The following is a 53,936-nucleotide window of genomic DNA, read 5'->3' on the forward strand; positions in this document are numbered from 1 at the left end:
CCGGTCGACGAGCGGTAGAACGCGAGAGCGAACGGGGAGCTTGCGACCCGTGAGCTGGAGCGTCTTTTTGGCCCAGCTTTTTCGAGGAGTGGTTCCCGAAGCGAGCGCAGCGAGCGAGGGAACCCGACGATGAAAAAGGTGGTCGCACGACCGTCTCATCCGGCCGCGTGCGCGCTACGTCGGGCCGATGGACGAGGAGTTCGTGCCGGTGGACGAGCGGTAATCGGGCCGAGAACACGCCCTTCGTTGCTCATCCGTCTTCCACGCCGAGGAGCCGCGTCTGTGCGGTAGCGGTGCGGTCGGTCGTACGGCGGCCGGAGGCCGCCGTTTCACCGGGCGCGAGCGAAGCGAGCGCCCGGCCTTTTTGGCCCAGCTTTTTGCCGCGAGCGGTCGCGCAGCGACCCGAGCGGGAAAAAGGTGGTCAGTCGGCACCGGCATGTTCCCGCCAGCCGCAGGCGGGGCACAGCAACGAGCCGCCGGCGTCGGCGGCGGCCGTGGCACATCGTGGACACGTCATGTAGGTCACCTCTTGGACACCCGAAGGCGACCGGAGGGCTTGACCGTTGCGTGAGTCTGCGACGCAGGGCCGGGGCGGGTGCTGGCGGCGCTCACTCGGTCAGCTCGCGGGTGATCTGGACGACGCCGACGAGGGTGAGACAGAGCAGCACGAGCGAGACGGCGCTCCGGACGACCGAGCGGTACTCGGGGCCGACCCAGTCGGTGATGGCCTGCATGGCGCTGCCGTAGAACTGGAACAGCAGGACGACGCTGAACAGTCCGAGGACGCCGAGCGCGGCCCAGAGGACGTACGTCCTGATCTTGTCCTCGGGATCGGAGCCCCGACCGTCGCGGGGCGGGTCGCGGCGCCGGCCGTCGCGTGCTGGCGCCGCTCGCGGTGCGCCGGCGGCGGTCCGCGGCGGGTCGGTGCTGTCGCCGTCGAGCGTGTACTCGCCGTCGGTGGCCTCGGGAGCGCCGTCGGTGGCCTCGGGGGTGTCGTCCGTGGCCTCGGGAGCGTCGTCGGTGGCTCCGTCGGGGGAACCGGCGTCGGAGCCGTCGCCGTCGAAGTCGAAGCCGGAGTCGGCGTCCTCCTGCGGGTCGTCGTCGGGCGATGCGTCGCTGTCGTGGGTGGTGTCGTCGTCGGTCATCGGTGGAGCCTCCGTGCGAACAGGGCGGTCGCGAGCAGTGCGGCGAGGGCGACGGGGACGCCGAAGCCGGGCTGGCCACCGTCGCCTCCCTCCATCTCGGTGGGTGCCTCGGTGCGGTAGTCGCCCTCCGGCGAGCCACCGGTGTCGGCGAAGTCGCCGCTCTCGAAGCTGTCGTTCTCGTTCGTCTCGTCGACGGTGAGCCCGGTGCCGGGGCCGAGGTTGGCGACCGAGCGCTGGGTGTCGACGACGGTCTCGTCGTGCCAGAGGATGGCGTCGAGGTAGTAGTCGTAGCCGTCGGGGACGGTGAGGTCGGCGCCCGGGGTGACCGTCTCGCCGGGCTCGACGCGACCGACGTCGACGGTGGTCCGGTCGGCGACGACGTTCGAGCCGTTCTGGCGGGCCTTCAGCACGAAGTGGAGGTCATCGGCGGGTTCGTCGCCGGTGTTCGTCAGGTACGTGGTCACCGAGAGCGTCGCCTGTCCGTCGGTGACGTCCTCGATGCTGTACTCGATGACCGGCAGGCCGTCGCCCGGGAACTCGTGGAAGGCGACCGGCGTGCGCTCGTACTCGGGGACGAGGCTCCCGACACCGGAGATGGTCTTGCTCCCCGTGTCGAGGCGCTCGCCGTCGCGGTAGAGGAGGGCCTCGATGGTGTAGTCACCCTCCCGGGGGACCGCGAGCGTGCCGGTGGCGTTGACCTCCCTGCCACCGGAGAGCTCGCCCAGGGAGAGCGTCCGCATCGCGGCGACGACGCCGTTCTCCTCGTCGACGGCCCGCAGGAGGACGGTGACGTTCGGTGCGGCGTTGCCGCGGTGTTCGACGTACGGGGTCACCGCGAAGGTGGCGGTGCCGCCGGAGACGTTCTCGACGGCGATGGTCAGGTCTTCGAGGGAACCACCGCCGGGGTCGGTCGGTTCTTCGGGGACGGGTGACTGGACCGCGTCGGGGGCGGCCACGAGGACGCCGCCGGTCGCCACGATGGCGACCACGGCGACTCCCGCGAGGACTGCTTCGATTCGCATACGGTCATGTCCAATGGTTTGTATAAGTGCTTTGTGCGGACGTTCGTGTGAACACTGGCCACAACCCATTTCATGGCCAGACCCGTCTACCAACCGTATTCGGGTTACGAGTACTGATATGTCCGACACGCAACGTCCGTCCGTCCTCTGTGTCGTCGCGGCCGACGAGCGTCGGGCCACGCTCGTGGACGCCTTCGACGAAGGGAGCAGGGTCGAGACGATGTCGTCCGTCGATACCGCGGTCGAGCGGCTCGAGACCTCCGTGGGCGTCCACTGCGTACTGCTGGCCGACGACGTCCACGAGGGTGACCTCGTCGGGGCCGTCGAGCAGTTCGCGGGGCTGATCCTCGACGTGCCGGTCGTCGTCGTGGCCGAGGACCGGCACGCGGTCGCGGACGCGGCGCTCGACGCCGGTGCGGTCGACGTGGTCGACGACGGGGATGACGTGGCCCGGCGGCTGGCCGTCGAACGGGCGACCCGGGCCGCCGAGCGGTGGATACAGGAGACGGAGTCCCGCGCGATGTCGAAGGTCCGGACGCTGTTCGAGAACACGAGCGACGGCATCGTCGAGGCGAAGCTGTCGGGCGAGACGGCCATCATCCAGCAGGCGAACCTCGCGTTCGCGCAGACGTTCGGTGCGGAGCCGGGGACGCTGGTCGGCCGGGACCTCGACGAGGTCGTGCTCCCGCCGTCCCGACGCACGGAAGGGCACGACATCAACCGCCGTGTCGCTGACGGCGAACGTGTCGAGACGGAGGTTCGCCGACTCGCCGACGACGAGGTCCGGACGTTCCTGCTCCGGAGCGTCGCCGTCACCAGGGGGAGCGACCGGGCGTACTTCGTCTACACAGACGTGACCGAGCGACGCGAGCGGGAGCGCGAGCTCCAGCGGCAGAACGAGCGCCTCGACGAGTTCGCGGGCATCGTCAGCCACGACCTCCGGAACCCGCTGACGGTCGCCCGCGGCCACCACGACCTGCTCGACGACGAGTACGACCACGAGAGCCTCGACGAGCTGGGCTGGGCGCTCGACCGGATGGAGTCGCTCATCGAGGACGTGCTCCAGCTCGCCCGGACAGGCAAGACCGTCGACGACCCCCGGCAGGTGTCGCTCCGGCACGTCGCACGCGACGCGTGGTCGTACTGCGACACCGCGGCGGCGAGCCTGACGGTCGTCGAGCACGACGGGGCGCTGCTGGCCGACCCGGAGCGACTGAGCGCACTGTTCGAGAACCTCTACCGGAACTCGGTCGCGCACGTCGGCGGGAGCGTGGCGGTCGTCGTCGAACGAACGAGCCACGGGTTCGCGGTCGCCGACGACGGCCCGGGGCTGCCCGTGAGCGACGCCAGCCGGGCGTTCGAGCAGGGCTTCACGACGGCCGACGACGGCACCGGCTTCGGGCTGGCGATCGTCGAGGACATCGCGGAGGCCCACGGCTGGACGGTGCGGGTCGACCCGACCCACGACGGTGCGCGGTTCGTCTTCGAGGGAGTCGAATGGGTCGAGGAGGACCAGCGAGACCAGGGCGAGAAATCGGGTGGCGCGGCGGTAGACGGCGACGCCGACGCCTGAGATGCCCCGTCAGCTCGATCCACTCCCACGTTCTGCCATCATGCGTGCGGCCCGGCTCGCCCAGTCGCCGTACCGGAACCCGAGCGCGACGACGACGGCCGCGAGCCCGTAGTAGCCGACGATGCCGCCGTACGCGCCGAGGACGCCGTAGTCGAGCACGACGCCGACGACGTAGCTGAAGCCGAGGAAGAAGACCCCGAGGCCGAGGATGCGGGCGACGAACGGCGTGCGCGTCTCGCTGCCGCCCTGCAGGCTCCCCGAGAAGATCACGAACGTCACGAGTGCCGGTGCGGCGAGTCCGTAGGCCCGGGCGAAGTCGACGGCGTAGCCGACGGTCACGGGGTCGCGGGTGAAGATGCGCACGAACAGCGGCGCGGTAACGACGAGTACGAGGCCGATGGTCCCGACGGTCACGAGTCCGAGCAGGGCGGTCGCGTAGCCGTTCTCGCGGGCGCCCTCGGGGTCGCCCTCGCCGAGTGCCTGCCCGACGACGACGCTGGCGGCGACGCTGTAGCCCCGCGAGAGCGGCCCGGTCACCTGCTGGTAGAGCCGGCGACCGACCTGGAAGGCGGCGTTGACCTCGGTGCCGAAGCCGAGCAGCAGCGCGTTGAACGGGAACTCCGCGAACGTCTCCACGAACCCCTCGACCACACGGGGCGCGGAGACGACGACGAGCTGGCGCGCGATGACCGGGTTGGTCGGCCTGGCGAAGCTCGCGCTCGTCCGGCCCGCGAGCATCACGCCACAGAGCACGACCGCGGTGAACACGTTGCTGAACGCGGTCGCGGCGCCGACCCCGACGATCTCGTAGCGCGGGACGCCGAGCAGGCCGAGGCCGAGCACGACGCTCCCGACGATGTTCAGCCCGTTCGAGACGACGTTGACGTACATCGGCGTGCGCGTGTCGCCGGTGCCCTGCAGCGACCGGGCGGCGATGAGCGACACCTGCCGGGCCGGCGCGGTCGCGAAGATGATGGCGAGGTAGGTGCCGCCCAGGCTGGCGACGGTGTCGTTCGCGCCGAGGATGGCGAGCGCCTCGTAGCCGAACGTGAGCCCGAACAGGACGAACGGGATGCCGGTGACGAGCCCGAGGCCGATGGCCTGCGTGACCGCCTCGTCGCGGTTCGCCTGCGCGCCGGCACCGGTGTCCTGGCTCGACAGCGCGATGGCTCCGCCGCCGAGGCCGAGCCCGATCCTGAGGGGGAAGCGCGAGTAGAGGTCGGCGAGCCCGATGGCCGCGATGGCCGCCGGCGAGAACAGCCCCGTGACGATGATGTCGGTGGTGCGCATCGCGGTGCGCACCGTCTGCTCGACCATCACCGGCCACGAGAGCCCGAGGACCCGCCGCCAGACCGCGTACAGCCGACCTCGGTCCATGCCCGGTCTGTGTCGCTCGGTGACTTCGTGCTGTCGGAAGCGGAACCGTGAGGGAGTCGGCGACCGTCGTCGTGGTCGATGGACGTCTTCGTCTACGGCACGCTCACCGACGCCGAACGCGTCGACGAGCTGCTCCACGACTGGTCGTTCGGCCCCGACGCAGTCCTGCGGGGCGCCCACCGCGTCGACGGCCGGTATCCGACGCTCGCACCTGGTGGCGAGACGGCGGGCCGACTCCTCCGGACGCCGGAGACGGCCGCGCTCGACAGCTACGAGGGCGTCGACCGTGGGCTGTACCGGCGCGTGGCGGTACGACGGCGCGACGGCGAGGGAGCACCGGTTCACGTGTACGTCGGCGCCCCGGCCGAACTCGGCGTCGCGGACGCCACCGCGGACTGGCCCGACGACCCCCCGACGCTCGGCGCGCTGGCCGAGCTGGTCGCGACCGAATGTATCGTCGTGCCAACGTTCGAATGACGGTCGGCAGACGACCGTCAGACGCCCGTTCGAGGGCGGTGCAGTCTTGCGATTATACTTTCACTCCGGATGGCTGGCGTTTATATACATCCGGGCCGACGACTCAGTTGCACGTCACACGCGTGCTACCCCGTATTCCCCTTTGGACGACCTCGGCGGGCTCCCCGTACCCCCGACGGGCGTCTCTTTCGCGAGTATCGCCGTGAGCCGCCGGTCTGCCGGTCTGCCGGTCCGCCGGTCCGCCGGTCCGCCGGTCCGCCGGTCGCCGATACGGCAATATTAACCGGGCGGCGGTCCAACCCCGCGCTCATGCTCGAACTCGACGACGTTCTCGCCGCGGAGCCGCGAGTCAGGGAGACATCGCGGCACACGCCCATCGAGTACACGCACACCTTCTCGGACATGACGGGCGCTGCGGTCTACCTGAAGATGGAGAACTTCCAGCGCACCGGCTCGTTCAAGATCCGGGGCGCGACGAACCGCATCGCGACGCTCTCCGAGGAGGAGAAGTCCGCGGGCGTGGTGACGGCGAGCGCTGGAAACCACGCGCAGGGAGTCGCACTGGCGGCGACGCGCTCCGGCGTCGACGCGAAGATCGTCATGCCGGAGTACGCGCCCATCTCGAAGATCAAGGCGACCCAGAGCTACGGCGCCGAGGTCGTCCTCCACGGTGCGGACTACGACGAGGCCGCCGAGAAGGCGCACGAACTCGAACGCGAGGAGGGCCGCACCTACGTCCACGCGTTCGACGACGAGATGGTGATGGCCGGACAGGGCACCATCGGACTGGAGATTCTGGAGGACCTCCCAGAGGTCGAGACGGTCGTCGTTCCCATCGGCGGCGGCGGGCTCATCTCCGGCATCGCGACCGCCATCAAGGCCAAGAGCCCGGACACGCGGGTCATCGGCGTTCAGGCGGAGGGCGCCTCCAGCGTGGCCCAGTCGCTCACGAAGGGCCACCGCGTCGAGCTCGACCGCGTGGACACCATCGCCGACGGCATCGCGGTCCGTGGCCCCGGCACGCTCACCTACGAGGTCATCAAGGAGCGCGTCGACGAGGTCGTTACCGTCTCGGACCCGGAGATCGCGATGGCGCTGACGTACGTCCTGGAGCGCGGGAAGACACTCGTCGAGGGTGCCGGTGCGGCCCCGCTCGCGGCGCTGCTGTTCGACAAGTTCGACTACGAGGAGGGCGAGGTCATCGTGCCGGCGATGTGCGGGGGCAACATCGACCTGAACATGCTGACGACGGTCATCATGCGCGGTCTCGTCGCGACGGGGCGGTACGTGAAGATCCGGACCGTCCTGCGCGACCGTCCGGGCTCGCTGGAGGACCTGCTGCACGTCATCAGCGAGAAGAAGGCGAACATCTACGCCATCCAGCACGACCGGACCTCCCGCCAGATCGGCATGGCCGACACCGAGGTCGAGGTGGACCTCGAGACCCGGGGGAGGGACCACATCGACGAGCTGCTCGAGGCGATCCGAGACGCTGGCTACGAGGTCGAGGTGCTGGTCTGACCGGCGTACCGCACCGTCAGGAACTGCCGCCCGCAGAGCCACATCTCGTGGATCGCGACGATGGCGGTCTCCGGCAGTCGCCGAACATCGGCTGGGGCTCCCGGTGCATCGGCCGGCCACACCCGGAACCGCTGTGCCATCGGCACCTCGAACGCGCCCGCTGGCGTCACCAGATAGAGGCCGGGGTCGCCGGGTGCCGCTGTCGTCAGCTCCAGCGCACCGTCGTCCAGGTTCCGTAGCGAGAGCACCGTCGAGAGGTTCGCCCCGGGCAGCGGCACCGCGATGTTGACGAGCCGCTCGTCGTCGGCGACGTGCGAACCGTAGGCCGCGACGAACACCCCGTCGCCGGTGTCGGCGTCGGTCCGGACCCACATCCGCGCGCCGTCCCGTGGGTCGAGGTCGGGGTCGATGCGCTCGAACCGGCTCTCGAGGCGGACCGTCCGCCCGTCGCCGGGTGCGGGCAGGTTCAGCTGTTCGAGCCGACCCGTCAGGCGACTCGCCAGCCACGCGCCGGTGCGGAAGGGGCGGTGCCACTCGGCGGTGAGCGAGAGCTCGTACTCGCCGGTGCGCTCGTAGAAGGTCCGCACCGCCGGGTCGACCAGTTCGGGGTCGAACCCGTCGTGGGCGAACGCGGCCATGTCGTCCATCTCGCCGACGGGCTGCTCGCCCGTGCCGACGCCGGCGCGCGCGACCCAGTCGCCGCCGACCCGTCCCCGTGCGGTCAGCGGACTCAGCGGTACGTCCGTCACGCGCGTCTCGGCGAGGCGCCGGGCAGCGCAGCCGAGGCCGGCGAGGGCGGCGGCACCGACGACGGCCAGCCGGCCGGTTCCACGTCGCTCGTCCATCGTCCGAATACGTTCGCCGTCCCCTTCAAGGGCTCCCCGGTTCCCGGGCGACAGGAATAGGCTGCCAACCTTTCCGGGCCGTTGCCGAACCACCGTCCACGACCAGTCGTCACGGCAGCGGACCCCGTCGGTCCCCGCGTCGTCGATCCGCGACGTCCCCCACACGCCATGATAGACCCGACACTCGCAAGCAGGCTCCAGTTCGCCCTCACGACCATCGTCCACATCATCTTCCCCGTGATGAGCATGGGGCTCGCCCCGTTCCTCGTCTACCTCACCTGGAAGTCAATCCGGAGCGAGGACCCCCTCTGGTCCCGGCTCCGGCGGTTCTGGACGAAGATATTCGCCATCTCGTTCGTCGTCGGCACGGTCACCGGCATCGTGCTCGAGTTCGAGTTCGGCACGAACTTCGCCGCCTTCGCCACCGCCGCCGGCGAGCTGTTCGGCGGCCCGCTCGCCGCCGAGGGGATGATGGCGTTCTTCCTCGAGGCGACGTTCCTCGGCGTGTTCGTCTTCGGCCGCGAGAAGGTGAGCGACGCGCTCTACATGGTCTCCGCGGTCGCGGTGGCCGCGGGGACGTGGCTCTCGGCGGTGTGGATCCTCATCGCGAACTCGTGGATGCAGACCCCTCGCGGCTTCGAGATGGCACAGAAGAACGGCCAGCCCGTCGTCTCGCTGGTCGACCCGATGGCCGCGTACCTCAACCCGCGGTTCCCGTGGATGTTCGTCCACATGCAGTCGGCGGCGGTGCTCTCGGTCGCGCTGTTCATGTGCGGCGTCGCGGCGTACCACCTGCGCGGCGGGCTCAGGAAGAGCGACGGTGACGGGGACGCGGGGGGCGACGGGGGCACCCCCGACGGCGGCGAACTCGACGACGCGCGCTTCTGGCAGACGACGATGAAGCTCGGGCTCGCGGTGCTGCTCGTCACGGCGCCGTTCCAGGTCGTCCACGGGGACTCCTACGCACGTCACGTCGCCGAGACACAGCCCCAGAAGTTCGCCGCGATGGAGGCCCAGTACGAGACGGAGGCCCCCGCCGCACTCCACCTCGTGGCCATCCCGACCGACCCCGAGGCGTTCACGAACCCCCGTGCGGAGAACCTCTGGACGATCGACATTCCGGCGCTCGCGTCCGTGCTCGCCAGCGGGGGGAACCCGGACTACCAGGTGACCGGCCTGAGCGAGTTCGAGGAGTCGCCGCCCGTCGCCATCGTCTTCTGGTCGTTCAGGCTGATGGTGCTGCTCGGCTTCTGGTTCGTCGCGCTCGGGCTCTGGGGCGCGTGGCGCTGGCGCCAGGGTCGGCTGTACGACGACGGCCGGCTCCACACCGCGATGCTCGGCTCGTCGCTGCTGGGCATCGTCGCGGTCGAGACGGGCTGGGTCGTCACCGAGGTCGGCCGTCAGCCGTGGGTCATCCAGGGCGTGATGAAGACCGAGGCCGGCGTCTCGCCCGGGCTCTCCGCGACCGAGGCGCTGCTGACGCTCGCGAGCTTCGCCGTCGTCTACCTCGGCCTGCTCACGCTGTACAGCTACGTCGTCGGGCGCATCATCCGGCAGGGCCCGGACGAGCTGGCGGACGAGGCGCCCCCGGATTCTGACGCCAGCGCCGACGACACGCCCGACCTCCCGGGCGAGGAGGTGTTCGTCGATGACTGACCCGCTGCTCGGGCTGCCGCTGCCCGCGCTCTGGTTCGGCGTCGTGTTCGCCTTCCTCGGGACGTTCCTGTTCCTCGACGGCTTCGACTTCGGGGCCGGTGCGCTGTTCGCCACGCGCGAGGACGCCCAGGACCGCGAGCAGATACTCGCCGCCATCGGGCCGTTCTGGGACGGCAACGAGGTCTGGCTGGTCGTCTTCGGCGGTGCGCTGTTCGCGGCGTTCCCCGGCACCTACGCCGACCTGTTCAGCCGGAACTACCTGCTGCTGTTCGGCGTGCTGGGGACCCTGATGCTCCGCGGACTCGCCCCCGAGTTCTACGAGCAGCGCGAGGACGAGCGCTGGCGGCGCTGGTGGGGCCGGTCGTTCGTCGCCGGCAGTATCGGGTCCCCGTTCCTGCTCGGGGTCTTCGTGGGCAACTGGCTGCTCGGGACCGCGTTCGCCGTCGAGTCGATCGTGGTCGGCCTCGCAGTCGTCGCGCTGACGGTCGTCACCGGTGCCGCCTTCCTCGCGCTGAAGGTCGCGGCCCCGGCACCGGGTCTGGCCGCCGACCTGCGGACGTGGGGGCTGCGCGCCGTCGCCGCCTACCTCGGACTCGTCGTCGTCTCCCTGGTCGCGCTCGCGCTGCGGCCCGCGGTCCGAGAGGCGCTCCTCGCGCCCGTCCCGGTCGTGCTCGTCCTCGGGTCCGTCGCTCTCGCTGTGGGCTACGCCGTCGCCCTCCGCCGAGGGCGCGACCTGCTCGCGTTCGGAGCGGCGGGGGGCCTGACGTACGGGCTCGTCACGCTCGTCGGCGTGCTGCTCTGGCCGGTCGTCGACCCCGCGACGGGGACCACCGCCGGCGAGGCCGCCGTCGGCACGCTCGCACTCAACCTGCTCACCGGCGCCTCCGCCATCCTGCTCCCGCTCGTCTGCGTCTACTTCTACGTGCTCTACTCGACGTTCGCGGGGCCCGTGGAGGAGGGCGGCTACGGCGGGCACTGATGACGACGGAGTCGGGAGTTTTTATCACGGAGGGCTTCGTCGCCCCGCACATGAAGCGAACCATCAGCACCTCCGACGCCCCCGCGGCCGTCGGCGCGTACAGCCAGGCGACGACCAACGGCGACGTCATCTTCACCGCCGGCCAGATCCCGATGACGCCCGACGGCGAACTGCTCGACGACGAGTCCATCACCGTCCAGACGCGCCAGTCCCTCGAGAACATCGAGGCCATCCTCGACGAGGAGGGCTGCAACATGACGGACGTGCTCAAGGTCTCCGTCTTCATGGACGACATCGAGGACTTCGACGAGATGAACGAGGCCTACAAGGAGTACTTCGTCGACAACCCGCCGGCCCGATCGGCCGTCGAGGTCGCGAACCTCCCGAAGGGCGTCGGCGTCGAGATCGAGGCCATCGCCGACGCGGAGTGAACGAACGCACGAAGTCGGCCCTGCTCTGGGGCGCCGTCGGCGTCTTCGCCTTCCTCGTCCTGCATCAGGGCTTCGTGGCGCTGGGGGGTGAGAGCATCGGCATCCTCCCGGCCATCGGCGTGGCGGTCGTCGTCGGCGCGGTCGTGGCGGTGGCCGCGTACGCTGGCGAGGTCCGGCTACTGCGGCGCGGTCGGTGACCGAAGAAACGTAGCCGTTAAATGCAGCACCCGATTATCGACGAACGAGCCAGGATGGCCGAACGGTAAGGCGCACGCCTGGAAAGCGTGTTCCCTTTCGGGATTCAGGGTTCAAATCCCTGTCCTGGCGCTTCTGAACCGCAGTAACCGAACGAGGAGAGCGTGGTCCGAACGCAGTGAGGACCACGATTGCGAACGGGGAGCGGAGCGACCCGTGAGCGCTAGCGACGAGTGAGTCCTCCGGTCCAGAACGCCCACGGGGATCTGAACGTTCGAGCGACGCGGAGCGAGCGAGAGGAGTTCGAATCCCTGTCCTCCATCCTCTTGAACGACCAGCCACGCGTCACCAACCCCGGCAGGTCGTGCGCCTGGCGGTGGTTACAAGCGGTCGCGCGTCGAACCGCGGGGCATGGACACAGCGGCGTTCGTCGAGGCGGTCGAGGACGGGAACCGGACGGAGCTGTCGCGGCTCGGCTCCTCGAAGTCACTGTACGCGCTGACGGGCGGCGAGATGGACGCGGACCACATCTACGCCGTCGTCGCGGCGCTGGCAGGTGCGCAGGCCGACCGTTTCGAAACGTGGGCCGACGAGGCCGACGGCGAGCTGGCCGACGCGCTGTCGGCCGCGGCCGAGACGGAGCGCGACCGTGCTTCGGAGGCCGCCGGGGAGACGGACGAGTCGGTCGAGGGCGGCCTGTTCGACGGGCTGGACGACTGCGACGGCGCCGTCGAGCGAGCCGGTGGCTTCGTGGCGGCGACCATCGTGACGAAGAAGCTGCAGGAGCAGCTCGTGGGCTTCTTCGTCGGGCAGGCGGACCCGACGACGGCCCAGACGTTCCGGAGCTACGGCGACGAGCTGGGCGAGCGACGGGAGGCGGCACTGGCGGCGCTCGAAGCGGTCTGTGCGGACGAGTCGGACCGGGAGGTCGCGGTCGAAGCGGCGGGTGGTGTGATCACTGCGGCGTACGAGGTGTACGTCGACCGGCTGGAGGCGATGGGCGTGAACCCGAAGCCGGTCTGTTGACTCACACTCCGGGCAGTGTCTCGCGGTACTCGTGGATGTGGTCGAGCGCGGCGTCGACCTCGTCGGCGACCTCGCCGCCCTCCGCGTCGGCGATCTCGCCGAGGATGCTCTCGTGGCGGGCGAGGCGGCCGTGGTCCGGCCCGCGCTCGGCCTCGGCGTGGCGCTCGAACTCCTCGGCCTGTCGGTACAGTCGTTCGCGGGCGTCGGCGTCGGTCGCTGCCTGTGCGGCGGAGCGGACGTGCTCGGCGGCGGTCTCGAGCTGTTCGCGTGTCATGCGTGGACGTACGACTGCTCGGGGGTTGTCGTTTGTGGTGCTGGCGATGCCTGCGCGAACCCACGACGCGGGGTCGTCGCGACGTCGGGGGTCGCAGACGGCGTGTCGGCGGTCGGAGCGTCCGCCGTCGCCGTGGCGACCGCGGGTGGGGCGTCGCTGGTCGCGGCGGCGTTCGCCGCCGACTGGTTCGTCGCGAGGACGACGGTATCCCGGTCGAGCGAGACGGCGAGCGCGTCGAGCAGGCCGGCCTCGCCGACCGTGACGACGACGGTAGTGTCGTCGGGACGAACGGTCGTCGCCCGCACGTCGCCGTCGAGCCGCCAGCGGTCGCCGGTCCGGTCGCCGTCGGCGTCGAAGGTGGCGTTCATCGCGTCGCGGAACTCGGTCGCGTCGGCGGCGGTGTCCCACCGGGTCACCCAGACGAAGCTGGCGTTCGCGGTCGGCCGCTCGCGGTAGGTGACGAGCCGGTCGTTCCCCCAGCCGGCAGCGGCGTCGACCGCCTCGGGGACGGCGACGCCGTTCTCCAGCACGACCCGGGTGTACGCCTCGCCGAGGGTGTCGCTCGCGGACCCGCGCCAGGTGTTCCCCTCGGCGATGGTCCGGACGTACAGCTCCGCGGACGGTTCGCTTCCCGGGTCGAGACCGTGGAGCACCTGCTCGCTTGTGGTGGGTGGGCGCTCGTAGAGCCCGTCGACCCTGTCGAGTCCGGACGACTCGTTGCGGACGTACTCGTAGCCGAACAGGTACGCGGCCTGGCCGTGCCGGAACGGCGTTCCGGGGGTCGCCTCGGTGTACAGCGTCGTGGTCCGCTCGCCGCCGGTCGGGGCGTCCAGGCCGTAGGATTCGACGTAGCGGGTCTCCGTCCAGACGGCGACGCCCTCGACGATGCTCCGGGCGGTCCAGCGGGCGTCCGTGCTCGTGTCGCCGACGTTCCGACGGACGGCGGACACCTGGTTGCGCTGGAACTGGACGACGTGGACGAACTCGTGGGCGAGGACGACCTCCAGGGCGTCCGACGAGCCGTCTCCGGGGTAGATGCTGACGCCGCCGAAGGGGCTGGTCGCGCCGTTCGGCGTCCCCCGAAGGTCGTCGTGACTGGCCTCGGTCTCGACGCCGACCAGCGCGCCGAAGCGGCCCGTCCCGGTCGGGCGTCGTCGGTCGGTCGTGTTCGTGCCGAACCACGTCGATTCGTTCTCGATGGACACCTGGGTCGGCGGGTCGGCGGATACCGCGAGCAATGACTCCACCCGGTCGAACACCGGGGCGGCCGCGAAGGAGAGGTCGCCGCCACGGTAGCGGATACCGACGTCGGCGTCCTCGGTCGGCGCATCGGTTGTCTCCACGGCGGTTGGTTCGGACGTCGTGGCCGGTGCCGCCGTCGTCGCGGCCGTCTCCGGGCGGCTGACCTCCTGTGCGCCACACCCCGCGAGGACGACGAGCAGGACACAGGCGAGGGCGCCCAGGCGACGGCTGCCGCGCATTCAGACGGTCACCTGCCGTGTGGTCGTTGCGACGCTCCGGTTCCCGCCGATCGGCACCGCGCCGTCGGCCTCCGGCGGGAGCGTGACCGCGACGTCCTGGTCGTAGGCGACGAAGTCACGTCGCACGTCGACGACCTGCTGGAGCTCCTGGCCCCTGATGGTGACGGTCTCGTTCACGTGGATGTCCGAGCGCACGACGAGGTCCGTCTCGGTGGAGACGTAGAACGTGGCGTCGAAGGCGTGGACCTCGCCGCCGGCGAAGTTGACGCCGCCCAGTTCGGACAGCTCGGCGTCGCTCGGCCGGAGCGAGAGCACGTACACCTCCTCGCCACGGACCGTCTCGGTGCCGGTGACGCTCAGGTTCTCGGTGACGTTCAGCAGGTTCGAGTGCAGCGAGAGTGCGCTCCGGTTCCGCCAGAGCCGGTCGTAGCGCTCGGAGACGTTCTGGGTGACCCACTGGGAGCCGTACCGACGTTCCAGCGCCGAGCTCCGGATGTACAGCGAGTCGTTCAGGAGGTAGGTCGTCTGGTTCACGGTGCGCCCCTGCGTCTGGACGGTCTGGTCGACGACGAGTCGGCGCTGTTCGGCGTCGATGGTGACGCCGAACGTCGCGCTGGTCGACTGGCTGGCGGCCGCCGTCGAGACGCTCTGGTTCAGCACGCCCTCGAGTTGGACGGTCGAGACGTCCCGGAGCGCGGTCAGCGCCGACTGACGGATCTCGCGCTCCTCGGCGTCGGAGAACGCGGACTCGCCCTCGTCGGCCGGGGTCGTGGTGGCGTCGTCGGTCGATGCGTCGGCCGCAGTACCGTCCGTCGGTTCTGCCGTGGCCGGGCCGCCGTCGCCCTGGTCCGTACAGCCGGCGAGCACCGGCGTCGCGAGCAGGACCACGACGAGGAGGAGGGCCTTCGTTCGTTGCATCGTCTACGCACGGCTTGGGTCCGTGTGATTATAACCCGTCGGGCGGCTTTTCCCGGCCGGAAAACACGAGCGGCCGTGGACGGCGCGAACTCAGCTGTCGTCGTCGAGCAGGCTGCCGACCTCCTCGGGCGACCAGTTCGCCGGCGTCGGCGACCCCCGGAGCGCGACCCCGAGCGCGACCCAGGCGAGGGCGACGGGGACGACCGCGACCGCGCCGGAGACGGCGACGACGTCGGCGAGCGCAACGCCGACGGCGAGCGCTCCCAGTGCGGAGAGACCGGCGGCCACGTCCGCGAGCGCTCCCAGCTCGGCTCGTGCGGCGGCCGCGAGCAGCGCGGTCCCGACGGCGAGCGTCGCGACGCTCGCGGCGAACGGCGTGAGCGCGGGCTCGACGCTCGCCCCGAGGAACGGCGCCGGCGTGAGGAGGGCGGCGACGTGGACGGCGGCGACGCCGGCGGTGGCGAGGACGGTGCCGACGCGGTCGAGGGGGCTCCCGAGCCGCTTGATGCGGGTGTGGGTCGCCCAGACACCGCAGACGACGAGCAGCACCGGCACCGAGATCCACGGACGTACCGCGTCCGCGGCGGTGGCGAACCCGGCGAGCGTGCCGGCGGTCCAGAGCAGGCCGCCGGCCGCCGCGACCCCCCCACTGCGACGGACCCACTTCGGGGGCGAGGCGACGGCCCGTGCGAGGGTGCGGACAGTCAGCGCGGTCGTGACGAACAGCGCGGTCGCGACCGCGACGACGAACCCGAGGACGACGTACAGCAGTGGGGACTCCGGGCGACCCCTGACGCCGGGTGCGATGCTCGGCACCGCGACGAAGAAGCCGTAGAGCGCGACGGCGAGCACGATGCCGGCGACGACACCGAGGCGGGCGTGGCGGCGGAACCCGAGTGCCTCGAAGAACCGGAGGAGGGGGGGCCTGCCCGGTCGGTGGTCGTCGGCTGTCGCGGCGTCGTGCGCGGCCCCCACGCCGCCGTCGCCCCCGGCTGTCGGTCCGGGGTCGCCGGCTGTGTCCGCTGCCCGGTCGCGGTCGGCGGACTCGGTGGCGTCTGTCACGGTCGGGGGTTGGGACGAGAGCGACAAATCGGCGTCGGTCTCGACCGGCTGGCACGCCAGCTCAGGCGTAGGCGGCGAACTCCTCACCGCGGAGGAGGAAGTACGCGGTCCCGAGGAGACCGACCACGGTGGCGAGACCGAACGCGACGGCCGGTCCGGAGTAGCCGAGGTAGCCGGCGGAGCCGTACAGCAGCCCCCCGAACGCGGCGCTCGGGATGGTGAGCGTGTTCCGGACGAGGTAGTACGAGCCGGTGACGCGTCCGCCCGTGTTCTCCTCGGCGGGGCCGACGATGAGCGCCTTGTGCGCCGGGAGACCGGCGAACCGGAGCCCGGAGAACGCCCAGACGGCGCCGACGACGACCGCCTCGGAGAGCGCGACGGTTCCGAGGACGGGCAGCCCCGCGAGCGTGACCCCACCGTCGGGCGCGGCGACGAGCAGCACCGGGAAGACCGCGTAGACGAAGAAGCCGAGGCCGACGACGGGTTTCAGGCCGACCCGGCGTGCGAGGTTCGCCACGGGCACCATCGTCACCAGCGCGACGGTCATCTCGACGGCGAGGAACACCCCGAACAGCGCCGCCGGCGAGAGGTAGTAACCGAAGAGCACGGCGTCGGTCGCCAGGTAGCGCGTGACGACGAGGACGGCGAAGGCGTACACCATCCCGTTGGCGAACCGGACGAGCGTGTCCCCGACGAGCAGGGGGCGGAGCGGGTCGGGCAGGTTCGCGAGGTCGTCACGGATCTGCGAGATGCCCTCGAACTCCTTCCCGAGCGTGTCCGACTCGGCCTCGTACAGCACGTGCTGGGCGAGCGTCCCGACGAGCGCGAACCCGACCGCCACGGCGAGCACGTACTGGAACCCGGGGTCGAAGCCGTAGACGGCGAGCAGGCCGGCGGCGACGAGCGGCCCGAGCAGGAACGCGGTCCGGCGGAACGTCTCCGTGCTGGCGAAGCCCGTCGCCAGCCGGTCGTTCGCCACGCTCTGTTTCACGACGGCGAACGTCGCGCCCAGCCCGAACGACTTCCAGGCCTGCGCGAGCACCAGCCCGACGAACACCCACGCCCACGCCGGAACTCCGGCGACGGCCAGCGCCGGCGCGAACATCCAGACCGCGAAGCCGAGCGCGGAGGCCAGCCCGAACAGCGTGAGCGCGGTCCGGGAGCCGATGCGGTCCGAGATGGCACCGCCCGGGTAGGGGTACGCCGCGCCGATGAGGTTCCCGAAGCTGCCGTAGAGCCCGACGACGAGCTCCGTGCCGCCGAGGAAGAGGATGTACTCGCCCATGTACCGCCCCGTCATCTGGAAGCCGAGGCTGAACGCGAACATGGCGACCGAGAGCACGAACACATCCCGCTCCAGCGCGAAGAACTGCCGGAAGTACGTGAACGCGCCGGGTGTGTCGGCATCCCCCATGGATGGCTGGAGGTGCGTCCGGTTCGGGTATAGAAGGTTCGGTCGCGGCGTACTGAGGGGAACGTAGTCGTATCGAGACGGCGGTATTTCATCGAGATGTCTCTCCAAGCGGTGGAGGTGAGATTGATAAGTAGAGCTGCGTATCTACCGTCTTACTCCCTATCGAGGACACCTGGAACGTACCCCACCAGAAGAGTGCGTCAGTAGTTGAATCACCCAACAGTTCGGTAACGTCGCCGTAGTAGAAATCCAGCAACAGGGAGCGCGACGATCTCTGTCATCACTAGCACCACAAGGAGTTCGATTCCGAAGGATAGCACCAGAATTGCAGTCGGTACGGCTCCAACCACGACCGGGAGTGCGAGATGCACCCGGTCGTTGAAAGGGCCGAACATCTCGATGAGCGAGACCGAAACGAGGCTGGCAACAGCCACGAACAATAGACCACCGCCGATCAGCGCGGCGATGAGGAATCCGAGAAGTGCGAGACCAGTACCGTCCGCCGCGCCGGGTGCGTCGGCAGGGACGGCAGTTGGTGAGCCAGACTGCGCCGCAACAGTTGCGGAACACACAAAAACGACAAGAACGGCGCGGAGGGGCTTCCAACCATGCATCGTTCTACAGTCGGTGGACGAACGTGCCTCATAAATGCTTTCTCTGTACCTATCGCTCTCCACACTCCGCTCGTTCGACGCCGTTTGACAACCACAGGTCCCAAGCCCGACGAACCGGTTCCACTTCCGACGCCCGAGAACACCATCCAGCCCCCACGTCCCACCGCAGACAGAACACCTAAAGGCGGACCGACCTTTTGCTACGTCAATGACGACTCTGGGAACGGCCAGCGCGGACCCCGGCGAGGTCGACACCGGTCGCCTCACCGTCGGGGAGACCCGCGACGGCAGTCCCGTCGGCCTGCCCGTCGCCGTGGTCAACGGCGAGCGCGAGGGCAAGACGCTCTACATGCAGGCGGCGAGCGACGGGAACGAGTTGAACGGCGTCGGCGTGATACGCGAGGTGTTCCCGAAGCTGGACCCCGCCGAGCTCGCCGGTGAGATACGCATCGTCGGCATCGTGAACTACCACGGCTTCCAGATCGACTCCCACCGGAACCCCATCGACGACACGAAGCTGAACCGGACCTATCCCGGCGACCACGAGGGGACCTCCTCGGAGCGCATCGCGGCGGCGACGTTCGACGCCGCGCGCGACGCCGACCTCGTCCTCGACCTCCACCAGGGGTCGGACAGCCGGATGATACACGAGACGCGGGTGCGCTGCGGTCGCCGGCACCGGATGCACCAGCAGTGCCTCGAACTGGCGAAGGTGTTCGGCGCGGGGCACATCCTCGACCAGAAGGGCCCGGACGGGCAGCTCGCCCGCGCGGGGCCGGACGAGGGCATCCCCACCATCGACCCCGAGCTCGGTGGGACGGTGGGCTTCGACGCCGAGAGCGTCGCCGTCGGCGTCGAGGGCGTGTTCAACGTGCTCCGGCACTACGGGTTCATCGACGGCGACACCGACCTGACGCCACAGACACGCGCGTCCGGCTTCGACCAGTACGGCGCGCCGGCCGGCGGGCTCGTCGACTTCACCGTCGACCTCGGCGACCAGGTCAAGCGCGGCGACACGCTGTTCCGCGTCACCGACGCGTTCGGCCAGCTCAAGGCCGAGGTCACCGCCGACTCGAACGGCCTCTTCTGGCGGACGCGCCGGCTCCCCCAGGTCGCGACGGGCGAGTACGTCTGCTCGGTCGGCACCGATCTGGACAGCTACTAGCGCGAGGCGCCCCGGCAAACCTATCACCCAGCCCTTCGACCACCCAGTCAGACGCGACAACCGTAACACCCTCCCGACATCAGCCACATCCCTTCCATGACCCTACAGAACCTCTACTGCCAGGCCTGCGGTGCGGAGTACGACGCCGGTCCGGACGAGCCGTGGCGCTGTTCCTGCGGCCACGCGCTGGACCTGGAGACGCCACCCCTCCCCGACGGCGACCCGCTGCCGGTGAGCCAGCTCGACACCCGACGCGGGCTGTGGACGTTCCACGAGTTCCTCCCCGTCGACCGCACGGTGACGCTGGGCGAGGGCTTCACGCCCCTCGTCGATTCGGACCGCTGGACCGCCGAGTTCAAGCTGGAGTACGTCTCCCCGACCGCCTCGTTCAAGGACCGCGGCGCGACGACGACGCTCTCGCGGGCGGCCGCGCTCGGCGTCGAGAAGGTCATCGAGGACTCCTCTGGCAACGCGGGCGCGGCCATCGCCACCTACGCCGCCCGGGCGGACATCGAGGCCGACGTGTACGTGCCCGCCGACGTGAAGCAGTCGAAGCTGATGGCCATCCAGCGCTCGGGTGCCCGCCCGGTCCGAATCGAGGGGTCGCGCGAGGACGTGACCGACGCCGCAATCGAGGCCGTCGAGGCGGGCGAGGGCTGGTACGCCAGCCACTCCTGGAACCCCGCGTTCTACGCCGGCACGATGACGTTCGCCATCGAGCTCGCCGCCCAGCGCGACTGGACGGTGCCCGACGCGGTCGTCCTCCCCGTGGGCCACGGCACGCTCGCCCTCGGCGCGTACCGCGGCTTCGACCTGCTCTCCCGCGCGGGCATCGTCGACCGTGTTCCCCGGCTGCTGGTCGGACAGGCCGCCGGCTACTCGCCCCTCGCCGACGAGTTCCGCGGGCTCGTCGCCGAGAACGAGGACGACACCGAGAACGAGATCGCAGACGGCATCCAGATCGCCGAGCCCGCGCGCTTCGACCAGCTCCGGGCGGCCATCGAGGACACCGACGGCGACGCCATCGCCCTCGGCGAGCACGTCGTCGAGAACACGCTCGACGCGCTCCACCGCGACGGGTTCTACGTCGAGCCGACCTGCGCCGTCGCCCCTGCCGCGCTCACGAAGTACCGCGAACTCGGCGTGGTCGACGACGACGAGGACGTGGTCGTGCCCCTCACCGGGAGCGGCCTGAAGACGCTCTGAACCGTGACGAGCTACCCCGCGAGCTTCTGTCCGGACTGCGGGACCGGACTCGTCGACCGCGCCGTCGACGGCCGCGAGCGTCGCTTCTGCGAGGCCTGCGAGCGGGTCGTCTGGCACAATCCGGCGCCGTGTGCCGGCGTCGCCGTCGTCGGTGCGGAGGGGGTGCTGCTCGCCCAGCGCGACGTCGCGCCGGGTCGTGGCAGGTGGGGGGTCCCCGGTGGCCACCTGGAGGCCGACGAGCCCGCCCCCGTCGCCGCGGCACGCGAACTCGAGGAGGAGACCGGCGTCCGCGTCGACGCCGACGCGCTCTCCCTGCTCGACTGCTTCCACGCCAGCAACGGCGACGGCAAGTACGTCGTCTCCGTCGGCTACGTCGTCCACGCCGACCGGTGTGCGGGGACCGCGACGGTCCGCGACGAGGTGCAGGCGGTCGGCCGGTTCACGCCCGAGACCCTCGCCGCGAGCGACGCGGTGCTCTGGGCGGACCACGTGGAGCGGTTCCACGCCGCCTGGGACTGGTTCCGTTCGGGGCCCTGAGCGGCGCTCCCGGGCGTCCAGCCACGATCGGTGACCTGCCGGAGCAAATCGCCCACACCTATATGGGACGCAAGCATTGCCACGACCATGAGCTTCGCCGAGATGGACGTGGACACGATCTGGATGGACGGGGAGTACGTCGACTGGGAGGACGCACAGATTCACGTGCTCACCCACGGACTCCACTACGGAACGGGCGTCTTCGAGGGCGCGCGCTGTTACGACACGGAGAAGGGCCCGGCGATCTTCCGCTGGGACGAACACGTCGAGCGGCTGTACGAGTCCTGCAAGCCGTACGAGATGGAGATCGACCACGAGCCGGAGGAGATCACGGAGGCGACGAAGACGCTCATCGCCGACCAGGAGCTCGCCTCCTGCTACATCCGGCCCATCGTCTACTACGGCTACAAGAGCCTCGGCGTCTCGCCCGGTGACTGCCCGACCCGGACCGCCATCGCGTGCTGGCCGTGGGGCACCTACCTCGGCGAGGACGCACTCGAGAACGGCATCAAGGTGAAGATATCGTCGTGGCGCAAGCACTCCTCCAGCCAGATCCCGACGAACGCGAAGACGACCGGCCTCTACGTCAACAGCCTGCTCGCCGGCGAGGAGGCCCGCCGCAACGGCTTCCGCGAGGCCATCGTCCTCAACAAGGAGGGCAACGTCGCCGAGGGCCCCGGCGAGAACATCTTCCTCGTCCGCGACGGCGAGCTGTACACCCCCGGGCTCTCCGAGAGCATCCTCGACGGCATCACCCGCGACACCGTCATCACACTCGCCGAGGAGCTGGGCTACGAGGTCCACGACAACGTCTCCATCTCGCGTGGCGAACTCAACACCGCCGACGAGCTGTTCTTCACCGGCTCCGCCGCCGAGGTCACGCCCATCCGGCAGGTCGACAACGTCGAGATCGGCGACGGCTCGCGCGGCCCGATCACCGAGGAGATCCAGCAGCGCTTCTTCGACGTGGTCAACCGGCGCACCGACGACCACGAGGAGTGGTTCGACTACGTCGACGCCTGAACCGCGTCACTCTCCGTCTTCGCTTTCTTCGACCTCGACCAGGTCCTCGACCGCCGAGCCGCCCATCCGGTCCGAGTCGCCGAAGCCCGCCGAGAGGATGCGGGTGAGTGCGTCCTCGACGCGTTCGTCGGTCTCCTCGAGCTCCTCGGGCGGCACCTCGATGACGAACCCGGTGGTGATGTTCGGCGCGGTCGGCATGAACACCACCTCGCGGCCGTCCGCGGTGGTCTTCCCGGTCTTGAACGCGGTCAGGCGCATCCCCGGAATCGGCTCGACGCGGACGGGCTTCTGCAGCGAGTCGGTGCCGCCGAGGGCGGTCTCGGCGGCCATCTTCGAGGCGTTGTAGACGACGCGCAGGCCGGGGACGCGGTTGGCCATGTTGTCGATGAGTCCCTCGGCGAGGTTGCCGACAGCGGTCCGCATCAGGTAGCCGACGGAGAAGACGAAGACGACGAAGACGGCGAGGACGACCAGCACGCGGAGGGGTTCGACGAGCGCGTTCGCCACCGCCTCGGACAGCCCGAGGTCGGTGAGCAGGTCGACTCTGATGACGCGCTGGGGCGTGATGGAGGAGACGACGCCGTACAGCCAGGCGATGACGTAGGCGCTGACGAGCACGGGCAGGACGACGATGAGACCCGACGCGAAGTCCCGTTTCCACGACGACATACACGCGTCCAATCAGACTGCGGGGTTATGGGTCTGTTCCTATCGACCGAGGACGGCCCGCAGCGCGAACGTGAGGTTTTCTTTCCGCTCGCGGACCCGCCGGTAGAAGTACTGGAGCCACTTCCCGCCGTAGGGCGCGTACTGCCACACCTCGACCCCCTCGCTGGCGAGCTCGAACTGGGCGTCCTCGCGCACGCCCATCAGCATCTGCACCTCGTAGGGCGTGCCGTGCTCGGCGTGGAGGTCCCGGGCCATCGCGATCATCTCGGGGTCGTGGCTGCCGACGGCGATGCCGTCGTCGAACTCCTCGAACATCTGCGCGAGGAGGTCGCGGTACTGCTGGTCCACCCGGGACTTCTCCTTGTACGCGACCGACTTCGGCTCGTCGTACGCGCCCTTCACCAGTCGGACCTTCCCGGGCACGTCGGCGAGTCGTTCGAGGTCCTCGGGCGTGCGCTTCAGGTTCGCCTGGATGCAGACGCCGACGTTGCCGTCGGTCTGGCGGGCGTACTTCTCGAACGCGTCGAGGGTCGCGTCCGTCGTGTGGCGGTCCTCCATGTCCACCCAGACGAACGTCCCGGCCTCGTCGGCGACCGCGACGATCTCGCCGAGCAGCTCGTCGAACACGTCGTCGCCGACGTCCAGCCCGATCTGGCTCGGTTTGATGGAGATGCAGGCGTCGACCTCGGTGTCGCCGATGTCCGCGACCAGCTGCTTGTACGTCTCGGCGTCCGCCTCGGCCGGTCCCCGCTCGTCGTAGTGCTCGCCGAGCAGGTTCAGGATGACCTTCACGTCCCCCTCGTTCAGCTCGCGGGCGTGCGCCAGTGCCTCCGCTGGTGTCTCCCCGGCGACGAACCGGCTCGCGATGGGTGGAATCATGCCAGAGAGTCCGTGCCCGTGGTACAAGAGGATTGATGTACCGGGCTGGTGGGTGTGGACGGTGATTCCGAGAGGGGGTGTCCCGCACCGCGAGTGCTGGAGGGTTTACGATAGTTGGAACCCCTCGACCTGCATCGATGACCGGATATCCGGGTGGCGCGCGGTCTGGCGAGACCGCGAGCGTGTCTCGCCGCCGCTCGCGCGAGGGATGAGCGACGCGAGAGCGTAGCACTCGCGAGTCTGAGCGCGCAGCGCTCAGGCACCGCAGGGACGCGACCGAAGGGAGCGGTCCGAGGAGCGGTCACGAGACGCTCGCGTCTCGTGAGCCCACCGGAAATCGGAGATTTCCGGGGACGCATGAGGTTGGGGAGGTTTGAGGTGCGGTAGCTGTGCTGTCGGGTGGGACTGAAAGGGGCGAGGTTCTCGACGAACCTCGGGGCTTTCTGGCTGTTCGCGGCCATCGAGGCCCATACGCTCCATACCGAGTCGCTTCCGACAGACACGACAACGAGCTTTCTCGACGACAACCCAGACGCCTTAAGGTGGCCGGTCCACATCCCACCGATATGGACGTCGTCTCGACGCTGGTCGTCGCCTTCTGGGCGATGCTGCCCGCGTACGTGCCGAACAACGCGGCCGTGCTCGTCGGCGGCGGACGGCCCATCGACGGCGGGCGGAACCTCGGCGAACGGCGCATCCTCGGCGACGGCAAGACGTGGCGGGGGACCATCTTCGGGACGCTGACCGGCGTCGCGCTCGCGCTGTTGCTCTCCGAGGTCGCCGCGCCGGTCGGCGAGGCCGCCGGCATCCCGCTGCCGACGTTCCCGCTCCCGGTCGCGTTCGGGCTGGCGTTCGGCGCGATGCTCGGGGACATCTCCGCCTCGTTCCTCAAGCGCCGGACCGGTCGGGACCGCGGGGCCGCGTTCCCCGGGCTCGACCAGCTCGACTTCGTGGTGGGTGCGCTCGCGCTCGCCGCCATCGCGGACCCGGCGTGGTTCGGCGAGTGGTTCACGCTGCCGGTGCTCGCCGTCGTGGTGGTGTTGACGCCGCTGCTGCACATCGGCACAAACGGCGTGGCGTACGTGCTCGACCTGAAAGAGGAGCCGTGGTGAAACAGTTCGATTGTCTCGCCTTCTGAGTGCGAATCAGCCGTAGCCATCCCGAATGCTCCAGTTCTTCTGGGGTTGACTCTGCGGTCACTAACAGCCAGAAAGCCCCGATCATCTCGACTTTGGGGACTGGCGAGACTTCTCCGTCGTCTCGCTGCTCTCCGCTCGCAGGCTGCGCTCCTCGTCCCTCGCGCAGAATGGCTCGACGTGCTCGCTGCGCTCGCACAGTCTCGCCAGCCGCGCGCCACCCGGTTGGTCGAACAGCGTCGCCATCACCCGCCCGAACGTAGACCACCCACGACCGAATCCACGGGCCTTATTGCCGCCGGGCGCGGTGCTCAGTGCAATGACGAACGACGACCTCATCGAGTCGCTGGTGGCGGCGGACGCGGTGCGCTTCGGCGAGTTCGAGCTGAGCCACGGCGGTACGAGCGAGTACTACGTGGACAAGTACCTGTTCGAGACGGACGTGGACTGTCTGCGCCGCATCGGCGACGCGTTCGCGGAGCGGGTCGAGGACACGAAGCTGGCGGGCGTGGCGCTCGGCGGCGTGCCTCTCGTGGTCGCCACCGCGCTCTCGGCCGACCTGCCGTACGTCATCGCCCGGAAGCAGCAGAAGGAGTACGGGACCGCGAACCTCGTCGAGGGGCGCCTGGAGGAGGGCGAGGAGGTCGTCGTCGTGGAGGACATCGCCACGACCGGACAGTCCGCGGTCGACGCCGTCGAGGCGCTCCGGGATGCCGGCGCGGTGGTGAACCGCGCGCTCATCGTCGTCGACCGCGAGGAGGGTGGCCGCGAGAACCTGGCCGATGCGGGCGTCGAGATGGAGGCGCTGGTCACCGCGACCGACCTGCTTGGTCATGCCGACGATGCGTAGAATCGTGCGATAGCGTACCACAGAGTGCATCGCAACCCTTTTCTTGCAGTCTCGGCTATTGAGATGTACGATGGTAGGTGTCTGCTTTACAGGCCGGGCGGCAGCCCACTTCTAACCACACCAACGTCCACCTACCGTTCTCCGCGTTCGCAGACACCAACCAGAGACATCCACAACAGCCATGTCCCAGTCAGAATCCGAATCACAGATAGCGGTCGTACTACCGGACGGATCGGAACTCTCCGTCCCCGAGGGAGCCAGCGTCGAGGACGTCGCCTACGAGATAGGCCCGGGCCTCGGACGCGACACCGTCGCGGGAAAGATCGACGGTGACCTCGTCGCCAAGGAGGCTGTCGTCCACGACGGCGCGGCCATCGAGATCGTCACCGACGGCTCCGACGAGTACCTCGACGTGATGCGACACACGGCAGCACACGTCCTCGCGCAGGCGGTGAAACGACTGTACCCCGACGCGAAACTCGCCATCGGCCCACCGACGGACGAGGGGTTCTACTACGACTTCGACGACATCGACGTCGACGCCGACGACCTCGCCGCCCTCGAGGAGGAGATGGCAGCCATCGTCGAGGCGGACCTCGAACTCGAGCGCGAGGCGGTCAGCTACGAGGACGCGAAGGAGCGCCTCGCCGACGAGCCGTACAAGCTCGAACTGCTCGACGAACTCCACGAGGAGGGCGCGGAGATCACCTTCTACTCGCAGGGTGACTTCGAGGACCTCTGTGCCGGCCCGCACGTCGAGTCGACGGGCGAGATCGGCGCGTTCGACCTGCTCGAGATCGCCGGCGCGTACTGGCGCGGCGACGAGGACAACGAGATGCAGACGCGCATCTACGGGACGGCGTTCGAGAGCGAGAGCGACCTCGAACAGTTCCTCGACCGGAAGGAGGAGGCCGAGCGACGCGACCACCGCAAGATCGGCAACCAGATGGACCTGTTCTCGATTCAGGACGTGACGGGCCCCGGGCTGCCGCTGTACCACCCGAACGGCAAGACGGTGCTGCGCGAGCTCGAACGGTTCATCGAGGACCTCAACCTCGACTCGGGCTACGAGTACGTCGAGACCCCCCACCTGTTCAAGACGGACCTCTGGAAGCGCTCGGGCCACTACGAGAACTACGAGGACGACATGTTCCTCTTCGAGGTCGACGACGACGAGTTCGGCCTCAAGCCGATGAACTGCCCGGGCCACGCCGCCATCTTCCAGGACCAGTCCTGGAGCTACCGCGAGCTCCCCGTGCGCTACGCCGAGGACGGGAAGGTGTACCGCAAGGAACAGTCCGGCGAGCTGTCCGGGCTCTCGCGCGTCTGGGCGTTCACCATCGACGACGGCCACCTGTTCGTCCGCCCGGACCAGATCGAGGCCGAGGTCGAGCAGATCCTCGAGGCCATCGACACGGTGCTCGACACGTTCGAGCTCGACTACGAGGTCGCGCTCGCGACCCGCCCGGAGAAGTCCGTCGGCAGCGACGAGATCTGGGAGAAGGCCGAGTCCATCCTCGAGCGGGTCATCGAGGAGCACGAGGACGAGTACGTCATCGAGGAGGGTGACGGCGCGTTCTACGGCCCGAAGATCGACTTCGCGTTCGAGGACGCCCTCGGGCGGAAGTGGGACGGCCCGACGGTCCAGCTCGACTTCAACATGCCCGAGCGCTTCGACCTCTCCTACGTCGGCGAGGACAACGAGCACCACCGCCCGGTGATGATCCACCGCGGCGTCTACGGCTCCTACGAGCGCTTCTTCATGGTGCTCATCGAGCACTTCGAGGGCAAGTTCCCGTTCTGGCTCGCGCCCGAACAGGTCCGCATCCTCCCCATCTCGGACGACAACCTCGACTACGCCTACGACATCGCCGAGGAGTTCGGCGAGTTCCGCGTCGAGGTCAACGACCGTGACGCCACCATCGAGCGCAAGATCCGCGGCGCGCACAACGACCGCGTCCCGTACATGATCATCGTCGGCGGCAACGAGGAGGAGGCCGGCAACATCTCGGTGCGCGACCGGAAGGAGAACCAGGAGTACGACGTCGACATCGACGCGTTCCGCGACCACCTCCGCCGCGAGCGCGACGAGAAGCACGTCGAGCCGGACTTCCTGCTGGACTGAGCGACCCGCTCCCGTCGCCTCGACGTTACACGACCGTGGTGTAGAGCACCCGTTTCCAGTTTCGACGTATTCATACTTGTGCAACCGTGTAGGTTGGCCATGAACCGCGCAGAGAAGGCGGCGCTCCAGCTTCGCGCCGTCGACGTGCTCCAGATGTTGAAGGAGACGCGCACCTACGACGAGCTCGCTGCGGTGACGGACCTGCCGGCGGGCGACCTGAACCGGTACGTGAACGGCCACGTCCTCCCGAGCGCCGAGCGCGCCCGCGAGGTCGTCTCCGGCGTCGGCCACGAGGCGCTCGCCGAGGAGCTCGAGGCTCGCATCGAGGTCGACGACGAGGGCTACGTCGACAACTCGGTCGCCGTCTTCGACCAGGCCTTCCTCGACCTCGTCGCCCCCGTCGCCGCCGACGCCTACGGGTTCGAGCGTCCCGACGCCGTCCTCACGGCGGCCACGGACGGCATCACGCTCGCGGCGGCGATGGCGAGCTACTTCGGCGCCCGCTGTGTCTACGCGAAGAAGAGCAAGGAGACCGCCGTCGAGGAGTTCGTCGAGGCCCGCCAGCGGCTCCAGTCGGGCATCGAGCTCACCTACTACCTGCCCGCCTCCTCCCTCTCCGCGGGCGACACCGTGCTCGTGGTCGACGACCTCATCCGCTCCGGCGAGACCCAGGAGCTGCTGCTCGACATCGCGGACCACGCCGGTGCGGAGGTCGGCGGCGTCTTCGCCCTCATCGCGGTCGGCGACGAGGGCACCGAGCGCGCCGCGGCGCTCACCGACGCCCCGGTCGGCGCGCTGGTCGACGTCGAACCCTGAGCGTCGCACCCACGCCCATCCTCACGCCTCGCGCTCGACGAGCGCCTCGCGCGTCTCGCGGATGACCCGGGCGACGCGCTCGACCTCGCCGCCCTCGTCGGCGATGTAGCCCGCGATGGACTCCGTGGCAGCGAGCAGCCACGCCGCGCGCTCGGCGATGCGGCCCACGTCGCCCGGGCCGACGCCGTACCGCTCGGCGAGCTCGTCCAGGGCGACCCCGTCGGCCCAGTCCGCGAGCATCAGCGCCGTCTTGAACACGTCCAGCCAGCGCTGGAAGTCGCCGTCGAAGCTCATCACCGACTTCGTGAGCTCGCTCTCGCGGCGGGTCGCGGCGTCGGTCACCCGGCCGGCCTCGTCGTTCCGGGTGTACAGCGTCGGCATGTCGCTCGTGTCGCAGACCAGTTCGAGAACGGTCAGCGCGGTCACCCGGGGCAGGTCGGCCGCCTGCTCGATGGCGTCGACGACCGACGCGCCGGTCACGGGGTCGACGTAGACGCGGGAGACGAGCGTGCCGAGCCGGGTCGCGGCGAGCCCGTCGCGCCGGTCGAGCATCCCCGCCGCCGCGAGGTAGTCGAGCACGTCGCCGACGACGGAGCCGAGCTCGTCGGCGGCGCGCTGGTGACCGTAGAACGTCTCGTCGAGCAGGTCCAGCACCTCGGTCCGGGAGTCCGCGAACCCGGAGGCGACCGTCGAGAGGACGTGCGTGCGGAGGGCGCGCTCGCTGTCGAGCTTCGAGGTGACGCGCTCGGGCTCCGCGCCGACGTACCGGTCGCGGAGCTCGTCGGCCTCCTCCGCGTCGCTGGCGACGAGCAGCGCCTCGCCGTACGGGTCGAGGTGGGGCCGTCCGGCCCGTCCGAACATCTGGTGGACCTCCAGGATGGGGAGTGGCGCCATGCCGTCGCCGTCGTAGCGCTCGTGGTCGCGGACGACGACCCGACGGGCGGGGACGTTCACCCCGGCGGCGAGCGTCGGCGTCGCCACGATGACCTTCAGCTCGCGGTCCCGGAACGCGTCCTCGACGACCCGGCGCTGGTCCGCCGAGAGCCCGGCGTGGTGGAACGCGACCGCGTTGGCGGCCGAACGCGCGAGGTCTGTGCCGGTGCCGGTCGTCGCCAGCAGCCGGAGCTCCTCGGCCACCGCCGCGGCGTCGTCGAGGAACTCGTCGCCGAGGTCGTCGGCGAGCGCCTGTGCGGACCGCCGCGAGGAGACGAACACGAGGCACTGGCCGCCGTCCTCGATGGCGTCGCGAGCGAGTGCGATTGCGGGCTGGTCGCCGCCGGTCGGGATGTCCCGCTCCTCGCCGTCGTCGAAGGTCGCGGTCTCCTCGGCGTAGACGCCGGTCCGCAGCTCGACGGGACGCCAGTCGCTCGCGACGAGTTCGGCGTCGAGCCAGTCCGCGATCTCGCCGGCGTTCCCGACCGTCGCGGAGAGACCGACGAGCTGGATGTCGGGCGTGAGCCGGCGGAGCTTCGCGACGGTCACCTCCAGCGTCGGGCCCCGGCCGTCCTGGTCGAGCAGGTGGATCTCGTCGACGACCGCACAGTCCACCGCCGAGATCCATCCGGCACCGTTCCGGATCGCCGAATCGACCTTCTCGCTCGTGGCGACGACGATGTCGTGCTCGGCGAGGTCCTCGTCGGTCGCGTCGAAGTCGCCGGTCGCGATGCCGACGCTCACGTCCGGCAGCTCGGCGAACTCGTCGTACTTCTCAGTCGCGAGCGCCCGCAGCGGGACGACGTACACCGCCGGCCCGTCGCTGGTGAGCATCGCGAGCTGGGCGACGAACGTCTTCCCCGAGGCGGTGGGGACCGCCGCGAGGACGCGTTCACCGTCGCAGACCCCGGCCTCGACCGCCGCCCGCTGTGGCGGGTAGAGCTCCTCGACGCCCTGTGCCTCGAAGTGCTCGACGAAGCGCTCGGCCAGCGGCAGGTCCGCGACGTGCATCTACCACCGTGTTCGGCGGGATGGTATAAAAAGTGGAGCCGCGGGGGGCCACCCGTCCGCCAGTCCGGTCGTCGCTCGACGCAGGCATCGCTCGACGAGGCCCTCCCCGACGAACTCCATTTCTCGATGAGGAAACGTGTAATTATTCACGTCTGTGTACATTCAATCGTCCGATTTCCGAAATGGTTTAGTATTGCAGTTTTGTGGTTGGTCGTACGTGCATTATGGGTTCCAGTGACAGTGCGGCAGGACAGTCGGGCTCGGGTGGTGGGTCGGGCTGGTTCGCCGACTACTTCGGGTTCGACGAGCACGGTACAGACCTCAGAACAGAGCTGATGGCGGGACTGACGACGTTCCTGACGATGAGCTACATCGTCGCGGTCAACCCCGCCATCATGGCCAACGCGGTGCAGATCCAGGGGTACAGCCGGGGGCAGGTCATCCAGATGCTCGCGGTCGTCACCATCCTCGCGAGCGTCGTGGCGACCCTCGTGATGGCGTTCTACGCGAACAGACCGTTCGCACAGGCCCCCGGACTGGGCCTGAACGCGTTCTTCGCGTTCACCGTCGTCCTCGGGCTCGGAATCCCGTGGCAGACCGCGCTCGCGGCGGTGTTCGTCGAGGGCGTCCTGTTCATCGTCCTCACGGCGGTCGGCGCCCGTGAGTACATCGTCGGTCTCATCCCCGAACCGGTGAAGTTCTCGGTCGGGACCGGCATCGGGCTGTTCCTCGGCATCATCGGGCTGCAGGCCATGGGCATCGTCGTGGCCGACCCGGAGGGAACGATGATCACGCTCGGCTCGCTCGCCCAGAGCCCCGTCGCGCTCGTCTCGGTCGGCGGGCTCTTCCTCACGCTGGCGCTGTACGCTCGCGGGGTCAAGGGCTCCATCATCATCGGCATCGTACTGACGACGCTCGTCGGCTTCGTGCTCTCGTTCGTGGGTGTGGGAACCGGCGTGCTCTCCGGTGCCTTCATCACCGAGGGCGGGTTCGCCGCGGGCGAACTCCCGCAGGCCACCTACGACATCACGCCGCTGGCCGGCGCGTTCGTCTCCGGCTTCCAGAACGTCGAGGCGTTCACGTTCGCGCTCGTCGTGTTCACGTTCTTCTTCGTGGACTTCTTCGACACCGCTGGCACGCTCGTCGGCGTCGGGCAGGCCGGCGACTTCCTCGACGAGGACGGTGAACTCCCCGACATCGACCGGCCGCTGATGGCCGACGCGGTCGGCACGACCGCCGGCGGCATGCTCGGCACGTCGACGGTGACGACGTACATCGAGTCGGCGACCGGCGTCGAGGAGGGCGGCCGCACCGGCATGACGGCGCTCGTCGTCGCCGGGCTGTTCCTCGTCTCGCTCGTGTTCGTGCCGCTCGCGGCGGCGATTCCGCAGTACGCGTCGCACCTCGCGCTGGTCGTCGTGGCCATCCTGATGCTCCGGAACGTCGTCGAGGTCCAGTGGGACGACATCACCCACGCGGTCCCGGCGGGCCTGACCATCATGATCATGCCGTTCACCTACTCCATCGCGTACGGCATCGCGGCGGGTATCCTCAGCTACCCGCTCGTGAAGACCGCTGCCGGCGAGTTCGACGAGATATCGGCTGGCCAGTGGGTGCTCGCCGCGGCGTTCCTCGTCTACTTCGGCGTCCGGACCGGCGGCGTCATCGGCTGACCACGCCGCTAGCAGTCGACCGCACCGTGGTCTGGCGACCGCGGCGCACACGACCGCCGTCCCTTTCATCCCGAGGCACCAACCGGTGACCAGCATGTCCACTCTCGAACTGTACGACCTGCCGGGTTGTCCGTTCTGTGCGAAGGTGAAGACCAAACTCGACGAGCTCGGTCTCGAGTACGAGACACACGAGGTGCCACGCTCGCACGGCCAGCGGACCGAGGTGAAGGCGGTCAGCGGCCAGACCGGTGTCCCGGTGCTCGTCGACCCCGACAACGGCGTCGAGGGGATGCCCGAGTCCGACGACATCGTCGCCTACCTCGAGACGCACTACGCGTAGCGACCCCGCCTCGTCGGCGGGAGAACGGTCGGGGCGACGACAATCTTCTTAAATATCCCGCACGTACGAGGAAGTATGCCCAAGAAACCGAGTTCTGGCGAGATTCTGGGTGTCCCGTACAACTTCGAACGCCCGAGCCTCAGCCGCATGGTCTCATCGTACTGGGAGCCCGGCGAGGGGATGCTGGTGAAGAAGCCGTTCGGCATCGGCTACACGCTGAACCTGGCGAACTGGCGCTCGTGGGTCGTCATCGCGGTCGCAGGTGGCCTGCTCTGGCAGGAGCGCAGCGCCAGCTCGAAGGGCGAGGAGGCAGAGGAGGACGAGGCCGTCGAGGTCATCGTCGAGGACTGAGCTAGCGGTCGACTTCTCCCATGATGGTGTCGAGGCTGCCCAGCGACGCGACCAGGTCGGGGACGTACTCGCCCTCGGCCATGGCGGGCAGCGCGGAGAGGTTCGAGAAGCACGGGCTGCGAATCTTGAAGCGAGCCGGCTCGTCCGTGCCGTCCGAGCGGATGTAGATGCCGAGTTCGCCCTTCGCACCCTCGACCGCCCGGTAGACCTCGGTGTCGGCATCGGGCTTGAGGGTGCGGGGGACGTTGGACTGGATGGTCCGATCCTCGTCGGGCCAGTCCTCCAGGACGTCGACGCACTGCTCGATTATCTTCGCGCTCTCCTCGACCTCCTGCAGGCGGACGAGCACGCGGGCGAAGTTGTCGCAGCCGTCGCGGGTGACGACATCCCAGTCGAGCTCGTCGTAGTAGCCGTAGGGGTCGTCCCGGCGGAGGTCGTAGTCGACGCCGGAGCCGCGCGCGACGGGACCGGTGCAGCCGTACTCCTTGGCGGTGTCGGGGTCGAGGTGGCCGGTGTCGACACAGCGGAGCTGGAATATCTCGTTGCTCGTGAGCAGGTCGTGGTACTCCTCCAGCGCCGGCGGCAGCGTCGCCAGGGTCTCGCGCACGTCGGCGAAGAACTCCTCGCGGGGTGCAGGGAGGTCCCAGGCGACCCCGCCGAGCCTGAAGTAGTTGAACATCATCCGCTGGCCGGTGAGCTGTTCGAGCAGCCCCAGTGCCTTCTCGCGGTCGCGGATGCCGTACTGGAAGACTGCGGTGAACTCGCCGAAGACGTCGAGCGCGTACGTCGCGATGGCGAGCATGTGGGACGCGATGCGGCAGAGCTCCGCCCCCATCGTCCGGATGACCTGTGCGTACTCCGGAACCTCGATGTCGGCGAGGTCCTCGGCGGTGCGGGCGTAGGCCCACTCGTTCAACAGCCCCGAGGAGGCCCAGTCCCACCGGTCGGGGTACGGCATGATCTGGTGCCGGTAGGTGCCGTTCTGGCACATCTGCTCCTCGCAACGGTGGATGAAGCCGATGTCAGGGTCCACGTCGGCCACGGTCTCGCCGTCCAGCACGGTCTTGACGTGGAGCACGCCGTGTGTCGATGGGTGGTGCGGGCCGATGTTCAGGAACAGCGTGTCCTGCTCGCGCTCGTCCTCGTACAGCGGGTTGGCGTGCTCCTCCAGGGTGACGACCTGCGGCTGGTCCTGGTCGTAGTCGTGCGAGAGCGGGTGCCCCTGCCACGTGCGCGGCAGGAGGATACGACGGGGGTCCGGATGGTCGCCGTAGTCGATGCCGACGAGGTCGTACGCCTCGCGCTCGTGCCAGTTCGCCGTCTCGTAGACGGGCGCGGCGGACTCGCTCCACGGGTCGTCGGTGGTCGTCGGCACCACGACGCTCAGCTCGTCGGTCGGGTCGTCGTACTTCTTGAGGTGGTAGATGGTCTCGTAGCGGTCCGCGTACTGCTGGGCGGTGACACAGGAGCAGTGGTCGTAGCCGGCCTCCCGCTTGAGGTGGCTGAGGACGGTCTGGACCTCGTCCGGCCGGACGACGATGGCCGGCGCGTTCAGATGCTCCTCGTGGTCGAGGACGTACTCGCCCACGAGCCCGTCGATGTCCGGCTCGCTCGCCGCCTCGGCCGTCGGCAGCGCCTCGGCTCCCCCCTTGCTCATCGCGCGACACCCCCTGTGAGACTCGTCGGTCGCTCCATACCTGTCCTCGTGCGGCGTGGCCCACGGAGGTTCGGTCGCAGTCGCTAGGGGATTTAAGTCACCGACCCGAAGCGGCGTTCGATGAAGTACCTGCAGGTCACGCTCAGGCACTCGGCGGAGACGATCCACCCGATGCACGAGTTCGTCTGCGACCACGGCGGCTACGACGAGTACCACCTCGTCAACTGGAACTTCGCCACGCCCGACGCGAACACGCTCGTCTTCCACGTCCGCGGCCCGCGCGAGCCGTACGTCGAGGCGCTGCGGGAGGTCGAGGGCGTCCAGTCGTTCGAGGTCGCCCCGCTCGGCGACGACCGCTTCTACGTCTACGTCATGGACGACCCCGGCGAGACCGGACAGGGACTGATGGCCGCGTTCGCGACGCCGAGCATCGCCGCCGTCCCGCCGCTGTCCTACCGGATGGACCGTTCGGTGTCCATCGGCGTCGTCGGCGAGCCGGGCCACCTCAGAGAGGTGTTCGAGGCGACGCCCGACGGAATCCGGGTGGACATCGAGCGTGTCGGCGAGTACGCCGCGGACCCGGCCGCCGCCGGCGCACGGCTCACCGACCGCCAGCGGGAGGCCGTCCGCGCCGCACAGGACCTCGGCTACTACGAGGTCCCCCGCGAGGCGACGGTCGCCGACGTGGCCGACGTGCTCGACTGCTCGACGGGCACCGCAGCCGAACATCTCCAGAAGGCCGCTGCGGAGCTGCTCGGCGACCTCGACTGCTGACCGCGGCTCCCCGGGTGCGACCCGCCCGCGACCGACGGCTCTTTGACGCACACTCGCCCACGCTCTCCCATGAGCATCCGCTTCGTGACGAGCAACGAGGGGAAGGTCCGCGAGGCACGGGAGTACCTCACCGAGCCCGTCGAGCAGGTGAACTACGACTACACCGAGATCCAGAGCGACGACCTCGGCGACATCGCCGCCTACGGCGCGCGCGAGGCGTTCTCCCACCTCGGCGGCGAGGAGCCCGTCCTGGTCGACGACGCCGGGCTGTTCTGCGACGCGTTCGACGGGTTCCCCGGCCCGTACTCCGCGTACGTCCAGGACACCGTCGGCGTGCAGGGCGTGCGCGACCTCGTCGCCACCGCGGCGGACGACCGTGCGCGCTTCCGGACCGTCCTCGCGTACTGCGACGGGGACGAGGTCTACACGTTCGAGGGCGCGGTCCAGGGCCGCATCGTCGACCCGCGCGGCGACGGCGGCTTCGGCTACGACCCCATCTTCGAGCACGACGGCCAGACCATGGCCGAGATGAGCACCGCCGAGAAGAACGCCATCAGCCATCGCGGCCGCGCGCTGGCGAAGTTCGCCGACTGGCTCGCCGCCGAACCTGCAGAGCGCAAGGGACCGCGCTAGTCCGCCCGCCAGTCACCGCGACGGTTCAAGTACGAAGCCGGGGCCAGGGTCGACGTGTCCTGACCACCGTCCCCGGTGGACCGAGGCGGGAGCGCGGCGCATCGCCGGGGGCAGGAGTGCGCCGCCTGTTCGCCACCCCGACTCCGCAGTCGCCAGTTCGGCCCGTCTGTCGCTCCGGCCGAAACCCGAAGGGTTACTCTCCCGGCGTCCCCCGTTGCCGGTATGACACGCGACACCGCCCTCGTCACCGGCGCGTCGAGCGGTATCGGCCGCGAGCTCGCCCGCCAGTTCGCCCGCCACGGCCACGACGTCGTCGCCGTCGCCCGCAGCGAGGACACGCTCGACGAGGTGGTCGACGAGATAGAATCGAGTTACGCCGTCGACGTGACGCCCCTCCCGATGGACCTCGACCGGGACGGTGCGAGCCAGGAGCTGTACGACGCGGTCCACGAGCGCGACCTCGAGGTCGGCATCCTCGTGAACAACGTCGGTATCGGGACGTACGGCCCCTTCGCCGACGCGGACCTCGACGAGGAACGCACCCAGCTGCGGCTGAACGTCGTCACGCTCGTCGAGCTCACCCGGCTGTTCCTCGACGACTTCACCGAACGCGACCGGGGGAAGATCCTCAACGTCGGCTCCACGGCTGGCTTCCAGCCCGGCCCGTTCATGGCCGGCTACTACGCCAGCAAGGCGTACGTCAACTCCTTCACCGAGGCGCTGGCGGAGGAGTTCCGCGACACCGGCGTCTCGGCGACCGTGCTGGCACCCGGTCCGGTCGACACCAACTTCCAGTCCCGTGCCGGGATGGGCCACTCCGCGGTCGGCTCGACGTACAAACAGCCCGTCGAGGACGTCGCCAAGTCGGGCTACACGGGGCTGATGAAGGGAAAGGCGGTCGTCGTCCCCGGGCTGCCGATGAAGGCGCTCTGGCTCCTCTCCCGCGTGACCCCGCGGCCCATCCTCCGGCGGGTCGCCCGCCGGGTCAACGACGAGCGGTAACCGGAAGCCGTATCGGGCTCCCGTCCTGCGGTTACGGTGATGTCCTCCGAATCGATCCTCCAGCGACTCGGTCCGCAGACAGCCGCACTGATTGCCGCCGGCGGGAGCGCCGCCTCACTCCTCGCCGTCGCGGTGTTCCTTCCGACGGGCTCGACGGTGTTCTACGCCGTACTCGCGCTCGTCCCCGTCGACTTCGCGTTCATGTACTTCATCTTCGGTCGGGCCTTCGAGCAGGCCTGATCAGGCCCGCGGGTCGCGGTCCGGCCCCGGGTACTCGCCACCGACGACGGCATCGTACAGGCTCTCGGCGTCGAACAGCCGTGCGAACGCGTCCGGTGTCCGGATGCTGACCGACATCCGGCGGTTCAGGTTCGCCCCGGCGTCGACGCTGCCGAGCTCCTCGTCGAAGCTGAGAACGTGGGCGGCCTGCCCGCGGTAGGCCGACGCGAGCCCGGGATGGTCGGTCGCGGGATGGTCGACGGACTCGCGCTCGGCCTCGATGCGCTCGCGCCAGTCCGCCGCGAGCGACGCGTCCGTCAGCTCCGTGATGACCGCCTCCGCGTCGTCGAGCAGGTGGTCGCTCGCGACGAGGGTCACCCAGTCGTGCCGGCGGACGTGGTCCATTGCCTCACGGCTCGCGCCGCCACAGCAGACGTCGGCGGCGAGGACGTCGGCGTCGGCGACGACGCGGGCGGCCGACTCAGCGCTCATCGTCGCCTCCGTCGTCGTCCCCCTCGGTGCGCGAGCCACGGTGCTCGGCGAGCGTGGTCCTTACGTCCTCGACGGTCACCTCGTACTCGTCGGCCCGGTCGAACAGCTCGCCCCAGCTCATCGGGCGGCCTCCACGAGCTCCGCGAGCTCGGTCGCGGCGTCCTCGTCGACCGGCCGGAACGGTCGTCGCACGTACCCTGCGGGCAGCGACCGCGACCGCATCGCGGCCTTCAGCCCGGGGACGCCGTGGCGTGCGGTGACCGCACGGTTCAGCTCCACCAGCGACCGGTTCAGGTCGCGTGCGCCGTCGGTGTCGCCGTCGGCGTGGCGGTCGTAGATCTCGCTCGCGAGTTCGGGGACGACGTTCGCCAGGGCGAGCACGCCGCCGGCCGCACCGTGGGCCAGTCCGGCGGCGTAGATGCTCCCGCTCCCGACGAGGACGGAGAAGTCGGCGTCGCTCGTGAGGGCGACGGTCCGCTGGAGCCGTTCGAGGTTCCCGCTCGAGTCCTTGATGCCGCCGACGTTCGGGTGCGTCGCCAGCGACTCGACCGTGCGCGGGTCGAGGGCCGTCTCGGTGTACTTCGGCACGCTGTAGAGGTAGATGGGAACGGGGCTCTCGTCGGCGAGCTCGCGGTAGTACGACGCGAGCGCTCGCTGGTCGTGCCGGAAGTAGTACGGCGTCACCACGAGCGCGGCGTCGGCACCGGCCGCGGCGGCGGCCTCGGTGTCGGCGAGCGTCTCGCGGTAGCCCGGCTGCCCGGTCCCGGCGAGGACGGGGACGTCGCTCCGGTCGGCGACGACCTCGACGACGCGTCGCCGCTCTCCGGCGGCGAGCAGTGGTGCCTCGCTGTTCGACCCACACGGGACGATGAAGTCGACGCCGGCGTCGGTCACACTGTCGACGAGCGCGCGGAGCGCGGCTTCGTCCACGTCGCCCGTCTCGTCGAAGGGTGTCACGAGCGGCAGTCCGGTGCCTTGCATGGTCTGAGTGAGTCGGCGGGGCGACAAAAGCGAACCGCTGGCGGGAATCGACGGTTCCGTGCGACGAACGTCTGACGTAACTTTAAGGCCAATCGAGGTTACGCACCGATAGGGCGCGCACGACGGCCTCGAACTCCCATCCTACGCGTTGCGCGCCCGTAGCTGTCTCTCCCCCCTTTCGACGATAGCGCCCTCAGGCAGCGGTGAGTGCCTGCCGCACCGAGTCCACACCCGTCTGTTCGACGACGACGGCGAGTCGGTCGCCCGCCTCGATGGACGTCGACGGGAGCGGGATGGTCAGTGGGCCGTCGCTGGGGCCGTGCGCGTAGACGCGCGCCTGCTCGGGCAGGTCGACCTCGACGACGCGCTTGCCGACGAGCTGTGAGTCAGCTGGAATCTCGAAGACGGAGAACTGCAGGTTCTCGGTCACGTCCGCGAGGACGTTGAAGTCGCCACCGAGCATCGCGGTCTTCGCACCGGCGGCACCCAGCCGCTCGGGGTAGATGACCTCGTCGACGTCGCTGGCGTACTTCTCGTAGATGTCCTCGCGGTAGTCCTCGTCGATCCGGAGGACGGTCCGTGCGCCCTTGTGCTTCCCGATCATGCAGGCGGTGAAGTTCGCGTTCAGGTCGGGGGTGAGCGCGGCGATGGCGTCCGCGTCGGCGATGCCGGCCTCCTCGAGGACGTCCTCGTCCTCGGCGTCACCCTCGACGACGGTGAACCCGTCGTTCCGTGCGCGCTCGACGCGGTCGTGATCGTTGTCGACGACGACGACGTCGTGGCCCTCCTCGCTGAGGATGCGGCAGGTTCTCGTTCCGACACGACCGTAGCCCACGATAACGAACTTCATGGGGGACGCTACGCGAGCGGGGGGTAAAAAAGATAGTCCCGGGAGGGCGGGCGGTGGCCGTCGAAAACGGCGACGGGGACGAGCAGGCACGCGCCGGTCGGCCCGGGTTCGGCTACTGTCTCTTGAATCTAGCGGTCTGACACCCTCGAACCCGTCGTCATCGTTCGATTCCACCACGTAAGCTTAACTACGGGCATTCGTAACTCCATAGCATGAGTGGCAACAACACTCGGGGGACGATTGACAGACGGACAGTACTCCGCGCGGCGGGCGCGGCGGGCATCGGTGGACTCGCCGGCTGTCTGGGTGGTGGCGGCGGCGGTGGCGGTGTGAACGAGCTGACCGTCGGCTACACGACGTCGCTGTCCGGGCCGTTCTCGGTGTTCGGGCAGTCGGCGCTCGACGGGGCGATGCTCGCGGTAGAGGACCTCGAGGAGGAGCTCGACGTGAGCATCTCGGTCGAGACGGCAGACACCGAGCTGAACCCGGAGACCGGCGTCAGCCGGATGCAGCGCCTCGTCACGGCCGACGGCGCGGACTTCACCATGGGTGCGGTGTCGTCCAGCGCCGCCCAGGCGATGGCGTCGTGGGCGAACGAGAACGAGGTCATCTACTTCCCGACCGGGGCACACGGCGACGGGCTGACCGGCGATGCATGTGGACCGTACTCGTTCCGGCCGTCGGCGTCGAACTCGATGCTCGCGGCGACCATCGGCGCGGAGATGGCCGAGAGCGCCGACAGCTGGTACCTGCTCTACTCGGACTACGCGTGGGGCCAGACCGCACAGGCTGCGGTGACCCGCATCCTCGAGGAGCAGGGCAAGGAGGTCGTCGGGACCTCCGCGTGTCCGTTCCCCGCGGACGACTACTCGCCGTACCTCAACGAGGCGGACAACGCCGGGGCGGACGGCATCGGGATGCTCATCGCCGGACTGGACCTGCGGAAGGCGACGAACCAGCTCGTCTCCCAGGGCATGCAGGGCAACTACACGCTCGCGATGCACCAGCTCGAGGACGCGGTCTTCTGGGGGCTCGACCGCGACTCGGCGGGTATCCTCGACTCGGCGGGCCAGGTGTGGGGACCGGCCGTCGACACGAGCGCAGCACAGGAGTTCTGCGAGCGCGTCGCGGAGAGCTCCGAGACGGACCCGTACGTCCGGCACTTCCTGGGCTACCTCTCGATGGACCAGGCGGTCCGGGCGGCCGTGCGGGCGGATTCGACCAACGCCGACGACATGCGCGAGGCGCTGGAGGGCCACGAGGTGACCTCCGCTGCCGCCGACATCAAGGGCGGCGACAGCGGGATGTACTGGCGCGAGGGCGACCACCAGCTCATCCAGCCGACGTACACCGTCGAGGCACTGCCGGTCGAGGAGATGTCCGACGACCCGTACAAGCGGTGGTTCCAGACGGTGAACACGGTCGCCGGTGACGACGTCGCCCGTCCCGTCTCCGAGACCGGCTGCTCGATGTGATCGATGAGCACGAGCGAACTCACGCGTGAGGACCTCGCGGCCGTCTCGCCCGTCTGGTGGCTCGCCGCACTGCTGACCGTCGTCGCGCTCGCCGTCACGTTCGTGGTCCGGCCCGGGCTGTTCATCGACCAGGCCATCGGTGGGCTGGTGTACGGGATGGTGCTCGTGTTGGTGACGCTCGGGCTGTCGCTCATCCTCGGACTGATGGGCATCGTGAACTTCGCCCACGGGGCGTTCTTCATGCTCGGGGCGTACGTCTCGTACACCGTCGTCGTCGGGCTCGGACTGCCGTTCTGGGCGGCGCTGATAATCGCACCGCTCGCGGTCGGCGTCGTCGGCGTCGTGATGGAGATGACGGTGCTGCGGTACCTCTACGGCTCCGAGCCCATCGTCAGCCTGCTCGCGACGTTCGGGCTGACGCTGATGATCGAGGAGGCCATCCGGGCGTACTGGGGCACGGCACCGCTGGAGCTCCAGCGCCCGGAGGTGCTGACGACGGGGACCGACCTCGGTGTGACGACGGTACCGACGTACCGGCTGTTCCTCGTCGCCGTCGCGGTCGTCACCATCGCGGCGGTGTACCTGCTCATCTCCCGCACCGACTTCGGGCTCACCGTCAGGGCGGGCGTGCAGGACGGCGAGATGACGGAGTTCGTCGGCGTGAACCTCCCGGTGCGGTTCACGGCGATGTTCTTCCTCGGGGCGGCGCTGGCCGGTTTCGCCGGCGTGCTCTACTCCGCGGAGACCGGGATGCGGACGACGATGGGCGAGACGTTCGTCATCCTCGCGTTCGTCGTGGTGGTCGTCGGCGGCGTCGGGAGCCTGTTCGGCAGCGTCGTCAGCGGCATCCTGCTGGGCGTCTCGGCGTACCTGCTGCCCGTCGTGCTCGCGGCGTTCGCCGAGGTGCTCGACATGCCGTGGCTCGCGCTCGACATCCGCGCGCTGGTGCCGTATCTCGTGATGATACTCATCCTCCTCGTGCGGCCGAGGGGGCTGTTCGGCGAGGAGGGGTTCCTCGAATGAGCGGCGAGTCCGCCCACGGCGAGGAGGCCGAGGCGACGCTCGCGCGGCTCCGGGCGGTCGGCTGGCGCTACCGCGTCCCCATCGGGCTGTTCCTGGTGGTGGCGCTGCTGCGCCCGGTCGTCTCCCATCCGGCGCTGCTGGGCTACGAGGCCATCGCCTCGACCATCCTCATCTGGATGGTGTTCGTCGCAGCGTTCAACCTGCTCTTTGGCTACACGGGACTGCTCTCGTTCGGACACGCGATGTTCCTCGGCTTCGGGATGTACGCCGCCGCCATCGGCGTCTCCGGTCGGGCTGCGGCGCCGGAGCTCCCGTTCTTCGTCGCGGCAGCCATCGGCGTCGCGGTCGCCGCGACGGTCGGCTACCTGCTCGGCCGGCTCACCGTCGAGAAGGGCGAGATCTACTTCGCGTTCCTCACGCTGGCGGTCGCGCAGGCGGTGGAGTTCACCGCGAACCGGAACCCGCTGAACCTCACCGGCGGCTCGAACGGCGTCACGCAGGACGTTCTGCCGAGCTTCGTCGAGTCGACGCGGGGCCAGCTCGTCGTCGTCCTCGGCGGGACGACCATCGACTGGTACTGGTTCGTCTCGGTCGTCTTCCTCGGTTCGATGCTCGCGCTCTGGCAGGTCGTGCGTTCGCCGTTCGGGCGCTCGCTCGTCGCCATCCGCGAGAACGACGACCTCGCGCGGGCGATGGGCGTCGACACGAAGCGGTACAAGGTACAGGCCTTCACCATCAGCGCGGCGTTCTCCGCGCTCGCAGGTGCGGTGCTGATGGTGAACAACTACGGCGCGTCACAGGAGACGCTGGGCGTGGTGACCAGCGGCGACACCGTGCTGATGGCCGTCCTCGGCGGGGTCCGGTACTTCTTCGGCCCCATCGCGGGCGTGTTCGTCTGGCAGTTCGCCGAGGACTTCCTCAGCGACTTCGAGGTGCTCTCCGTCGCCGGCGCGAGCGTCGACCTCTCCGGCGTGTTGACGCACTGGCACTTCCTGCTGGGCGCGCTGTTCGTCGTCCTCGTCGTTGTCGCCCCGCTGGAGGGCATCTGGGGCTACCTCCGCGACGGTGCACGCGCCGTCTACGTGCGGCTCAAGGGGGTGCGCGGATGAGCGACGCCGCCGACGCACCCGACGAGGGTACCGACGACGGGGCGGCGACGCGGGCGACGGCGCCGGATGCCCACGAGGGTGACCCGGAGCCGTCCCCGGAACCCGTGCTCGACCCGGCGGACGCGGTGCTGGCGACCGACGACCTGCGCCGGTCGTTCGGCGAGATCACCGCGGTCGACCACGTCACGCTCGGCGTCGAGCGCGGCGAGCTCCGGGCCATCATCGGCCCGAACGGCGCGGGGAAGACGACGCTGTTCAACACCATCATGGGCACGCTCCCGCCGACGGCCGGCGGCGTGTACCTCGACGGCGAGGACATCACCGACCGCGCCGAGCACGAGCGACCGCATCTCGGGCTGGCACGCTCGTTCCAGTCGAACGAGCTGTTCGAGGACCAGACCGTGCTGGAGAACGTCCGCGTGGTCGTCCAGACGACCGAGCGCGGCGCGTTCAGCTTCGACCTGTTCCGCGACCATCGCTCGGTGGGCAAGGAGCGGGCCAACGAGCTGCTCGACACCGTGGGGCTGGACGCCGCGCCGTCGACGCTCGCGAAGAACCTGAGCCACGGCGACCAGCGCCGCCTCGGCATCGCGATGGCGCTCGCGACCGACCCCGAGGTGCTGCTGCTCGACGAGCCCACGTCGGGGATGAGCCCCGGCGCGACGGAGGCGACGGCGAACCTCATCGAGGAGATCCGGGACGAGCTCGGCCTGACGGTCGTCCTCATCGAGCACGACATGGACGTCGTGCTCTCCATCTCGGACCGCATCTCGGTGCTGAACCGCGGCTCGCTCATCGCGACCGGGCCGCCCGAGGAGATACAGGCGAACGACGCGGTACAGGACGCGTACCTCGGCGGTATGCGGGAGGAACTATGAGCTCGGAACCCGACGCACACTCGACCACGGAGACGACGGAACCGACCAGCACGCTGCTCGAAGTCGACGGCCTCGAGGCCGGCTACGACACCGGCCAGGTGCTGTTCGACGTGGACTTCGCCATCGGCGAGGGCGAGCTCGTCTCGCTGCTCGGGCGCAACGGCGCGGGGAAGACGACGACGATGCACGCCATCATGGGCGCCGACGAGCCGGCGGTGCTCGGCGGCGACGTCCGCTACCGGGGCGAGTCCATCGTCGGCTGGCCGTCCCATCGGCGTGCGAACGCCGGCATCGCCATCGTGCCGGAGAAGCGACGGTGCTTCCCGCGGCTCACGGTCGCGGAGAACGTCCGGCTCGCCATCAACCACGCGACGGACCCGCTCGGACTGGACGAGACGCTCGCGTTCTTCCCCGAGATTGCCGACATGCGCGGGAAGGAGGCACGGAACATGAGCGGTGGCGAACAGCAGATGCTCGCCATCGCCCGCGCCCTCGCGGCGAACCCCGACCTGATGCTGTTGGACGAGCCGTTCGAGGGGCTCGCGCCGTACATCGTCCGGCGCATCGAGGACATCGTCGCCGACATCAACGCCGAGCAGGGCGTGACGGTCTTCTTCGTCGAGCAGAACGTCGCGGCCGCACTCGCCATCGCGAACCGGCACTACGTGCTGGACGAGGGGCGCGTCGTCGACGAGGTCACGAGCGACCGCATCCGCGAGGACGAGGCGTTCCGTCAACGATACCTCGGTGTGTGACCTTGCCCCGGACAGTGACAGTCACCGACGACTTCCTGGACGCGCTCGACGACCTCGGCGTGTCCCACGACAGGACGACGCTCGACGGCCTCCCGGCCACGCTCGCGGGCGTGGTCGACGACCCGGCGGTCGGCGTCCCGCTGCACGTCGACGCCGAGCTCCCCGGGTCGGTCGCGACGACGTTCAGACCAAGCGAGCTACGGGACGCGGCGACGGGCGTCACACCCGCACGGCTCGGCATCGCGGAGTACGGCAGCGTCCTGGTACGGTCGAGCGCTGGCGGTGACGAGCCGGTGAGCCTCTACCCGGAGCGACACGTCGCGGTGCTCGACGCCGAGGACATCGTGGCGACGGGGCGCGACGCGGTGGACTGGCTGGCCGACGAGGTCGCCGCCGGCCGCGGGTCGCACGTGCTCGCGACGGGTGCGTCCGCGACGGCCGACATGGGCGGGCTCGTGGAGGGCGTCCACGGTCCGAACGAGGTTCACGTCGTGCTCGTGGAGGACGACGACGAGGTGAGCGACGGATGAGTTCGGAGCGCAAGCGGAAGGCGGCCCACATCCGCCACCTGCTCGACACGGAGGGCCCGCTCATCGGCGAGAAGGTGCAGGGCAAGAACCGCGACCGCTACGCCGCCGCGGAGCGCTTCGAGGCGTGGGACGGCGCCCGCGACGAGGCCCGCGCCATCAAGGAGGCCGCCATCGCGGACCTCCCCGAACTGATCGAACAGCTCCGCGAGTCGGTCGAGGCGAACGGCGGTACCGTCTACGTCGCCGACGACGCGGCCGACGCGAACCGGTACGTCACCGAGCTCTGTGCGGACCAGGGCGCGGAGACGCTGGTGAAGTCCAAGTCGATGACGACGGAGGAGCTGGACCTGAACGACGCGCTCGAAGCCGCCGGCGTCGACACCTACGAGACGGACCTCGGCGAGTTCGTGATACAGCTGGCCGACGAGACGCCGAGCCACATCGTCGGGCCGGCGCTGCACAAGTCCAGGGAGCAGATCGCCGACCTGCTCAACGACGTGTTCGAACCCGAGGAACCCCTGGAGACGGCAGAGGAGATGACGCGCTTCGCCCGGGACTACCTCGGCGAGCGCATCCGCGAGGCCGACGTCGGTGTGACGGGCGCGAACTTCGTCTTCGCCGACTCCGGGTCGATGGCGCTCGTGACCAACGAGGGCAACGCCCGGAAGTGCGCCGTGACGCCGGACACGCACGTCGCCGTCACGGGCATCGAGAAGATACTGCCCTCCGTCGAGCAGTTCGGCCCGTTCCTCGACCTCATCTCGAAGGCGGCCACGGGGCAGGACATCTCCAGATACGTCTCGCTGTTCACGCCGCCGACGGCCTCGCCGACGCTCGACTTCGAGAGCGACGAGCCCATCGAGTTCGGCGACCCGACCGCCGACACGGACGAGCCGGACGACGACCGCGCGTTCCACCTCGTCCTCGTCGACAACGGCCGCACCGAGATGCGCGAGGACGACCAGCTCCGGGAGACGCTGTACTGCATCCGGTGTGGCGCGTGCTCGAACTCGTGTGCGAACTTCCAGGCCGTCGGCGGCCACGGCTTCGGCGGCGAGACGTACTCGGGCGGCATCGCGACCGGCTGGGAGGCCGGCGTCCACGGTATGGACAGCGCGGATGAGTTCAACGACCTCTGCACCGGCTGTTCGCGCTGCGTCGATGCCTGCCCGGTGAAGATCGACATCCCGTGGATAAACACGGTCGTCCGGGACCGGCTGAACCGCGACGAAGACCCGGACACGTTCGACCACCTCGTCTCCGGGCTGACGCCGGACGAGGAGCCCTCGGGGCTCGCACTGGACAAGCGCCTGTTCGGCAACTTCGAGCGGCTCGCGAAGCTCGGGAGCGCGACCGCGCCCGTCTCGAACTGGCTGGCCGGCGCCGGCCCGGCACGGGCGGCGATGGAGCGGTTGCTCGGCGTCGACCGCCGGCGCGACCTGCCGACGTTCCGGCGGGAGACGCTGGTCGACTGGTTCGACGGCCGGGGGCCGCGCGTCTCCACCGACGACGCGGAGCGCGAGGCCGTGCTGTACCCGGACGCCTACACGAACTACGTGCTCGTCGACCGCGGGAAGGCGGCCGTCCGGGCGCTGGAGGCGCTCGACGTGCGGGTCCGCGTGCCCCGCGTCCGGTCGTCGGGTCGCGCCCCGCTCTCGCAGGGGATGGTCTCCACTGCGGAGGACCACGCGCACCACGTCTACGCACAGCTCGCCGAGCACATCGACGCCGGCCGCGACGTGGTCTGCGTCGAGCCCTCCGCGCTGGCGATGTTCGAACGCGAGTACGAGCGCCTGCTGACGCCGGAATCCGCCGCGCGGCTCGCCGATGCGAGCTACGAGGTGATGGAGTACGTGTACGGCCTGCTGGAGAACGGCGGTTCGCCCGAGACGCTCGGGACACCACCCGAGGCCGTCGCGTACCACAGCCACTGCCAGGGGCGCACGCTCGACCTCGAACCGTACACCGTCGCCGTGCTGGAGGCCTGCGGTGCGACCGTCCGCACCTCCGACGTGGAGTGCTGCGGGATGGCCGGCAGCTTCGGCTACAAGGAGACCTACTACGAGCTGAGCATGGACGTCGGCGAGGACCTCGCGGAGCAGTTCGCCGGCGAGCCGGTCGTCGCCGCCAGCGGCACCTCCTGTCAGGAACAGCTCGACGCGCTGCTCGGCGGCGAAGTGCCACACGCCGTCGAGTTGATCGCGCCCTGAGCGGACAGGTCGGCGGCCGTGATGCGACCGTTCTCCGGGTGAATAGCCGACAGCGCCGCCCGGTCGGGCCCGTTCACGATGGTCACGACGTCGTTCGAGACGCGCACGAAGAAGGCGTCGGCGAACTCGCCGTCGCTGATGACCCACGTCTCGGCGGTGGCTCGGGTGGCACCGTGGTACGCGAGCAGGTCGCGGTACGCGCTCGCGAACTCGCGGGCCTCGGCGTTCGAGTCCCACTCGATGCGCCAGACGTAGCCCGTCTCGTCGCCGTTGCGGTAGGCGTACAGCCGGTCACCGCCCCAGCCCGCACTGGCCGCGAGGTCGTAGGTCGGCCCCGCTCCCGGGCCGTCCTGTCGGAGGAACTCCTCCCGCGTGACGAGACTCCCGTTGCGGTCGTCGTACAGCGTGTAGGCGAACATCGTCGCGAGCCCCGCCTCGCCGAGGGTCCGCCCCGCGGGCTCGCCGGCGGTCACGCGCTCCCAGACGCGACCGCTCCTGTCCGGCACCGAGACTGGTTCGGCCTCGTCCGGGTCCGACCCCCAGTGGATGACCTGCTCGCTCGACAGGGGCGGCTCCCGGTACAGCGCCGCGACGCCGTCCCAGCCGTCCCGTTCGTACACGCCAGCGACCATGGATTCCCCGGCGGCGTACGGAAAGTACGACTGGAGGTAGATGCCCATGTTGGGGCCGGCGCGGTCGGCGGTGGCGTCGTCCGCGCCGCTGTCACCACCGTCGCTGCTGTCGCCGCCGTCATCCCCATCGCCGCTGCCCTCGTCGGTCCAGTCGCTCCGACGTAGGCAGTCCCACTCCTCGCCGCAGCGGGCCTCGTACCGTCGCTCGGCGAAGTTCGCGTCGCCCTCGATGAGCGCCCGGAGCGCGACGATGCCGTCCTGCGAGATGTCCTCGGGGATGCGGGTCTGCCGGAGCGGCCCCCGGAACTGGTAGGCGTGGACGAGCTCGTGGCCGAGCGTCAGCTCCGCCAGCCGGGGTGTCTCCGAGTTCGAGATGACGACGATGCGGTCCTGCTGGGTGTCGTAGTAGCCCTGCACCGACGCCTCGCGGGTCGCCTCCTCGGCCTCGCCCGCGTCGGTCGTCTCGCCGACGACGAACAGTGCCTCGAACTCGGCGGCACGCTCGGCCGCGGCGGCGCGCTGGGCAGCCGTCGCCGAGCCGTCGCTATCGCCACCGGCGCTGTACTCGGAACGGTTGACGAGCTCGACGTCGACGGGCTCGTCGAACTCCACGTCCCTGACGACCTCGACGCGGGCCATCGCACGGGAGACGACCGCCTGTAGCTCGGCCTCGGTCAGCCCGTCGTCGGGGTCGACGTTCAGCGACTCGTTGTGCCAGTAGCCGCGCTCCCAGCCCTGTACGTCGGTGCTCGGGTCGGGGACGGTCGGGTCCGCGGCGAGCGAGTCGTCGCCCTCCGGCGGGTCTGCCTCCTGTGCGCCGAGAGCGGTACAGCCCGCCAGCGCGACCAGTGCCAGCGTGACGACGACGAGCAGCGAGGACCTGCGCATTCACCCGACGTTCGAACCGGCCGACCAAAAGCCGTGCGACCGCTCGAACCGGGTGGAATCGGTACCACTTCGGGACGGATCCGGTCCGTTCGGGCCGAATGCGACCCGGACGGTGTCCATCGGGGTTACCACAGGTGGGCGAGTAACGTACGGCTATAAGCCCCGGCGAGTAGTACACGATTAATGGTGATAAATATGGTTCGCATACTGGTCAGGCACACCGTAGAGAGCTACGACGCCTGGAAGCCGCACTTCGACGAGCACGAGCGCACACGACAGGAGTACGGCTCGCAGGGCTACCAGCTGTTCCGCACCAGCGATGACTCGAACGACATCGTCGCGCTGATGGACTGGGACAGCACCGAGAACGCCCGGCGCTTCCTCGAGGACTCCGACGTCCGCGAGGTGATGAGTGAGGCCGGCGTCGTCGGCGAGCCGGAGATCGCCTTCCTCGACGAAGTCGAGTCCAAGACCTCCGAGACGCCGATGGCCTGACGGCCGCGTGAATCGACGACCCCTTCTTTCGCGTCAGTTACCGAGCCGCGCGACCGCCTGCACCCAGCCGTCCTGGCTCGCCACCTCGTCGGCGTCGGCCGTCTCGACGTGCACCGGCTCGAAGCCGGCATCGACCAGCATCGACACAACCGCGTCGGCCGAGTGCCGCTCGAAGAACCGACCGTCGGCGTCGAAGCCGCTCTCGTCGCCACGCTTCAGCGAGCAGTACAGGACCCCGCCGTCGGCGAGCACCCGGGCGAACTCGGCGAGCGTGGCGGGCACGTCCTCGCGGGGCACGTGCAGCAGCGAAGCGCACGCCCAGACCCCGTCGAAGCTGTCCGCCTCGAACGGGAGGTGGCGCATGTCGCCGAGCGCGAACCGTGCGTCGGGGACGTTCACCCGGGCGCTCGCGAGGAACGACGGCGTCACGTCCAGCCCGGTCACGTCGTACCCGCGGTCTGCGAACGTCTCCGCGTCGGAGCCGGGGCCACAGCCCACGTCGAGGATTCGGGTGCCGGTGAGAGCGTCGAAGAAGGGCTCGCCGAAGCGTACGGCGATTGACTCGGTTCTGTATTTCTCGACGAAGGCATCGCTGTTTTCTTCGTAGATTGACCGCGTTCGGGCGACTTCGTCCATGGTCGGGAGTCTCTGAGTGTCCACTATCAACTTTACCGCTGCCGACGGGCGGACGATCGGCTAATGTATTGAAAATCTGACAGAAAGCCTAGGCCGGGATTTGAACCCGGGCTCTCGTCCTTACCAAGGACGCGCTTTACCGCTAAGCTACCCAGGCACCGAAGTGCATCCTATCGTTGCTCGGTGTAGTTTTAATGGGTTTCGATTCGGCCCTACGAATCCGTCGCCGACTGGCGGACGTGGTCGTCGGCCCTGCCGGCGGTCTCGCTGGCCGTCGCGCCGACGTTGAGGTCGGTAGCGGCGGGGAGCGCGTCGACCGACGGGAGGGGCTCGCTGCCGTCCGTGGGCACGAGGCCGGCGAGCTGGGCGAACAGCTCTGTGGTGGGGGTGGCGCCGACGGCGCTGGTGCCTGCGACGGCGGCGAGCTCGAACACGTCGCGTTCGAGGCTGGCGTCGAGGGCGGTGGTGTCGGCGTCGGGCCGGCGGCGGTCGGTCTGGTCGCGTCCGAAGTCGCGGACGGTGCCGACGGCCTTGGCGGCGGCGTCGGTCCGTGCGAGGAGGTAGAAGCCCCGCGAGACGAGCACCGTGGCGGCCAGCGAATCGAGGTTGGCCTGCGTGTGGTCGTCGGTCTTCGTCCAGGGCTCGTCGTGGGCGAGCGCCCGGGTGAGCCGGAGGCCGTCGTAGATGAGCTGGACGCCGGCGGCACGGTCGACGACGGTCTCGACGTCGACGTCCTCGTCGCAGGCACGTGCACAGCGGAGCGTCACCACGCCGGGGGCCATCGGCGCGGCTGCCAGGCGGGTCGCGATGTCGTCGCGCAGCCGGTCGGGGTAGATGTCAGCGAGCGCCTCCTGGGCGGCGCGCCTGCACGTTGCGGCCTCGTCCATTGCCGTCGACTAGCGGGGGGAAAGGCAAAGACCTTTGGAAAGCGAAGACTCGCCAACGTATGATCGAGACGGCAGTGGACGGCGGGGTGACCCGGGTGACGCTCGACCGGCCGGCCCGGCGGAACGCCTTCACCGAATCGGGACTGCGGGGGCTGCGGTCGGCGGTGACCGGTGCGGAGACGCCGGTGGTGTACCTGTCCGGTGCGGGGGAGGCGTTCTCGGCGGGGGCGGACCTCGAGGTCGTCGGGCGGCTCGACCACGAGGAGGCGCGGGCGTTCGCACGGTTGGGGCAGTCAGTCGCGGCGGCCATCGAGGAGGCGGAGGCGGTCGTCGTCGCGGGAATCGACGGCCCGGCCAGGGGCGGCGGGGTGGAGCTGGCGCTCGCCTGCGACGTGCGGGTCGCCACGCCGGCCGCCACGTTCGCGGAGACGGGCGTCTCGCTCGGGCTGTTCGGTGCGTGGGGCGGGACCGCCCGGTTGCCGAGAGTCGTCGGCGAGGGCGAGGCGATGGACCTGGCGCTGTCGGGGCGGACCGTCGACGCCGAGGCGGCGCTGCGGATGGGGCTGGTCTCCCGGATCGTCGACGAGCCGGCGGACGTGGCCCACGAGATCGCGGCGAACGACCCCACGGCACTGCCGGTCCTGAAGCGACTGATGCGCGACGACGCGGACCGGGCGGTCCAGCACGCTCGCGAGGCGGATGCGTTCGCCGACCTCGTCGAGGCGAACGCGGCCGACATCTCCTGGTAGCTGCCCGCCGAACGTGACACGCTGACTACCAAACCGCGCTTCAGCGAACGCTTTTCGGCCTGTCACCCCCCGTTTCGACCATGACAGGAACCGCAGTCGTCGCGGGCGTCGGACCGAAGATCGGCGAGGCAGTCGTGCGAGAGCTCCACGACGCGGGGTACGACGTCGGACTGTTCGCTCGCTCGGAGGAGTTCATCGCGGAGCTGGCGGCCGACCTCGGGGACGGTGCGCTCGCGGTCCCGACGGACGTGACCGACGAGGCGTCGGTCGAGGCGGGGATGGCCACGGTGCGCGAGGCGTTCGGCCCCGTCTCGGCGCTGGTGCTGAACGCGACCGGGGGTGGGGGGCGACCCATCGGGCAGGCGAACGCGGAGCGGCTCAGGAAGATATTCGACGTCCGTGTCGCCGGCTCGCTCACCTGCGTCGACGCCGCACTGTCGGATCTCAGGGAGACCGAGGGGACGGTCATCTTCAGCGGGACGACGTACGCGGACTCGCTCGTCCCCGAGCAGATCGAGTGGGGCGCGGTCGGGCCGGCGGCACGCGGGCTCTCGAACTCGCTGGCGACCGCGCTCGACGACGTGCAGGTCACCTACGTCCGCATCGGGAGCCGCGTCGACCCCGTCGGCGAGGTCGGCGACGACGCGCTGAGTGCGGCCACGGTGGCGTCGACGTACCGCGAGCTGGTCGAGCGCGACGAGGCCATCACGTGGGAGCTGGACCTGCGGCAACGGTAGGGACTCTCTTCCGACGTCGCTGAAGCGGAAAACTTGATACTGTTCAGGTGTTCCACGCTGGTGTGCACGAGTGCGACTACTGTTCGGACACGTTCGAGGCGGAGGAGCCGTACCTCGAACACCTGCGGGACGAACACGGCGACGACCTCGGGCCCATCGAACAGCGCCGGGTCGACGCCCTCGGTGGTGATGACGACGGGCTTCCGGGGTTCGTCTACGCCGCGGTGGTCGTCGTCGGACTCGTCCTGCTCGGTGGTGTCGCCGTCGGCCTGCTCGGCGGCGGCGGTGGTGGTGGCGATGCGCAGTTGAACGACAGCGCGCCGCGGCAGCCGACCAACATCGGTGGTGCCCACTACCACGGCGGGATGACCGTCACTATCGGTGGGCAGTCGCTCGACTTCAGTCAGCCGCAGTACCAGGTCGGGCAGACCGGAGAACGCGCCTTCCACTACGAGCGCGGTAACGGCGACCGGTGGCACGTCCACGCCCGGGGCGTGACCCTGGAGTACGCCCTGGAGAGCCTCGACATCGAGGCCGCCCCCGACGCGCTCGCCTTCGACGGGACGGTGTACCGGACGGGCGAGGGCGACACGGTGCGCTACGTGGTCAACGGCCAGTCGGTCGACCCGACCACCTACGAACTCCAGCCGAACGACCAGGTCGAGGTCGTGGCGACGAGCAACGCGAGCGCCTGATTACAGCTCGGCCGGTTCGGGTGCGGGTGGCATCGACCGCTTGTGGGCGCTCCCCTCGTACAGCTCGCGGACGGTCTCGACGACGCTCTCCTCGACGCCGAGCTCGCGGGCCGTCGCCACGGTCGAGACGCCGCCCTCGATGTGGAGCGCGATGACCGCGTCGACGACGTCGTAGCCGACGCCCATCTCGTCCGCGTCGGTCTGGTCCGCCCAGAGCTCCGCCGTGGCGGGCTTCTCGGCGAGTTCCTCCGGTGCCCCGAGGTGGCGGGCGAGCTGGCGGACCTGCTGCTTGTAGAGGTTGCCGATGGGGTTGCAGTCGACGGCCTGGTCGCCGTACTTCGTGAAGTAGCCCGTCAGTGCCTCCGCCTTGTTCCCGGTCCCGAGCACCACGCGGTTCTCCTCGTTGGCGACGTAGTAGTTGAGGACCCCGCGGACGCGAGCGGCCGTGTTGCCCACGGCGACGGTGTCCCCCTCGGCGCCGGGGATCGAATCGACGATGGCGTCGACGATGCCGCCGATCTCGATCACGTCGTAGTCGATGCCGAGGTCCTCGGCGACTCGCTCGGCGTCGCTCATGTTCGACTCGCTGGAGACACGCGAGGGCAGGACGAGCCCGTAGACGTTCTCGCGACCGATCGCCTCGACGGCGAGGTAGGCGGTCGTGGTGCTGTCGACGCCGCCGGAGAGCCCGAGGACGGCACCGTCGGCCCCCGCGTCGTCGACGACGCGCTGGATGAAGGCCACGATGTGGTCTCGCTGTGCGGTCAGTTCCTCGTCTCCGAACCGGAGGTCTATCATCGTCCGCCGCTAGGGCGTACAGGACCAATAACGTTCCTCGGCCGTCGCTGGAACTGGACGCCCGTCCAGTCCGCCGAAGCGCTACGTTCAAGTGCCATCGGGAGGAA

Annotated in this window: 57 protein-coding genes and 2 tRNA genes (1 of these 59 running past the window's edge); 36 read left to right on the top strand and 23 right to left on the bottom strand. The window is 69.6% G+C overall.

What is annotated here, in order from left to right; translation table 11 throughout:
- Positions 1–18: the final stretch of a citrate synthase gene (gene citZ / locus ACSG06_RS02220; RefSeq protein WP_440988629.1), read on the top strand. Its footprint begins 1,119 nt before the window's first position; the window shows 18 of its 1,137 coding nt (coding positions 1,120–1,137); its start codon lies off the left edge, out of view; the stop codon is at positions 16–18.
- 590 nt (positions 19–608) lie between these two features.
- Here citZ and ACSG06_RS02225 read toward each other — a convergent pair.
- Together ACSG06_RS02225 and ACSG06_RS02230 are read right to left on the bottom strand one after the other, a co-directional pair.
- Positions 609–1,145 (bottom strand): DUF8060 family membrane protein, encoded by a 537-nt coding sequence (locus ACSG06_RS02225; protein ID WP_440988630.1) that lies wholly within the window; start codon positions 1,143–1,145, stop codon positions 609–611.
- Entirely contained in the window at positions 1,142–2,167 is a 1,026-nt protein-coding gene (locus ACSG06_RS02230) for a DUF7490 domain-containing protein (protein ID WP_440988631.1), read from the bottom strand. Before ACSG06_RS02230 ends, ACSG06_RS02225 begins: the two co-directional genes overlap by 4 nt.
- A gap of 118 nt (positions 2,168–2,285) precedes the next feature.
- Between ACSG06_RS02230 and ACSG06_RS02235 the strand changes: the two genes are divergently transcribed.
- Positions 2,286–3,740, top strand: a complete 1,455-nt coding sequence (locus ACSG06_RS02235) for a sensor histidine kinase (RefSeq protein WP_440988632.1) — start codon at positions 2,286–2,288, stop codon at positions 3,738–3,740.
- A gap of 9 nt (positions 3,741–3,749) precedes the next feature.
- Here the strand turns inward: ACSG06_RS02235 and ACSG06_RS02240 are convergent, their stop codons facing one another.
- The gene (locus ACSG06_RS02240; RefSeq protein ID WP_440988633.1) at positions 3,750–5,117 is read right to left on the bottom strand and encodes an MATE family efflux transporter; all 1,368 of its coding nucleotides are present in this window, start codon (positions 5,115–5,117) and stop codon (positions 3,750–3,752) included.
- 78 nt (positions 5,118–5,195) lie between these two features.
- Between ACSG06_RS02240 and ACSG06_RS02245 the strand changes: the two genes are divergently transcribed.
- On the top strand, positions 5,196–5,594 hold the full coding sequence (locus ACSG06_RS02245) for a gamma-glutamylcyclotransferase family protein (protein ID WP_440988634.1): 399 nt from the start codon (positions 5,196–5,198) through the stop codon (positions 5,592–5,594).
- A gap of 309 nt (positions 5,595–5,903) precedes the next feature.
- Positions 5,904–7,115, top strand: a complete 1,212-nt coding sequence (gene ilvA / locus ACSG06_RS02250; protein WP_440988635.1) for a threonine ammonia-lyase — start codon at positions 5,904–5,906, stop codon at positions 7,113–7,115.
- On the opposite strand, the gene ACSG06_RS02255 is transcribed toward ilvA, so the two are convergent.
- Positions 7,091–7,960, bottom strand: coding sequence for a hypothetical protein (locus ACSG06_RS02255; RefSeq protein WP_440988636.1), 870 nt, complete (start codon positions 7,958–7,960; stop codon positions 7,091–7,093). The two genes, ilvA and ACSG06_RS02255, sit on opposite strands and share 25 nt — an antisense overlap.
- Before the next feature lie 168 nt (positions 7,961–8,128).
- On the opposite strand from ACSG06_RS02255, the gene ACSG06_RS02260 reads away from it, so the two are divergent.
- The 6 genes from ACSG06_RS02260 to ACSG06_RS02285 all read left to right on the top strand — a co-directional run bounded on the left by ACSG06_RS02260 (position 8,129) and on the right by ACSG06_RS02285 (position 12,247).
- Entirely contained in the window at positions 8,129–9,616 is a 1,488-nt protein-coding gene (locus ACSG06_RS02260) for a cytochrome ubiquinol oxidase subunit I (RefSeq protein WP_440988637.1), read from the top strand.
- Positions 9,609–10,595 carry a cytochrome d ubiquinol oxidase subunit II gene (locus tag ACSG06_RS02265; protein WP_440988638.1) on the top strand — a complete coding sequence of 329 codons (987 nt, stop codon included), beginning with the start codon at positions 9,609–9,611 and terminating at the stop codon, positions 10,593–10,595. Before ACSG06_RS02260 ends, ACSG06_RS02265 begins: the two co-directional genes overlap by 8 nt.
- Positions 10,596–10,645: 50 nt before the next feature.
- On the top strand, positions 10,646–11,026 hold the full coding sequence (locus ACSG06_RS02270; protein WP_440988639.1) for a Rid family detoxifying hydrolase: 381 nt from the start codon (positions 10,646–10,648) through the stop codon (positions 11,024–11,026).
- Positions 11,023–11,223 (top strand): DUF7981 family protein, encoded by a 201-nt coding sequence (locus ACSG06_RS02275; protein WP_440988640.1) that lies wholly within the window; start codon positions 11,023–11,025, stop codon positions 11,221–11,223. Before ACSG06_RS02270 ends, ACSG06_RS02275 begins: the two co-directional genes overlap by 4 nt.
- A gap of 48 nt (positions 11,224–11,271) precedes the next feature.
- Positions 11,272–11,353, top strand: a tRNA-Ser gene (locus tag ACSG06_RS02280).
- A gap of 279 nt (positions 11,354–11,632) precedes the next feature.
- The gene (locus tag ACSG06_RS02285) at positions 11,633–12,247 is read left to right on the top strand and encodes a rubrerythrin family protein (protein ID WP_440988641.1); all 615 of its coding nucleotides are present in this window, start codon (positions 11,633–11,635) and stop codon (positions 12,245–12,247) included.
- Position 12,248: 1 nt separating this feature from the next.
- Here the strand turns inward: ACSG06_RS02285 and ACSG06_RS02290 are convergent, their stop codons facing one another.
- From ACSG06_RS02290 to ACSG06_RS02315, 6 genes are all read right to left on the bottom strand, one after another.
- A complete protein-coding gene (locus ACSG06_RS02290) occupies positions 12,249–12,521 on the bottom strand; it encodes a DUF7553 family protein (RefSeq protein ID WP_440988642.1) in 273 nt (90 codons plus the stop codon).
- Positions 12,518–14,002 carry a hypothetical protein gene (locus tag ACSG06_RS02295; protein ID WP_440988643.1) on the bottom strand — a complete coding sequence of 495 codons (1,485 nt, stop codon included), beginning with the start codon at positions 14,000–14,002 and terminating at the stop codon, positions 12,518–12,520. Before ACSG06_RS02295 ends, ACSG06_RS02290 begins: the two co-directional genes overlap by 4 nt.
- Positions 14,003–14,920, bottom strand: a complete 918-nt coding sequence (locus tag ACSG06_RS02300) for a hypothetical protein (RefSeq protein WP_440988644.1) — start codon at positions 14,918–14,920, stop codon at positions 14,003–14,005.
- 90 nt (positions 14,921–15,010) lie between these two features.
- Positions 15,011–15,982: a DUF7536 family protein gene (locus ACSG06_RS02305; protein ID WP_440988645.1), complete on the bottom strand. Its 972-nt coding sequence runs from the start codon at positions 15,980–15,982 to the stop codon at positions 15,011–15,013.
- Between the two features lie 61 nt (positions 15,983–16,043).
- Entirely contained in the window at positions 16,044–17,396 is a 1,353-nt protein-coding gene (locus ACSG06_RS02310; RefSeq protein WP_440988646.1) for an MFS transporter, read from the bottom strand.
- Positions 17,397–17,608: 212 nt separating this feature from the next.
- Positions 17,609–18,010: a hypothetical protein gene (locus ACSG06_RS02315; RefSeq protein WP_440988647.1), complete on the bottom strand. Its 402-nt coding sequence runs from the start codon at positions 18,008–18,010 to the stop codon at positions 17,609–17,611.
- Positions 18,011–18,218: 208 nt separating this feature from the next.
- Between ACSG06_RS02315 and ACSG06_RS02320 the strand changes: the two genes are divergently transcribed.
- The 4 genes from ACSG06_RS02320 (at position 18,219) to ACSG06_RS02335 (ending at position 21,941) form a co-directional block, all read left to right on the top strand.
- Positions 18,219–19,175 carry a succinylglutamate desuccinylase/aspartoacylase family protein gene (locus ACSG06_RS02320; protein WP_440988648.1) on the top strand — a complete coding sequence of 319 codons (957 nt, stop codon included), beginning with the start codon at positions 18,219–18,221 and terminating at the stop codon, positions 19,173–19,175.
- Positions 19,176–19,271: 96 nt separating this feature from the next.
- Positions 19,272–20,381, top strand: coding sequence for a pyridoxal-phosphate dependent enzyme (locus ACSG06_RS02325; RefSeq protein ID WP_440988649.1), 1,110 nt, complete (start codon positions 19,272–19,274; stop codon positions 20,379–20,381).
- Between the two features lie 3 nt (positions 20,382–20,384).
- Positions 20,385–20,918 carry an NUDIX hydrolase gene (locus tag ACSG06_RS02330; protein ID WP_440988650.1) on the top strand — a complete coding sequence of 178 codons (534 nt, stop codon included), beginning with the start codon at positions 20,385–20,387 and terminating at the stop codon, positions 20,916–20,918.
- Between the two features lie 87 nt (positions 20,919–21,005).
- Positions 21,006–21,941 carry a branched-chain amino acid transaminase gene (locus ACSG06_RS02335; RefSeq protein ID WP_440988651.1) on the top strand — a complete coding sequence of 312 codons (936 nt, stop codon included), beginning with the start codon at positions 21,006–21,008 and terminating at the stop codon, positions 21,939–21,941.
- Between the two features lie 6 nt (positions 21,942–21,947).
- Here the strand turns inward: ACSG06_RS02335 and ACSG06_RS02340 are convergent, their stop codons facing one another.
- Positions 21,948–22,610: a DUF502 domain-containing protein gene (locus ACSG06_RS02340; protein WP_440988652.1), complete on the bottom strand. Its 663-nt coding sequence runs from the start codon at positions 22,608–22,610 to the stop codon at positions 21,948–21,950.
- A gap of 39 nt (positions 22,611–22,649) precedes the next feature.
- Positions 22,650–23,489 carry a proline dehydrogenase family protein gene (locus ACSG06_RS02345; RefSeq protein ID WP_440988653.1) on the bottom strand — a complete coding sequence of 280 codons (840 nt, stop codon included), beginning with the start codon at positions 23,487–23,489 and terminating at the stop codon, positions 22,650–22,652.
- Between the two features lie 566 nt (positions 23,490–24,055).
- On the opposite strand from ACSG06_RS02345, the gene ACSG06_RS02350 reads away from it, so the two are divergent.
- From ACSG06_RS02350 to ACSG06_RS02365, 4 genes are all read left to right on the top strand, one after another.
- Positions 24,056–24,601: a CDP-2,3-bis-(O-geranylgeranyl)-sn-glycerol synthase gene (locus ACSG06_RS02350; protein ID WP_440988654.1), complete on the top strand. Its 546-nt coding sequence runs from the start codon at positions 24,056–24,058 to the stop codon at positions 24,599–24,601.
- A gap of 343 nt (positions 24,602–24,944) precedes the next feature.
- Positions 24,945–25,475 carry an orotate phosphoribosyltransferase gene (gene pyrE / locus ACSG06_RS02355; RefSeq protein WP_440988655.1) on the top strand — a complete coding sequence of 177 codons (531 nt, stop codon included), beginning with the start codon at positions 24,945–24,947 and terminating at the stop codon, positions 25,473–25,475.
- 181 nt (positions 25,476–25,656) lie between these two features.
- Entirely contained in the window at positions 25,657–27,600 is a 1,944-nt protein-coding gene (thrS, locus tag ACSG06_RS02360; protein WP_440988656.1) for a threonine--tRNA ligase, read from the top strand.
- A 99-nt stretch (positions 27,601–27,699) separates the two neighbouring features.
- The gene (locus ACSG06_RS02365) at positions 27,700–28,416 is read left to right on the top strand and encodes a phosphoribosyltransferase family protein (protein WP_440988657.1); all 717 of its coding nucleotides are present in this window, start codon (positions 27,700–27,702) and stop codon (positions 28,414–28,416) included.
- 21 nt (positions 28,417–28,437) lie between these two features.
- On the opposite strand, the gene ACSG06_RS02370 is transcribed toward ACSG06_RS02365, so the two are convergent.
- A complete protein-coding gene (locus ACSG06_RS02370) occupies positions 28,438–30,360 on the bottom strand; it encodes a DEAD/DEAH box helicase (protein WP_440988658.1) in 1,923 nt (640 codons plus the stop codon).
- Positions 30,361–30,584: 224 nt separating this feature from the next.
- Between ACSG06_RS02370 and ACSG06_RS02375 the strand changes: the two genes are divergently transcribed.
- From ACSG06_RS02375 to ACSG06_RS02385, 3 genes are all read left to right on the top strand, one after another.
- Positions 30,585–32,033 carry an NCS2 family permease gene (locus tag ACSG06_RS02375; protein ID WP_440988659.1) on the top strand — a complete coding sequence of 483 codons (1,449 nt, stop codon included), beginning with the start codon at positions 30,585–30,587 and terminating at the stop codon, positions 32,031–32,033.
- 94 nt (positions 32,034–32,127) lie between these two features.
- Positions 32,128–32,373 (top strand): glutathione S-transferase N-terminal domain-containing protein, encoded by a 246-nt coding sequence (locus ACSG06_RS02380; RefSeq protein WP_440988660.1) that lies wholly within the window; start codon positions 32,128–32,130, stop codon positions 32,371–32,373.
- Between the two features lie 75 nt (positions 32,374–32,448).
- Positions 32,449–32,724, top strand: a complete 276-nt coding sequence (locus ACSG06_RS02385) for a DUF5808 domain-containing protein (protein ID WP_440988661.1) — start codon at positions 32,449–32,451, stop codon at positions 32,722–32,724.
- A gap of 1 nt (position 32,725) precedes the next feature.
- On the opposite strand, the gene ACSG06_RS02390 is transcribed toward ACSG06_RS02385, so the two are convergent.
- Positions 32,726–34,381, bottom strand: coding sequence for an NADH-quinone oxidoreductase subunit D (locus ACSG06_RS02390; RefSeq protein ID WP_440988662.1), 1,656 nt, complete (start codon positions 34,379–34,381; stop codon positions 32,726–32,728).
- Positions 34,382–34,501: 120 nt separating this feature from the next.
- Between ACSG06_RS02390 and ACSG06_RS02395 the strand changes: the two genes are divergently transcribed.
- From ACSG06_RS02395 to ACSG06_RS02410, 4 genes are all read left to right on the top strand, one after another.
- Entirely contained in the window at positions 34,502–35,155 is a 654-nt protein-coding gene (locus tag ACSG06_RS02395; RefSeq protein WP_440988663.1) for a helix-turn-helix domain-containing protein, read from the top strand.
- Positions 35,156–35,224: 69 nt separating this feature from the next.
- Positions 35,225–35,788, top strand: a complete 564-nt coding sequence (rdgB, locus tag ACSG06_RS02400; RefSeq protein ID WP_440988664.1) for an RdgB/HAM1 family non-canonical purine NTP pyrophosphatase — start codon at positions 35,225–35,227, stop codon at positions 35,786–35,788.
- 222 nt (positions 35,789–36,010) lie between these two features.
- On the top strand, positions 36,011–36,790 hold the full coding sequence (locus tag ACSG06_RS02405) for an SDR family NAD(P)-dependent oxidoreductase (protein ID WP_440988665.1): 780 nt from the start codon (positions 36,011–36,013) through the stop codon (positions 36,788–36,790).
- Between the two features lie 39 nt (positions 36,791–36,829).
- Positions 36,830–37,030, top strand: coding sequence for a hypothetical protein (locus tag ACSG06_RS02410; RefSeq protein ID WP_440988666.1), 201 nt, complete (start codon positions 36,830–36,832; stop codon positions 37,028–37,030).
- Here the strand turns inward: ACSG06_RS02410 and ACSG06_RS02415 are convergent, their stop codons facing one another.
- From ACSG06_RS02415 to ACSG06_RS02430, 4 genes are all read right to left on the bottom strand, one after another.
- Positions 37,031–37,501 (bottom strand): DUF7384 family protein, encoded by a 471-nt coding sequence (locus tag ACSG06_RS02415; protein WP_440988667.1) that lies wholly within the window; start codon positions 37,499–37,501, stop codon positions 37,031–37,033.
- On the bottom strand, positions 37,491–37,622 hold the full coding sequence (locus ACSG06_RS02420; RefSeq protein ID WP_440988668.1) for a hypothetical protein: 132 nt from the start codon (positions 37,620–37,622) through the stop codon (positions 37,491–37,493). Before ACSG06_RS02420 ends, ACSG06_RS02415 begins: the two co-directional genes overlap by 11 nt.
- Entirely contained in the window at positions 37,619–38,482 is an 864-nt protein-coding gene (locus tag ACSG06_RS02425) for a dihydrodipicolinate synthase family protein (RefSeq protein WP_440988669.1), read from the bottom strand. The genes ACSG06_RS02420 and ACSG06_RS02425 overlap by 4 nt, the downstream gene beginning before the upstream one ends.
- A gap of 193 nt (positions 38,483–38,675) precedes the next feature.
- Positions 38,676–39,332 carry a potassium channel family protein gene (locus ACSG06_RS02430; protein WP_440988670.1) on the bottom strand — a complete coding sequence of 219 codons (657 nt, stop codon included), beginning with the start codon at positions 39,330–39,332 and terminating at the stop codon, positions 38,676–38,678.
- Between the two features lie 212 nt (positions 39,333–39,544).
- Here ACSG06_RS02430 and ACSG06_RS02435 point away from each other — a divergent pair, with 212 nt between their 5' ends.
- From ACSG06_RS02435 to ACSG06_RS02465, 7 genes are read left to right on the top strand one after another with little or no spacing between them, the layout of a single operon-like run.
- On the top strand, positions 39,545–40,807 hold the full coding sequence (locus tag ACSG06_RS02435; RefSeq protein WP_440988671.1) for an ABC transporter substrate-binding protein: 1,263 nt from the start codon (positions 39,545–39,547) through the stop codon (positions 40,805–40,807).
- A gap of 3 nt (positions 40,808–40,810) precedes the next feature.
- Positions 40,811–41,830: a branched-chain amino acid ABC transporter permease gene (locus ACSG06_RS02440; protein ID WP_440988672.1), complete on the top strand. Its 1,020-nt coding sequence runs from the start codon at positions 40,811–40,813 to the stop codon at positions 41,828–41,830.
- Positions 41,827–42,939, top strand: coding sequence for a branched-chain amino acid ABC transporter permease (locus ACSG06_RS02445; protein WP_440988673.1), 1,113 nt, complete (start codon positions 41,827–41,829; stop codon positions 42,937–42,939). The genes ACSG06_RS02440 and ACSG06_RS02445 overlap by 4 nt, the downstream gene beginning before the upstream one ends.
- A complete protein-coding gene (locus tag ACSG06_RS02450; RefSeq protein WP_440988674.1) occupies positions 42,936–43,817 on the top strand; it encodes an ABC transporter ATP-binding protein in 882 nt (293 codons plus the stop codon). The genes ACSG06_RS02445 and ACSG06_RS02450 overlap by 4 nt, the downstream gene beginning before the upstream one ends.
- On the top strand, positions 43,814–44,572 hold the full coding sequence (locus ACSG06_RS02455; protein ID WP_440988675.1) for an ABC transporter ATP-binding protein: 759 nt from the start codon (positions 43,814–43,816) through the stop codon (positions 44,570–44,572). The genes ACSG06_RS02450 and ACSG06_RS02455 overlap by 4 nt, the downstream gene beginning before the upstream one ends.
- A 14-nt stretch (positions 44,573–44,586) precedes the next feature.
- On the top strand, positions 44,587–45,102 hold the full coding sequence (locus ACSG06_RS02460; protein ID WP_440988676.1) for an LUD domain-containing protein: 516 nt from the start codon (positions 44,587–44,589) through the stop codon (positions 45,100–45,102).
- Complete coding sequence (locus ACSG06_RS02465) at positions 45,099–47,312, top strand: LUD domain-containing protein (protein ID WP_440988677.1); 2,214 nt, start codon at positions 45,099–45,101, stop codon at positions 47,310–47,312. Before ACSG06_RS02460 ends, ACSG06_RS02465 begins: the two co-directional genes overlap by 4 nt.
- Here ACSG06_RS02465 and ACSG06_RS02470 read toward each other — a convergent pair.
- On the bottom strand, positions 47,246–48,832 hold the full coding sequence (locus ACSG06_RS02470) for an Hvo_1808 family surface protein (RefSeq protein ID WP_440988678.1): 1,587 nt from the start codon (positions 48,830–48,832) through the stop codon (positions 47,246–47,248). The genes ACSG06_RS02465 and ACSG06_RS02470 overlap by 67 nt on opposite strands.
- 195 nt (positions 48,833–49,027) lie before the next feature.
- On the opposite strand from ACSG06_RS02470, the gene ACSG06_RS02475 reads away from it, so the two are divergent.
- Positions 49,028–49,327, top strand: a complete 300-nt coding sequence (locus ACSG06_RS02475; RefSeq protein WP_440988679.1) for an NIPSNAP family protein — start codon at positions 49,028–49,030, stop codon at positions 49,325–49,327.
- 33 nt (positions 49,328–49,360) lie between these two features.
- On the opposite strand, the gene ACSG06_RS02480 is transcribed toward ACSG06_RS02475, so the two are convergent.
- From ACSG06_RS02480 to ACSG06_RS02490, 3 genes are all read right to left on the bottom strand, one after another.
- The gene (locus tag ACSG06_RS02480) at positions 49,361–49,963 is read right to left on the bottom strand and encodes a class I SAM-dependent methyltransferase (protein WP_440988680.1); all 603 of its coding nucleotides are present in this window, start codon (positions 49,961–49,963) and stop codon (positions 49,361–49,363) included.
- 85 nt (positions 49,964–50,048) lie between these two features.
- Positions 50,049–50,120 (bottom strand) — tRNA-Thr (locus ACSG06_RS02485).
- A gap of 55 nt (positions 50,121–50,175) precedes the next feature.
- Positions 50,176–50,850, bottom strand: coding sequence for a DUF7114 family protein (locus ACSG06_RS02490; RefSeq protein ID WP_440988681.1), 675 nt, complete (start codon positions 50,848–50,850; stop codon positions 50,176–50,178).
- A 59-nt stretch (positions 50,851–50,909) separates the two neighbouring features.
- On the opposite strand from ACSG06_RS02490, the gene ACSG06_RS02495 reads away from it, so the two are divergent.
- The 3 genes from ACSG06_RS02495 to ACSG06_RS02505 all read left to right on the top strand — a co-directional run bounded on the left by ACSG06_RS02495 (position 50,910) and on the right by ACSG06_RS02505 (position 53,031).
- Positions 50,910–51,599 carry an enoyl-CoA hydratase/isomerase family protein gene (locus ACSG06_RS02495; protein ID WP_440988682.1) on the top strand — a complete coding sequence of 230 codons (690 nt, stop codon included), beginning with the start codon at positions 50,910–50,912 and terminating at the stop codon, positions 51,597–51,599.
- Between the two features lie 80 nt (positions 51,600–51,679).
- A complete protein-coding gene (locus ACSG06_RS02500) occupies positions 51,680–52,336 on the top strand; it encodes an SDR family oxidoreductase (RefSeq protein WP_440988683.1) in 657 nt (218 codons plus the stop codon).
- Positions 52,337–52,398: 62 nt separating this feature from the next.
- Entirely contained in the window at positions 52,399–53,031 is a 633-nt protein-coding gene (locus ACSG06_RS02505; RefSeq protein WP_440988684.1) for a hypothetical protein, read from the top strand.
- Here ACSG06_RS02505 and ACSG06_RS02510 read toward each other — a convergent pair whose 3' ends face one another.
- A complete protein-coding gene (locus tag ACSG06_RS02510) occupies positions 53,032–53,829 on the bottom strand; it encodes an NAD+ synthase (RefSeq protein ID WP_440988685.1) in 798 nt (265 codons plus the stop codon).
- Between the last annotated feature and the right edge of the window lie 107 nt (positions 53,830–53,936).

It is taken from the genome of Haloarchaeobius baliensis (genome assembly GCF_052060055.1).
GTDB lineage: Archaea > Halobacteriota > Halobacteria > Halobacteriales > Natrialbaceae > Haloarchaeobius > Haloarchaeobius baliensis.

Bases quoted from the DNA above. Each gene is read 5' to 3' on its own strand.
- ACSG06_RS02340 (WP_440988652.1), bottom strand. From the start codon at position 22,610: ATGTCGTCGTGGAAACGGGACTTCGCGTCGGGTCTCATCGTCGTCCTG.
- ACSG06_RS02445 (WP_440988673.1), top strand. From the start codon at position 41,827: ATGAGCGGCGAGTCCGCCCACGGCGAGGAGGCCGAGGCGACGCTCGCG.
- ACSG06_RS02410 (WP_440988666.1), top strand. From the start codon at position 36,830: ATGTCCTCCGAATCGATCCTCCAGCGACTCGGTCCGCAGACAGCCGCA.
- ACSG06_RS02470 (WP_440988678.1), bottom strand. From the start codon at position 48,832: ATGCGCAGGTCCTCGCTGCTCGTCGTCGTCACGCTGGCACTGGTCGCG.
- ACSG06_RS02350 (WP_440988654.1), top strand. From the start codon at position 24,056: ATGGACGTCGTCTCGACGCTGGTCGTCGCCTTCTGGGCGATGCTGCCC.
- ACSG06_RS02455 (WP_440988675.1), top strand. From the start codon at position 43,814: ATGAGCTCGGAACCCGACGCACACTCGACCACGGAGACGACGGAACCG.
- ACSG06_RS02480 (WP_440988680.1), bottom strand. From the start codon at position 49,963: ATGGACGAAGTCGCCCGAACGCGGTCAATCTACGAAGAAAACAGCGAT.
- ACSG06_RS02385 (WP_440988661.1), top strand. From the start codon at position 32,449: ATGCCCAAGAAACCGAGTTCTGGCGAGATTCTGGGTGTCCCGTACAAC.
- ACSG06_RS02425 (WP_440988669.1), bottom strand. From the start codon at position 38,482: ATGCAAGGCACCGGACTGCCGCTCGTGACACCCTTCGACGAGACGGGC.
- ACSG06_RS02300 (WP_440988644.1), bottom strand. From the start codon at position 14,920: ATGCAACGAACGAAGGCCCTCCTCCTCGTCGTGGTCCTGCTCGCGACG.
- ACSG06_RS02395 (WP_440988663.1), top strand. From the start codon at position 34,502: ATGAAGTACCTGCAGGTCACGCTCAGGCACTCGGCGGAGACGATCCAC.
- ACSG06_RS02295 (WP_440988643.1), bottom strand. From the start codon at position 14,002: ATGCGCGGCAGCCGTCGCCTGGGCGCCCTCGCCTGTGTCCTGCTCGTC.
- ACSG06_RS02310 (WP_440988646.1), bottom strand. From the start codon at position 17,396: ATGGGGGATGCCGACACACCCGGCGCGTTCACGTACTTCCGGCAGTTC.
- ACSG06_RS02490 (WP_440988681.1), bottom strand. From the start codon at position 50,850: ATGGACGAGGCCGCAACGTGCAGGCGCGCCGCCCAGGAGGCGCTCGCT.
- ACSG06_RS02230 (WP_440988631.1), bottom strand. From the start codon at position 2,167: ATGCGAATCGAAGCAGTCCTCGCGGGAGTCGCCGTGGTCGCCATCGTG.
- ACSG06_RS02285 (WP_440988641.1), top strand. From the start codon at position 11,633: ATGGACACAGCGGCGTTCGTCGAGGCGGTCGAGGACGGGAACCGGACG.
- ACSG06_RS02325 (WP_440988649.1), top strand. From the start codon at position 19,272: ATGACCCTACAGAACCTCTACTGCCAGGCCTGCGGTGCGGAGTACGAC.
- ACSG06_RS02320 (WP_440988648.1), top strand. From the start codon at position 18,219: ATGACGACTCTGGGAACGGCCAGCGCGGACCCCGGCGAGGTCGACACC.
- ACSG06_RS02510 (WP_440988685.1), bottom strand. From the start codon at position 53,829: ATGATAGACCTCCGGTTCGGAGACGAGGAACTGACCGCACAGCGAGAC.
- ACSG06_RS02370 (WP_440988658.1), bottom strand. From the start codon at position 30,360: ATGCACGTCGCGGACCTGCCGCTGGCCGAGCGCTTCGTCGAGCACTTC.
- ACSG06_RS02225 (WP_440988630.1), bottom strand. From the start codon at position 1,145: ATGACCGACGACGACACCACCCACGACAGCGACGCATCGCCCGACGAC.
- rdgB (WP_440988664.1), top strand. From the start codon at position 35,225: ATGAGCATCCGCTTCGTGACGAGCAACGAGGGGAAGGTCCGCGAGGCA.
- ACSG06_RS02475 (WP_440988679.1), top strand. From the start codon at position 49,028: ATGGTTCGCATACTGGTCAGGCACACCGTAGAGAGCTACGACGCCTGG.
- ACSG06_RS02240 (WP_440988633.1), bottom strand. From the start codon at position 5,117: ATGGACCGAGGTCGGCTGTACGCGGTCTGGCGGCGGGTCCTCGGGCTC.
- ACSG06_RS02365 (WP_440988657.1), top strand. From the start codon at position 27,700: ATGAACCGCGCAGAGAAGGCGGCGCTCCAGCTTCGCGCCGTCGACGTG.
- ACSG06_RS02335 (WP_440988651.1), top strand. From the start codon at position 21,006: ATGAGCTTCGCCGAGATGGACGTGGACACGATCTGGATGGACGGGGAG.
- ACSG06_RS02465 (WP_440988677.1), top strand. From the start codon at position 45,099: ATGAGTTCGGAGCGCAAGCGGAAGGCGGCCCACATCCGCCACCTGCTC.
- ACSG06_RS02270 (WP_440988639.1), top strand. From the start codon at position 10,646: ATGAAGCGAACCATCAGCACCTCCGACGCCCCCGCGGCCGTCGGCGCG.
- ACSG06_RS02290 (WP_440988642.1), bottom strand. From the start codon at position 12,521: ATGACACGCGAACAGCTCGAGACCGCCGCCGAGCACGTCCGCTCCGCC.
- ACSG06_RS02390 (WP_440988662.1), bottom strand. From the start codon at position 34,381: ATGAGCAAGGGGGGAGCCGAGGCGCTGCCGACGGCCGAGGCGGCGAGC.
- ACSG06_RS02495 (WP_440988682.1), top strand. From the start codon at position 50,910: ATGATCGAGACGGCAGTGGACGGCGGGGTGACCCGGGTGACGCTCGAC.
- ilvA (WP_440988635.1), top strand. From the start codon at position 5,904: ATGCTCGAACTCGACGACGTTCTCGCCGCGGAGCCGCGAGTCAGGGAG.
- ACSG06_RS02255 (WP_440988636.1), bottom strand. From the start codon at position 7,960: ATGGACGAGCGACGTGGAACCGGCCGGCTGGCCGTCGTCGGTGCCGCC.
- ACSG06_RS02265 (WP_440988638.1), top strand. From the start codon at position 9,609: ATGACTGACCCGCTGCTCGGGCTGCCGCTGCCCGCGCTCTGGTTCGGC.
- ACSG06_RS02375 (WP_440988659.1), top strand. From the start codon at position 30,585: ATGGGTTCCAGTGACAGTGCGGCAGGACAGTCGGGCTCGGGTGGTGGG.
- ACSG06_RS02235 (WP_440988632.1), top strand. From the start codon at position 2,286: ATGTCCGACACGCAACGTCCGTCCGTCCTCTGTGTCGTCGCGGCCGAC.
- ACSG06_RS02245 (WP_440988634.1), top strand. From the start codon at position 5,196: ATGGACGTCTTCGTCTACGGCACGCTCACCGACGCCGAACGCGTCGAC.
- ACSG06_RS02345 (WP_440988653.1), bottom strand. From the start codon at position 23,489: ATGATTCCACCCATCGCGAGCCGGTTCGTCGCCGGGGAGACACCAGCG.
- ACSG06_RS02260 (WP_440988637.1), top strand. From the start codon at position 8,129: ATGATAGACCCGACACTCGCAAGCAGGCTCCAGTTCGCCCTCACGACC.
- ACSG06_RS02440 (WP_440988672.1), top strand. From the start codon at position 40,811: ATGAGCACGAGCGAACTCACGCGTGAGGACCTCGCGGCCGTCTCGCCC.
- ACSG06_RS02420 (WP_440988668.1), bottom strand. From the start codon at position 37,622: ATGAGCTGGGGCGAGCTGTTCGACCGGGCCGACGAGTACGAGGTGACC.
- ACSG06_RS02380 (WP_440988660.1), top strand. From the start codon at position 32,128: ATGTCCACTCTCGAACTGTACGACCTGCCGGGTTGTCCGTTCTGTGCG.
- thrS (WP_440988656.1), top strand. From the start codon at position 25,657: ATGTCCCAGTCAGAATCCGAATCACAGATAGCGGTCGTACTACCGGAC.
- ACSG06_RS02435 (WP_440988671.1), top strand. From the start codon at position 39,545: ATGAGTGGCAACAACACTCGGGGGACGATTGACAGACGGACAGTACTC.
- ACSG06_RS02450 (WP_440988674.1), top strand. From the start codon at position 42,936: ATGAGCGACGCCGCCGACGCACCCGACGAGGGTACCGACGACGGGGCG.
- ACSG06_RS02315 (WP_440988647.1), bottom strand. From the start codon at position 18,010: ATGCATGGTTGGAAGCCCCTCCGCGCCGTTCTTGTCGTTTTTGTGTGT.
- ACSG06_RS02430 (WP_440988670.1), bottom strand. From the start codon at position 39,332: ATGAAGTTCGTTATCGTGGGCTACGGTCGTGTCGGAACGAGAACCTGC.
- pyrE (WP_440988655.1), top strand. From the start codon at position 24,945: ATGACGAACGACGACCTCATCGAGTCGCTGGTGGCGGCGGACGCGGTG.
- ACSG06_RS02405 (WP_440988665.1), top strand. From the start codon at position 36,011: ATGACACGCGACACCGCCCTCGTCACCGGCGCGTCGAGCGGTATCGGC.
- ACSG06_RS02415 (WP_440988667.1), bottom strand. From the start codon at position 37,501: ATGAGCGCTGAGTCGGCCGCCCGCGTCGTCGCCGACGCCGACGTCCTC.
- ACSG06_RS02500 (WP_440988683.1), top strand. From the start codon at position 51,680: ATGACAGGAACCGCAGTCGTCGCGGGCGTCGGACCGAAGATCGGCGAG.